General features: G+C 70.0%; 38 protein-coding genes and 5 pseudogenes. 24 read left to right on the top strand and 19 right to left on the bottom strand.

Features of this window, described 5'->3' with window-relative positions; genetic code table 11:
• Window positions 1–582: 582 nt before the first annotated feature.
• Both ACZ6EJ_RS05785 and ACZ6EJ_RS05780 read left to right on the top strand, forming a co-directional pair.
• A complete protein-coding gene (locus ACZ6EJ_RS05785; protein ID WP_469264868.1) occupies window positions 583–3,051 on the top strand; it encodes a helicase associated domain-containing protein in 2,469 nt (822 codons plus the stop codon).
• A 1,174-nt stretch (window positions 3,052–4,225) separates the two neighbouring features.
• Window positions 4,226–5,737 (top strand): hypothetical protein, encoded by a 1,512-nt coding sequence (locus ACZ6EJ_RS05780; protein ID WP_469264867.1) that lies wholly within the window; start codon window positions 4,226–4,228, stop codon window positions 5,735–5,737.
• A 461-nt stretch (window positions 5,738–6,198) separates the two neighbouring features.
• Here ACZ6EJ_RS05780 and ACZ6EJ_RS05775 read toward each other — a convergent pair whose 3' ends face one another.
• The 4 genes and pseudogenes from ACZ6EJ_RS05775 to ACZ6EJ_RS05760 form a co-directional block, all read right to left on the bottom strand.
• The gene (locus tag ACZ6EJ_RS05775; protein ID WP_469264866.1) at window positions 6,199–6,723 is read right to left on the bottom strand and encodes a P-loop nucleotide/nucleoside kinase family protein; all 525 of its coding nucleotides are present in this window, start codon (window positions 6,721–6,723) and stop codon (window positions 6,199–6,201) included.
• Window positions 6,724–6,776: 53 nt separating this feature from the next.
• Window positions 6,777–7,044, bottom strand: a pseudogene (locus ACZ6EJ_RS05770) (IS5/IS1182 family transposase); the annotation flags it as partial.
• Between the two features lie 694 nt (window positions 7,045–7,738).
• Window positions 7,739–8,274, bottom strand: a pseudogene (gene tpg / locus ACZ6EJ_RS05765) (telomere-protecting terminal protein Tpg).
• Between the two features lie 1,499 nt (window positions 8,275–9,773).
• Window positions 9,774–9,983 (bottom strand): cold shock domain-containing protein, encoded by a 210-nt coding sequence (locus ACZ6EJ_RS05760; RefSeq protein ID WP_469264865.1) that lies wholly within the window; start codon window positions 9,981–9,983, stop codon window positions 9,774–9,776.
• 541 nt (window positions 9,984–10,524) lie between these two features.
• Between ACZ6EJ_RS05760 and ACZ6EJ_RS05755 the strand changes: the two genes are divergently transcribed.
• On the top strand, window positions 10,525–10,932 hold the full coding sequence (locus tag ACZ6EJ_RS05755) for a DUF6415 family natural product biosynthesis protein (protein ID WP_469264864.1): 408 nt from the start codon (window positions 10,525–10,527) through the stop codon (window positions 10,930–10,932).
• A 786-nt stretch (window positions 10,933–11,718) separates the two neighbouring features.
• On the top strand, window positions 11,719–11,847 hold the full coding sequence (locus tag ACZ6EJ_RS05750) for a hypothetical protein (RefSeq protein ID WP_469264863.1): 129 nt from the start codon (window positions 11,719–11,721) through the stop codon (window positions 11,845–11,847).
• A 257-nt stretch (window positions 11,848–12,104) separates the two neighbouring features.
• Here ACZ6EJ_RS05750 and ACZ6EJ_RS05745 read toward each other — a convergent pair whose 3' ends face one another.
• Window positions 12,105–12,398: a zinc finger domain-containing protein gene (locus ACZ6EJ_RS05745; RefSeq protein WP_469264876.1), complete on the bottom strand. Its 294-nt coding sequence runs from the start codon at window positions 12,396–12,398 to the stop codon at window positions 12,105–12,107.
• Window positions 12,399–13,140: 742 nt separating this feature from the next.
• Window positions 13,141–13,266, bottom strand: a complete 126-nt coding sequence (locus tag ACZ6EJ_RS05740; protein ID WP_469264877.1) for a hypothetical protein — start codon at window positions 13,264–13,266, stop codon at window positions 13,141–13,143.
• A 41-nt stretch (window positions 13,267–13,307) separates the two neighbouring features.
• Between ACZ6EJ_RS05740 and ACZ6EJ_RS05735 the strand changes: the two are divergent.
• Window positions 13,308–14,055, top strand: a pseudogene (locus ACZ6EJ_RS05735) (DnaB-like helicase C-terminal domain-containing protein); the annotation flags it as partial.
• A gap of 964 nt (window positions 14,056–15,019) precedes the next feature.
• Here the strand turns inward: ACZ6EJ_RS05735 and ACZ6EJ_RS05730 are convergent.
• The 9 genes from ACZ6EJ_RS05730 to ACZ6EJ_RS05690 all read right to left on the bottom strand — a co-directional run bounded on the left by ACZ6EJ_RS05730 (window position 15,020) and on the right by ACZ6EJ_RS05690 (window position 26,839).
• A complete protein-coding gene (locus ACZ6EJ_RS05730; RefSeq protein ID WP_469264862.1) occupies window positions 15,020–15,823 on the bottom strand; it encodes a DUF1963 domain-containing protein in 804 nt (267 codons plus the stop codon).
• Window positions 15,824–16,174: 351 nt separating this feature from the next.
• Window positions 16,175–17,701 carry an ABC1 kinase family protein gene (locus ACZ6EJ_RS05725; protein ID WP_469264861.1) on the bottom strand — a complete coding sequence of 509 codons (1,527 nt, stop codon included), beginning with the start codon at window positions 17,699–17,701 and terminating at the stop codon, window positions 16,175–16,177.
• Window positions 17,702–17,717: 16 nt separating this feature from the next.
• Window positions 17,718–19,127 carry a wax ester/triacylglycerol synthase domain-containing protein gene (locus ACZ6EJ_RS05720; protein ID WP_469264860.1) on the bottom strand — a complete coding sequence of 470 codons (1,410 nt, stop codon included), beginning with the start codon at window positions 19,125–19,127 and terminating at the stop codon, window positions 17,718–17,720.
• 10 nt (window positions 19,128–19,137) lie between these two features.
• Window positions 19,138–19,650 carry a hypothetical protein gene (locus ACZ6EJ_RS05715; RefSeq protein WP_469264859.1) on the bottom strand — a complete coding sequence of 171 codons (513 nt, stop codon included), beginning with the start codon at window positions 19,648–19,650 and terminating at the stop codon, window positions 19,138–19,140.
• A gap of 97 nt (window positions 19,651–19,747) precedes the next feature.
• On the bottom strand, window positions 19,748–21,940 hold the full coding sequence (locus ACZ6EJ_RS05710) for an SDR family NAD(P)-dependent oxidoreductase (RefSeq protein WP_469264858.1): 2,193 nt from the start codon (window positions 21,938–21,940) through the stop codon (window positions 19,748–19,750).
• A gap of 215 nt (window positions 21,941–22,155) precedes the next feature.
• Window positions 22,156–24,510, bottom strand: a complete 2,355-nt coding sequence (locus tag ACZ6EJ_RS05705; RefSeq protein ID WP_469264857.1) for a beta-ketoacyl [acyl carrier protein] synthase domain-containing protein — start codon at window positions 24,508–24,510, stop codon at window positions 22,156–22,158.
• On the bottom strand, window positions 24,507–24,758 hold the full coding sequence (locus ACZ6EJ_RS05700) for an acyl carrier protein (RefSeq protein WP_469264856.1): 252 nt from the start codon (window positions 24,756–24,758) through the stop codon (window positions 24,507–24,509). The genes ACZ6EJ_RS05705 and ACZ6EJ_RS05700 overlap by 4 nt, the downstream gene beginning before the upstream one ends.
• On the bottom strand, window positions 24,734–25,732 hold the full coding sequence (locus tag ACZ6EJ_RS05695; protein WP_469264855.1) for an ACP S-malonyltransferase: 999 nt from the start codon (window positions 25,730–25,732) through the stop codon (window positions 24,734–24,736). Before ACZ6EJ_RS05695 ends, ACZ6EJ_RS05700 begins: the two co-directional genes overlap by 25 nt.
• A 3-nt stretch (window positions 25,733–25,735) precedes the next feature.
• The gene (locus tag ACZ6EJ_RS05690; RefSeq protein WP_469264854.1) at window positions 25,736–26,839 is read right to left on the bottom strand and encodes an NAD(P)-dependent alcohol dehydrogenase; all 1,104 of its coding nucleotides are present in this window, start codon (window positions 26,837–26,839) and stop codon (window positions 25,736–25,738) included.
• 288 nt (window positions 26,840–27,127) lie between these two features.
• Here ACZ6EJ_RS05690 and ACZ6EJ_RS05685 point away from each other — a divergent pair, with 288 nt between their 5' ends.
• From ACZ6EJ_RS05685 to ACZ6EJ_RS05675, 3 genes are all read left to right on the top strand, one after another.
• Complete coding sequence (locus ACZ6EJ_RS05685) at window positions 27,128–28,612, top strand: GMC family oxidoreductase (protein ID WP_469264853.1); 1,485 nt, start codon at window positions 27,128–27,130, stop codon at window positions 28,610–28,612.
• Between the two features lie 129 nt (window positions 28,613–28,741).
• A complete protein-coding gene (locus ACZ6EJ_RS05680) occupies window positions 28,742–29,587 on the top strand; it encodes an alpha/beta fold hydrolase (protein ID WP_469264852.1) in 846 nt (281 codons plus the stop codon).
• Window positions 29,588–30,863: 1,276 nt separating this feature from the next.
• Window positions 30,864–31,127, top strand: a complete 264-nt coding sequence (locus ACZ6EJ_RS05675; protein WP_469264851.1) for an aldo/keto reductase — start codon at window positions 30,864–30,866, stop codon at window positions 31,125–31,127.
• Between the two features lie 462 nt (window positions 31,128–31,589).
• Here ACZ6EJ_RS05675 and ACZ6EJ_RS05670 read toward each other — a convergent pair whose 3' ends face one another.
• Window positions 31,590–31,790 (bottom strand): hypothetical protein, encoded by a 201-nt coding sequence (locus ACZ6EJ_RS05670; RefSeq protein ID WP_469264850.1) that lies wholly within the window; start codon window positions 31,788–31,790, stop codon window positions 31,590–31,592.
• Between the two features lie 671 nt (window positions 31,791–32,461).
• Between ACZ6EJ_RS05670 and ACZ6EJ_RS05665 the strand changes: the two genes are divergently transcribed.
• The 13 genes and pseudogenes from ACZ6EJ_RS05665 to ACZ6EJ_RS05605 all read left to right on the top strand — a co-directional run bounded on the left by ACZ6EJ_RS05665 (window position 32,462) and on the right by ACZ6EJ_RS05605 (window position 44,409).
• A complete protein-coding gene (locus ACZ6EJ_RS05665) occupies window positions 32,462–34,429 on the top strand; it encodes an ATP-binding cassette domain-containing protein (RefSeq protein ID WP_469264875.1) in 1,968 nt (655 codons plus the stop codon).
• A gap of 70 nt (window positions 34,430–34,499) precedes the next feature.
• Window positions 34,500–35,972 (top strand): NUDIX domain-containing protein, encoded by a 1,473-nt coding sequence (locus tag ACZ6EJ_RS05660; protein WP_469264849.1) that lies wholly within the window; start codon window positions 34,500–34,502, stop codon window positions 35,970–35,972.
• Between the two features lie 82 nt (window positions 35,973–36,054).
• Window positions 36,055–36,582, top strand: a complete 528-nt coding sequence (locus ACZ6EJ_RS05655) for a hypothetical protein (RefSeq protein WP_469264848.1) — start codon at window positions 36,055–36,057, stop codon at window positions 36,580–36,582.
• Window positions 36,579–37,985: a phosphotransferase gene (locus ACZ6EJ_RS05650; protein WP_469264847.1), complete on the top strand. Its 1,407-nt coding sequence runs from the start codon at window positions 36,579–36,581 to the stop codon at window positions 37,983–37,985. Before ACZ6EJ_RS05655 ends, ACZ6EJ_RS05650 begins: the two co-directional genes overlap by 4 nt.
• Window positions 37,986–38,086: 101 nt before the next feature.
• Window positions 38,087–39,004, top strand: coding sequence for a GNAT family N-acetyltransferase (locus ACZ6EJ_RS05645; protein ID WP_469264846.1), 918 nt, complete (start codon window positions 38,087–38,089; stop codon window positions 39,002–39,004).
• Complete coding sequence (locus ACZ6EJ_RS05640) at window positions 39,001–39,657, top strand: M15 family metallopeptidase (RefSeq protein ID WP_469264845.1); 657 nt, start codon at window positions 39,001–39,003, stop codon at window positions 39,655–39,657. Before ACZ6EJ_RS05645 ends, ACZ6EJ_RS05640 begins: the two co-directional genes overlap by 4 nt.
• Window positions 39,567–40,142 (top strand): annotated as a pseudogene (locus ACZ6EJ_RS05635) (class I SAM-dependent methyltransferase); the annotation flags it as partial. The gene ACZ6EJ_RS05640 and the pseudogene ACZ6EJ_RS05635, both read left to right, overlap by 91 nt.
• A gap of 278 nt (window positions 40,143–40,420) precedes the next feature.
• Window positions 40,421–40,615 (top strand): annotated as a pseudogene (locus tag ACZ6EJ_RS05630) (NUDIX domain-containing protein); the annotation flags it as partial.
• A gap of 60 nt (window positions 40,616–40,675) precedes the next feature.
• On the top strand, window positions 40,676–41,506 hold the full coding sequence (locus tag ACZ6EJ_RS05625) for a methyltransferase domain-containing protein (RefSeq protein WP_469264874.1): 831 nt from the start codon (window positions 40,676–40,678) through the stop codon (window positions 41,504–41,506).
• Complete coding sequence (locus ACZ6EJ_RS05620) at window positions 41,503–42,078, top strand: class I SAM-dependent methyltransferase (protein WP_469264844.1); 576 nt, start codon at window positions 41,503–41,505, stop codon at window positions 42,076–42,078. The genes ACZ6EJ_RS05625 and ACZ6EJ_RS05620 overlap by 4 nt, the downstream gene beginning before the upstream one ends.
• Window positions 42,075–42,650: an AAA family ATPase gene (locus tag ACZ6EJ_RS05615; protein ID WP_469264843.1), complete on the top strand. Its 576-nt coding sequence runs from the start codon at window positions 42,075–42,077 to the stop codon at window positions 42,648–42,650. Before ACZ6EJ_RS05620 ends, ACZ6EJ_RS05615 begins: the two co-directional genes overlap by 4 nt.
• Before the next feature lie 104 nt (window positions 42,651–42,754).
• Window positions 42,755–43,570: a hypothetical protein gene (locus ACZ6EJ_RS05610; protein WP_469264842.1), complete on the top strand. Its 816-nt coding sequence runs from the start codon at window positions 42,755–42,757 to the stop codon at window positions 43,568–43,570.
• A gap of 62 nt (window positions 43,571–43,632) precedes the next feature.
• Window positions 43,633–44,409 (top strand): PIG-L deacetylase family protein, encoded by a 777-nt coding sequence (locus ACZ6EJ_RS05605; protein WP_469264841.1) that lies wholly within the window; start codon window positions 43,633–43,635, stop codon window positions 44,407–44,409.
• Between the two features lie 153 nt (window positions 44,410–44,562).
• Here ACZ6EJ_RS05605 and ACZ6EJ_RS05600 read toward each other — a convergent pair whose 3' ends face one another.
• Window positions 44,563–44,982: a TetR family transcriptional regulator gene (locus ACZ6EJ_RS05600; protein ID WP_469264873.1), complete on the bottom strand. Its 420-nt coding sequence runs from the start codon at window positions 44,980–44,982 to the stop codon at window positions 44,563–44,565.
• On the opposite strand from ACZ6EJ_RS05600, the gene ACZ6EJ_RS05595 reads away from it, so the two are divergent.
• Window positions 44,893–45,366: a peptidoglycan-binding domain-containing protein gene (locus ACZ6EJ_RS05595; protein WP_469264840.1), complete on the top strand. Its 474-nt coding sequence runs from the start codon at window positions 44,893–44,895 to the stop codon at window positions 45,364–45,366. The genes ACZ6EJ_RS05600 and ACZ6EJ_RS05595 overlap by 90 nt on opposite strands.
• Before the next feature lie 348 nt (window positions 45,367–45,714).
• Here the strand turns inward: ACZ6EJ_RS05595 and ACZ6EJ_RS05590 are convergent, their stop codons facing one another.
• Window positions 45,715–47,550: an RICIN domain-containing protein gene (locus ACZ6EJ_RS05590; protein WP_469264839.1), complete on the bottom strand. Its 1,836-nt coding sequence runs from the start codon at window positions 47,548–47,550 to the stop codon at window positions 45,715–45,717.
• A 64-nt stretch (window positions 47,551–47,614) separates the two neighbouring features.
• A complete protein-coding gene (locus ACZ6EJ_RS05585; protein WP_469264838.1) occupies window positions 47,615–48,334 on the bottom strand; it encodes a hypothetical protein in 720 nt (239 codons plus the stop codon).
• 369 nt (window positions 48,335–48,703) lie between these two features.
• On the opposite strand from ACZ6EJ_RS05585, the gene ACZ6EJ_RS05580 reads away from it, so the two are divergent.
• On the top strand, window positions 48,704–49,798 hold the full coding sequence (locus ACZ6EJ_RS05580) for a hypothetical protein (RefSeq protein WP_469264837.1): 1,095 nt from the start codon (window positions 48,704–48,706) through the stop codon (window positions 49,796–49,798).
• Window positions 49,799–49,838: 40 nt separating this feature from the next.
• Window positions 49,839–50,339 (top strand): hypothetical protein, encoded by a 501-nt coding sequence (locus tag ACZ6EJ_RS05575; RefSeq protein ID WP_469264836.1) that lies wholly within the window; start codon window positions 49,839–49,841, stop codon window positions 50,337–50,339.
• Window positions 50,340–50,433: the final 94 nt, after the last annotated feature.

The raw sequence follows: 50,433 nt of genomic DNA, 5'->3' as shown, positions 1-50,433 counted from the left end.
CCCCGCGGAGCGGGTATCCATGCGCTGCGCGCATGGCAGAGACGGAATGCGCTGCGCGCATTCTGAAAGGCGCTGCGCGCCTTTTTAGAAAGCGCTGCGCGCTTTCTAAAATTCACGCTTTGCGTGAATTGGATTACCGCTGCGCGGTAATCGTGTGGGGTCCCTTCGCTGCGCTGCGGGACCGGGCGTCCGCTGCGCTCCCGCCCTGCCGGCTTCGCCGGGCTGGCTACGGTGGAGGGGTGGCGATGCATCATCTTGCCTGCCAGGTGCGATCCCAGATGGCCTGTCACCACCGACCGGGGCCGGCCCCGTTGCCCGCCCTCTCCGGGGGGGCCCTTTCGAGGGCAGGGAAACCGCCTCACGATACGAACCCCTCCGAGGTTGCGGAGGGGGTAAGTGCCCGCACAGGCTTTGTGTCGATCCGAGGGGCATAGCACACTGGCAAACCACCGAGAGGGTAGATTGAGACGACCTCAACTCGAAGGAGTGCATCACGCTGCATGAACCTGGTGCATCAAGTGATGCACCAGGTAGCATCCCGAGGGAACAGTCACCCCCTCCCCGGATATGGAGACGTCACGTATGAGTCAGGAAATTATGCTCCGTCCGCATCAAGCGGAAGCCGTGGACGCGATCGTGGCCGGGCTGGAGATCCGGCCGGGGCAGCGTATTCCGGAGAACGGTTTGCGGGGTCAGGTGCACGCGGCGTGTGGCACGGGAAAGACGTTCATTGCCGCCGGTGCGGCCCAGCGCATTTCTCCGCACGGGCGGGTCCTGGTCCTTCTTCCGACGTTGGAGTTGTTGGCGCAGACGGTGCGGGAGTGGCTGGCTTTCGGGCGTTCGGGGCCGATGGTGGCGGTGTGCTCGATGGAGGACGACCCGCGGCTGTACGACCTGCGGGTCCCCTCGACGACGAGCGCCCCGCAGCTCGCGTTGCACTACGGCAGCGGGCCGGTGACGGTCTTTGCGACGTACTCGTCCCTGCCGGTCCTGGTGGAGGCCCACGAGGGCTCCTACGGGCTTCCGGTGGACGTGTGGGATCTGGTCTGTGTGGACGAGGCGCACAGGACCAGCGGGTCGCTGGGGAAGGCGTGGGCGGTCGTCCACGACCAGGAGCAGGTGCCGGCGATGCGGCGCCTGTATCTGACGGCGACGCCGCGGATCTGGATGGAACGGCCCCGGCCACGGTGGAGGCCGGAGGAGTCGGGGACGGGAGCGGGGTCGGGGGCGGTGGATCGCCTGCCGGCGGAGATGGCGTGCTCCATGGCGGATGAGCGGATCTTCGGGCCCGTGCTCTGGGCCATGGACCTCTCGGACGCGATCTCGCGGGGCCTGCTGGCCCGATATCAGATCGTGGTCGTCGAGCTGCGGGACAAGCGGCTGACGCTGGAGAAGCTGTACGGGGAGGAGCGGAACGAGGAGCACGTGCGGGGTGAGCGCCTGGCGGTGCTCCAAGCCGCCCTCCTGGAGACGATGGCCGAGCACGGACTCCAGCGGTGCATCACCTTCCACCACCGCACCGTCGAGGCGCACGCGTTCTCCGCCGGGTTGGGCAAGGTCGCGGCCCGGCTGCACGCGGCCGATCCGGACCGGCACCCCGCGCGGGTGTGGTCGGGGTGGCTGTCGGGCCAGCACGAGCCCGAAGCACGCGCGGACGAACTCGGCCGGTTCGGGCGGTGCGCCGGCCGTGCGGTGATGTCGAACTGCCGGGTCCTCGGCGAGGGCGTCGACTGCCCGAGCGTGGACTCCGTCGCTTTGATCGACCCGAAGGGATCGGCCGTTGATATCGTCCAGGCCATCGGAAGGGCACTCCGCCAAAAGCCCGGCCAGGACAAAATGGCGACCCTCATCGTGCCTGTTTTCCTCGGCCCGGACGAAACCCAGGAGGATATGCCGTATTCGGCTTCCTATCGGCCTTTGCTGAAAGTTCTTTCCGGGCTGCGCGCGCACGATGAACGCGCCGTGGAAATGCTGGCCATTCCGCAGGAGGACACGGCGCGCACGAAACCGGGGTCGGCCTGGCTCGGTCGCGCACCGGAGAGCGACGACGAGGAGGAACAGCGGTTGCTGCTCCGGTTCGGAGCGCACCGGGATCCGGCGCTGGTGGCGCGACTGGTGCAGTACAACCTGATCGAGCCCGAGCACGCGAACTGGCGGGCCGGACACCGGGCCGCGGTCGCCTACCGGCAGCGGGAAGGCGACCTCGCGGCGCCCTACCACCACGTCGAGGGCGGCGACGAGCGGGGCGAGGGTGGGTTCCCGTTGGGACGGTGGCTGTCCGACCAACGGCGGGCGATGCGGGCCGGGACCATGCTGCCCGAGCGGGCGCAGGACCTGGAGGCGCTGGACATCGTCTGGGACCCGGCCGACGCCGCGTGGGAGGAGAACCTGGGTGCGGCCCGCGCGTACTTCGAGGCGTACGGAACTCTCGCCGCGCCGGTCACCGCGATGATGCTGGACCGGCCGGTGGGGCAGTGGTTGGCGAACGCGCGGAAGAAGGGCGGGCTCGGCAAGGACCCGGAACGGGCCAAGCGGCGTGCGGCGGCGCTGGCCGCGATCGATCCGGACTGGAACCCCGCGTGGCCGGTGGACTGGCAACGCCACTACGCCGCCCTGGCGGGCCTTGCGAAGCCCGGCAGCACGCTCGGGCGCCTGGAGCCGGGGGCGCTGGTCAACGGCCTGGACGTCGGCCGGTGGCTCACAGCCCAGCAAGAGGCGTGGGGACGGCTGTCCGAGGAGCAGCGCGAGCGCCTGGTCCAGCTCGGCGTCCGGCCGACCGAGAAGCCGGATACCGCGCCCGTGAAGGCGCGGTCGCGGCGGGCGCCGGGCGGGGCGTTCCAGCGGGGCATCACTGCGCTCGCCCAGTACGCCGAGCGGGAAGGGCGGGTCGTCGTCCCGCGGACCCACATCGAGGAACTCCCGGACGGACCGGTGAAACTGGGAATCTGGATCAGCAACACCCGCAACCGGCGCGCGGGGTTGACCGAGGAACAGCGCGGGCAGCTCACCGCACTCGGCGTGAACTGGGCAAAGCCGGCGACGGCACCATGAGCACGAAGAGGGCGGCGCGCGAGGAGGGCAGTGCGCAAGGGGTACGGCGCGCAAGGGCGGTGACGGGGTCACCAGCCCCCCGATGGTCTGCCGGGCCGCACATCGTCATGGCGGACGAGTGGGAGTCGGTGAGCGCGAAGGTCTGGCGCAGCCAGCTCAACTGGCCGGCGGTCAGCTCTCCGATGGACAGTGCGCGCAGCGCGTGCCACAGCATGACGGCATTCCTATCGACGGGCGTACGGACGGGCACGGACTAGGCGGCGGTGTGCGGGGCGAGGTGGATCGGGTTGGCCCAGGCGCGGCCTCCGGAGGCGTCCTCGACGGTGACTCGGCAGAACCCATCGCGGAACATCGCGCTCCTCCACCCGCCGCGAACACCCGCGAACCCCCAACTCCACTTCCGACCCCGAGCCCCTCCCCGTGACCACGGCCTTCGAGACCGCAGCCCGTCCGGGAACACCGGGCCCGCACAACGCGGCCGCCACTCCTTCGCCCTCCCTCTCGCGGGCGAAGGCATCGACCATGCCAGCTCCTGTGTCCAACGGGCCGTGCTCCCCGCCCTCGCGGTGCTCCACCTCGACGACGCTCCCGCCGGGCAGGTATTCCTCCTGGCCTTCGCAGCGTCCATTCCGACGCTGACGAACGCCCTTCCGGCCGGAGTGCCGGCTACGAGCAGTGCCTGGCCGATCGACCGCCAGCCGAAAGAGAGTTCTTCGCCCCCTGGCCGGGAAGCCATTCACTCTAACGGGGTAATGCATGGGGGATCGCGGGATAGTACCTTAAGAAGATATCGGCGTCACATATGACTGGACTTCAGTCATTCTTCTGATCACATGCCCGGCGCGGCATCGTGTAGTACCAGCAGCAAAACCCTGCAAGAGGCCGACGAGGCCGCTTCTGTTTTCCACTTCAAGGGCACGACCGGCTTGGGCCATGCGGCTGGATGACGATCGACGTCATATCAGCCATGACACGGCGAACAGCCTTCCCACGGTCTCCTTTCGCTCCCCGATGCGAGGCCCGCCTTCAGTCCCCAGGATTCCTCAACGCGCCGACCCTCTCTCGACTTCCACTCGTTTCGGCCCCAGGGCGACGTTTACCCTCGCGCTCGAACTGCCAGACGCAGGGGCGCGCGGCCAGCGCCATCTCTCCACCCAACAAAAGGAGTTGATCCATGAGCACATGCGGCTGCGGGCAGCCCCCGATCACCATCGGCGACTGTCCGCCCCCCAAGCCAGGCTGCCCGCCCACTCCGTGTACCTGCTCCAAGCGGTCCGAGCGCTGCGAGACGACCTCACTGCGGGACTCCGCTCCCTACCGGGTCGCGGCGACCGCGAGGAGCACCGACCCGACGCCGTACTACACCATCGCGAACACCCACGCGGCTCTGGACCCCGTCGTCGCCCAGACCATCCTGAACAGCGGCACGGGCACGTTCCCGGCCGACGACGGGACGCACAACGGGCAGCACACCTGGCTCGCCGGAGTCGTGCACGTCGATCCCGCGTCACTGCGCGGCAGCCCCACCAACGTCACGATCAGCGCCTCGGTCCGTGTGCACAACGATGGCCCGGCCGCGGCGTGCCGACTCTACGGACGCTTCGCACTCTGGAACGGCACGACCCCGATCCGCACCGATCTCCTGGGCCCGCCCGACCTGCCCGCGGGCGGCGATGACAACGGCGCCATCCAGGCGGCCACCGTCCCCCTCGCGGACGTCCTCGCGGGCAAAGTCGTCGTCGAGCTCAACTTGGAGACGGGCAACGACGACGCCTGCCGAGTCGGCCCCAAACAGTGGACCGTCGACAGCTTCGTCCTCACCGTCCAGGCGTCCGCCCCGGGCTGCGGCAGACCGTTCCTCCGTACGACCTGCCGCGACTGCGACGGCGCGATCACCTGCACGACCGACACCCTCGACGGCTCGTCCCGCCCCTACGCCCCGGTCCCCCCTGTCGTCCCCGTCTCCTCCTGCCAGGACGGTTGCTCCACCGCGCGCCCTCCGTGCATCTCCACCGACCGGGGCAACGCCATCACCCGTGGCAGCGACGGGTGCCTGTACGCACCCGATGCACCAGCTCTGGACCCGTCCCCGTGCAATGCCGCACGGCACACGACCGGTGGGCTGCTCGTGCCACGGATCGACGTCACGGGTATCGCTCCCGGCGGCAACACCAGCTCCCACCGGTCGGTGGACATCGACGTCACCGGGACGCCCGGCTGCCCCGAGCGGTGGCGGGTCGGCGCCCGCCTCACCCCGGTGAGCGCGTTCCTCAATGCCGAGCGGCAGCACGCCAACCTCCTGGCCCGGGCCGGCACCGACGTGCCGATCCCCGAGTCCGACATCGTGCTCCCGGAAGCCGGTGTCTACCACATCGACAGCGACGTGCGGTACGCGCTCGGTTCCGCCACCGGGGGCAGCGGCTACATCATCGGCTGGCTCCGGGACGAGACCACCGACACCCTCCTGACGAGCTTCACCCAGATCGCGGCCATCAACGCCGAGCGGCAGGAGCAGCAAGGCGGAACCACACACATCATGACCGAGTACACGGTCGCCTCCGGCCCTCGGACAGTCCGTCTGCACCTGATGTTCGTCCTCACCGGCGGCAAGATCTCCAACGCCGAGGCCGGCGGCACCGACAGCAATGGCGCGACCCGGATGCGCTTCCTCAAGGTCAGGGACTAGCCAGGCCGCAGAGGACAGGAGTGAGGAAACCCCCTGCGTGCTTGATAACGGCTTGAAGGCAGGGGTGAGGTCGCGGACGAGCTTCACGCGATGTCGGACGCCGATCCGCAGTGCCAGATCGAGGCTTCGGTCGCCGCGTCCGCGGCCTGCTCCCCCAACTCCAGAAAGGACGCGGCCTGACAGGTCTGGAAGACACCGTTGGTCTTGATGCGGGCCGGTGGGTGTTCCGCCTGCCTCTCGCGGATGAGCCGGTGGGCACGGCGGGCGTCGCCGAGGTCGAGCAGTGCTCGGCCGGAGTCGACGGCGAGGTCGGCGGTTATGTCGCCACCTGCACCACGAGGGCACCGGGTCGGCGGCCGGTGTGTCCAGGGGTTCTCGCCGTGCTAGGGCCTGTCCGACGTATCGTTCCGGGCTGGTGCAGGGCACGCCTGGTACGACTGAGTCGCCGTGGGCCGCAGCAGTCACGCGAACGAGGGCCACCGGTCGGCGGCCCACTCCCGCCAGTCGACCCACCCGGGCGGCAGGTTGGCGGCCCTGTGGCCCTCGAGCTCTGCCGCGTCGGGCTCCTCGAAATGCGCGCGCCCGTGCACGATGTCTGCTTCGGACATCGGCAATGTCTCTTCGGGGTTGGTCGCCCAGCGGTGGGCGATACGGGCGCGTTGGGTCTCCTCGTCCACCGGCAGGTAGACCATGTGGAAGCACCCTCCCTCGGCCTCCACGAGCCAGCGAATCGCGGACCGTTCGTCCCGTGACCAGCAGCCGTAGTCCACGACGACGTTGGTGCCGAGTCTGACCGCCTCAAGGGCGAGCCAGAGCATACGCCCCTCCAGCACGTCGCGCTTGCCGTCGGCCTCTGCCTCACCGAACAGGGGAATCATCCAGTCGTCGGGGGTCAGACGCAGCGCGCCGTGCTCCGCGGCGAGCTGCCGAGCCCGCGTGGTCTTCCCGGCCCCTGGCAGGCCGACCATCAGGAACAATGTATTCACCCCCAGATCGTGGCAGAGAAGCGAATCAGGCGGCCACCGTATTATCCGCCCGCTCAGGGGCTGAGCCACAGCCGGAGGGAGGCCACAGTGACAGTGCCGTGGAAGACGAAGGCGTGCTTGTCGTAGCGCGTAGCCACTGCGCGGTAGTTCTTGAGCCGGTTGATCGTGCGCTCGACCTCGTTGCGGCGCTTGTATGTCTCCATGTCGAAGCCCGCTGGCCGGCCTCCTCGGCTTTCTCGGCGCCTGTGGTTGGCCCGCTGGTCCTTCGGTTCCGGGATGGTGTGCTTGATCTGGTGTCCGGTAGCGGCGATTACGGCGGGCCAAGCCAAACCGAGCAGGGCCAGCGGAATGTCGTACCCGCTCACAGAGTGACGCGAGCGCTTTTGACCGCCCTTGGGTCTGGGACGCCAGCCCGTGGATCATTCAACGCGCGGGGAGGTCGGGCATCATGCCGAAAATGTCAGCCCCACAGAACAACGCTCTTCAGGTCAGCCAGAATGCAGCCACGCAGGCGCGCTGACCGACCACCCGCGGGCGATGGCAGTCCGGGAAGAGATCCGGATGGCCGGCGGGGACTGGGAAGCGGCGCCTGCGCAGGGCCACCGGACACGGTCGGCCATCGCCGGGCCGCTGCCGCGGGTGCGAGCCCCTGCTTCCCGCCCGCACCGGAACCGCGGAGGCCGGCGCGCGGGCCGCGTACGGCCTACGGGCGGTCACCAAGCCCGACGGCGCTCCAGGAGGCGCGGGAGCGCGCGATCCGGGCCGCCGACGACCTGGTCGCCGCCGCCGGGACCGTCCTCGCCCCTTGGCCCGAACCGCGGGAGCGGCGGCCGGTTCGGCTCTTCCCGACCCGGCCGGCCCTCCCGGCCCAGGTTGCCCTACAACGTGCCCCCAGCCTCTCGCGGCAGCGGGTATTCCGCAGCTCAGGGCACATGGTCAAGGGGGCGGAAGCCGCCGACTGCTTCCCTGAGAGACCCTGATGAGACCTCGGAAGCGAGAGCCCGGCCGGGGCGGTTCAGATCTGCATGTCGATGCAGTCGATGCCGGTGAACACGACGTCGTGGAGGTTGTCGGCGCGGCGGCCGCGGTCGGTGAAGTACTGCTCCCGGAGCCCTTCAGCGACGAGGGCCTGGAGTTGCGGGTCGGTGGCTCCGGTCGCGTGGGCGTCGAGGTGCGGGCGGCGTGGGCGGGCGGGAGGTGTTGGGTGATCCGGCGCAGGCACCCGTCGTCGAAAGTGCCGGCGGCAGCGGCAGCGGTGAACCCGACCCGGGCGCGAGTCTCGACCGTGATGCCGGACGAGGCCGCGGCCTGCTTGCGGGCCCGCTCCCCCACCCGGGACTGCCAACGCGACCGCACCTCCCCCTCCAGGCGGGCGGCCAGCGCAGGGCGCGGCTGTTGGATCCGGCCGGTCAGGTAGCGCTCGACGGTGCGCTGGGACACGCCCAGCAGACGGGCCGCCTCCCTCGTCGAGCCCTTGACGGACTTCACCAGGCCCCGGACCCGCGCACAGGCCGACCTCGGGACCGGGCGGGTCGCCGTGCCGCTTCGCAGTTCTCCGCGACGACTCCCACAGGCGGTTGCTCCTCCCGATGATCGTCTGCACGGCCCCTCACGGCCGACCTTCAATGGGGCGGCCGGGAAGGGGGCGCTCCGCTGAAGATCGGTGCTCGGAACGGCGCGGAGACCGGTTGCTGGGCTTCCTGGGTCTCCCGGACGGATACGGAGACCGCTGCGAGGTCCGGGTACTGCGCGGCCAGCTCGGCGCAAATGCGGGCCGTCTCTTCGGCCTCGGTAAGAACTCTCCAACCTGAGACAACATCAGGCGCCACGCGATAAGACCCCACGACAGCGATCCCACCCATCAACCTCTCACCCCATGACAACGGCCTGCCCACCCGAAAAGAGCCGCCGACCAGCCCGGCAACACCCATCCCCGGACCAGCACAACCGACCCTCACCACCACCGACACCAACCCAAGAGATCGCAGCCGGGGGGCGGCGGAAGCGGCCTCGCGGCGTGCGGAGGGAATGGAAGCGGGTGGAACCACGGTGCTGGGCGCGGGCGTTCGTGCTCGGGCTGCTGTCGGAGCTGCCGTGCAAGAACTCACGGCTGGCTCCGCCGACCAGTGCCCAGCCGACGGCCCGGTTCCCGTGCGGCCGTGGCACCGAGGTGAACGTCCGTACCGTGCCGCCGATCCCGACGGGCCTGCCGTCACTGCTCCTGCGCTTGGGCGGGCGAACCCGCTGCCCTGGTGGCGCCTGCGGGTGAAGTCCACAGCCCAGACCTGGCGGACGTATCCAGGTCGGCCAGTGACGGCCGTCAAGGGTCCACCGGTGCGGACTCCGCAGTGCGCGAGCAGGCCGGTCCGTTCGCCACCGACTGGACCGCCCCGGCCCTGGCTGACGGCGGCCCGCGTGGATGGCGGCGGGAGTTCGGCATTCGACGGGCCGGCCCTGGGGCTGGTTCCGTTCCGGGGCCCGTTTCAGGTCCTAGAACGGGACCCATTCGCGGTGGTATGTCCAGTCAGCGCGGCATCCCGCTGACCTGGGGGACAAGGGAGCTGGCGAGGCCGGCCCGGCGCGCCGACTACTTCCCTGGGGCGTCCCTGCGTGCCGTGAAGTTCCGGTCCGGCCCGTGTCCGCACCGTCCCTGCGGGTACGTCGGCTGCCGCGGATGACGGCGGGGTGTTCTTCCGGGGTGCGTTTCGGGTGCCGTGGAGGTGCGTCGGGGATACCGTCGGGGTGTCGTCATCCTAAGTGACGAATGTTGAAGTGCCTGGCAGGGGCGGTGTTCCGATGCGTGCGGTGCTGACTACTTCATATTCCCCACCGCGTCGGCCGCCCTGGATCTCCGGCACCACCGCGCCCCCGCCGTCCGGCCGGACCGGCTGGACGCACCGGCTGCGCCGCCGGACCTACCGTGCAGCCGGGATGTGTCGACGCCGTGGCGGGTCCGCCCTTCCCACCCGCACATGCAGCGGCGGGCGGTCCCCTCGAATGGACCGCCCGCACGGTCAGCCCGGCCATCGCCTCCAAGACCCTCACCGGAGTCAGGGTCGGATGTCGTGCGCTTCCAGGCGCCGCTCGCCCAGGGTGATGCGGAATGTGATCTGCTGGCCTTCGGCCACGCAGGTCAGGCCCGGGGCGAACGCGGTCTGCTCGAAGTAGATGGGATCTCGTCCGTTACGAGGCACGACGAAACCGTGACCCTCATCGCGGTTGTAGTACTGGACGAACCCAGTACAGCGTGTTTCGGGCATGTTGTCCCTTACTGCAGCAGAATGGCAAAAAGTCTATGAATAGCTCTATCTCTCTCTTATAGCGCTTGCCCCGCAATCGCTCCCTCATGAGCGACGACCAGGCACCACCGGGAGCACGCCAGCGGTCAAACCACGCGCTCCGGGCGCGCAAGAAATCCTTGCGCGCACCCCAGGACGCCCCCCACCGCAAGGTGACATTCGCCAGTGACGACATCGGTAGTCACGGTGGCGGCAGCAGGAACCGGGCGCCTGAGCGCGATGGATGCCTGGGGGGAGTCGATCCCCCGTTGAGGACCAATCCGTTTCCTTCGTCGCGTCGAACAACAACGACGAACCCAGCGACGAGGGAAGTACCCATGAGCGCACCCACACTCACCGGTCCCCGACCGGAAGCTCCCGGCCTCCAACCACCCGTCTTCGGGCGGCTCTTTCCCGCGCTTATCGCACACGCCGACCGCGGCCATGCCCGCTCCCTTGTCACCCAGGCACCCGGCCCCGGTGCTAGCGGCGATGACCAGGCCGACCACACGGCGGGCGCCCGATGAACGACGCCCACGTCGTATGCCACGACCCTCACAGCCTGATCGAGGCGCAACCTCCCCTGGACCGCGCCCCATACGAAGCGCTCGTCAACGCCGTGCTTGCGTGGCACAACCCGAACCTCACCGCGCCCGACTTCGAGCAGATCGTGCTTCAGCTGACCAGGCACGCCCGCGCGGTCGCCGCAGACGTGCAGCGTCACGCCGCCGCCCTGCCGAAGAACGACGGCCGTGGTGCCCTCGCCGAAGTCATCCTCGGCGAAGCCGCCGGACGCCTGTCCCAGCCGATCGAGGGCACTGCCCGCTGCGCGCAGAATCGCGCCCGCCTTGCGCGCGCCCTCTACAGAAACCTGGACCGCCTCCAGGCCGCGCCCGACCGCACGGCGGATGACAGCCCCGGGCCATGGTGACATCGTCGCGATGCACACCGCCATCCGCGACTTCAAGGCCCGCTGGGACCTGACTGCGATGTCCCCGACGGACCAGTTACCGCGCGCCGTGCGCCGACCGCGGGCGAGCCCGCGAAAGCCGACCGGCACGAACACCTGGAGACCGAGCGTCAGGTTCTGCAGCGCACCGTCTGCGAGGCCGCAGCCCTTGCCGGTACCGACACCGGTTCCTGGACCGGTGCCAGGACGTGGGCCTGCGCGTGTGGGAACGCCACGACACTATCGGCACGCAGCCTGGTGCCAGGCCGACCGGCCGCACCTGACCGACTTCGCCCGCGCGGTTGCAGCCGCCATCGCCCCTGTCTCGGCGCGGCAGGCCAGTACCTCTTACCAGGCCTGCTACGACGAAGGGGGTTTCCTGCGGGCCCCGGCCCGCAACGGCGCACGGCTCTTCGCCGACCGGGCCGCCCAGATCCAGGCCATGGCCGAACGGCTCCTGCGGGGGCCAGGCCACACGTGCCCGAACCACCCGGCCCCCGTCCGCGCCACCGCAGACGGCCGTACCGCATCCCCCCACGCCCAGGGAGCATCCGCAGGGGCCGGGCCGCCGCGTGTGAATACGCGCCGGGAGCGGATGAGCTGTCCAAGGCTGGTGCACCTCCAGGGTTATGGCGGGCAGTTGTGTGGTCACGGAAGCGGCCGCATCATGAAGCCGCGCGTCACCGGATTTCCCAAGGTGATGCGGGCACGGGATCCACAGCGGCAGGCCCGCGTCTTCGTGGTGCGGGCCGCCGGTCGGTGGGCGGAGTGTGCGCCATCGGCCAGTGGGGCCAGGGCCTGGAGATGTGCTGCGGCCGCACCGTCGACATCGCCGTCCACACCTTCATCCTGAACACCCGGAACTACCGCGAGTTCCGCCACCGGCACTTCGACTGACCGGTTCGAGTGGACCCAGTACCCCGGCCACGGGCCCGGAGCCGAGGTGCTGGGGCGCCCTTCGCCGTGCCCTGGACCTTGGGGCCCGCGGAGGGCAGGGAGGCGGTGTTCCTGGCCCGCCAGGGGGTCGGGACGACCGGTGTGGACCTCTCGGCCGTCCAGGTCGAGGCGCGGCCGCCGGAGTGATCGTGGCCGGCCTGGCGAGTGGCGTACCGCGCCGCCGTGTCGACGCGGATTGGGAGCACGAGCATCTGCCGTTACTTGCGGGCGGCTGCCGCCATCGCCCGCCGAACGATCTGCGGACGTTCCTGGTGGGGAATGGCGGTGGACTTTACGGTGCCCTGGACGGCGCGGACCGTGCAGCGCGTGCCAGGAGGCGCCGCGCACCGAGGGCAGGTGACCTTCAGCCACCGCTCCAGCGGGACAGCCCGGGTGTTGGGGTCCTTGTACGGGTTGGCAGTCCCGCCACGAGATCGCGGAAGGGTGGAGGCGGGGTCGGGCTTGGTAGGCCGCTTTGCCTTCTGGCGGGGGCATGAGCCCTTGACGTGCACGGGCTTGCCGCGGGAGCCGGACTCCGTGCTGCGCTCGGCCTTGCCGGCGATGGGCCGACCGCACCAGGCACAGATCAGCGGTCCGCGGGCCCGGGAGCGCCGCGTGGGGCGCTGCACGGCTTTCGCCTTCGCCGCCCGGCGGACCTCGGTGGAGCCGTCCGGGCGGGTCACCGTCACCGGAGAGGCCGGGGGAACGTCGTATTCACGCAGGTTGGGGGTCGCGGTGTAGGTCTCGCCTGAACGCCCGCCACGGCCGATACGTCGGGTCACGTGCTCAGCGCAGGGGAGCGGGAGCCGTCCCGAGACGAGTTGGTTCTCACGGTCCGAGGGCCGTGTCCGCGCGGCTCCGGCCGCGAGAGCGGCAACGGTCGAGTAGGGCCGTCAGCAGGCAGGCCCTGCGTCGCCCGGTACGAGCCGGGGCCGGACGGCGGTGGGTGTTCTCCCGGACGTCGAGGTCGTCGCCTACGGGGCAGTGGCGGGACGAACACCACGGTCGCGGCCCGCAGGCCGCCGAGTTCAGCGTGGCCTTCCGTGCGGAACACGGGCACGGTCCGTCGTTCAAGCGACTGGGCGGCGGCCTGCGCTGGCCCCCCGGTCCTCGGCTTCGTCGTGAACCGCCTGGTGGGGAACGAATGGCTGACGAAGACCGGGTAAGTTCCCTGGACGCTCCGCCTGGGAACAGATGCCCAGCAGCAAGGGCAGCGGTGATCTGTCCGCGGAGCATCGACGGCGGTGCTCGGCGTTAGGCATCGTCGTGGGCGAGGCTCAGCTCGATCCGGGTGTCGTGGAAGTGGGGCCAGTCCATGATCAGGCGGAAGCGGTGGTGTGGCTCCAGCCGTTCGGGGTCGGCCGGGCCCTGTCCGCGCACGATCTTGGCGTCGTCGGACTGGACGAGTTCCGCGACGGCGGGGGATCCTCACCGGGTTCAGCGACCCCGACGCTCTCACGGGCGGCCTGAGGCCAGGTCACCTGACCGTCATCGCCGCCCGGCCGGCCGTGGGGACCTCCACCCTCGCTGTGGACTTCCTGCGCCATGCGGCTATCGAGCACAATCTTCCGGCCGTGCTGTTCACCTACGAGTCCGACCGGAAGGAAGTGGGCCAGCGGATCCTCTCGGCCGAAGCGCGCGTCGCCCTGCACCACATGCGGTCGGGCACCATGACGGACGACGACTGGGTCAGGCTCGCCCGGCGGATGCCCGAAGTCTCATCCCCCCTGTATATCCAGGACGACGGGTGGCCCACCTACACCGCCCTCAGAGCCCAGTGCCGTCGCCTGGTCAGTCAACACGACATCAGGCTCATCGTCGTCGACAACCTGCAGATGCTCACCTACGGCACGCGACCGCTGGGCTCCCGCTACGAGGAGATCTCGGAGATCTCCCGGTGCCTGAAGCTCCTGGCGAAAGAACTCATGGTCCCCATCGTCGCGCTCTCCAAGAGCAACCGGGGGGCGGACCAGCGGACGGACAAGAAGCCGATGCTGAGCGATCTGCGTGACTCCGGAGCGTTGGAGGACAACGCCGACCTGGTCGTCCTTCTCCACCGGGAGGACGCGTACGAGAAGGACTCCCCGCGCGGGGGAGGCTGGCTTGATCATCGCCAAGCACCGCCAGGGCCCGACCGCGACGATCACCGTGGCCTTCCAGGGGCATTAGTCACGTTTCGTTGATATGTCGCATACCGCAACAGCTCGATCAGCGGCATCCTCCGACAGCGAGAAGACCGAGTAGCGGTCAGGCCGGATCGAGACCGCAGGCAAGCGCGTTGTACCGGTGCCCGTCGCCGAAGGTCAGCTCGATGCCGTCCCCGTATGCCTTCCTGCCGGAGATCACGGTGCCCAGGGTGTCGTCGGGCAGGCCGGGCCACCGGTGCAGGACTGCACGCGGTCGCCGTCGACGTGCGAAGGGTGCCCGGCCGGGCACCGCACATCACGATCCGGCATCGGTCCGGGAAGGACAGGCGACGCCATGGGGCCAGGTCCGAGCGTGTGGGACGCCACTGGGCGGGCGGAGCGGCGTTCCAGGGGTGAGCGCGGCCTCGACCGGGCGAGGGGGCGAGCCGCGGATTCGTACGCGACGGCCGTGTCGAGGCGCCGACCGGCAGGGTCCGGGGGCGCCGGCCGGCAAGGGCAGTCCCCGGCTGGGGCTGGCGGGGTCCTGGCGCGCCTGGATGGCCGCCTGCGCCGACCAGGTCGGGCGTCGCGGCTGCGGGCGCTCTACAGGCCGGGTTTGTGCTGGGGCTCCCCCGCTGGGGGTGGGGGTGGCGACTGGGGGTGGGGGTGGCGACTGGGGGTGGGGGTGGCGAGGGGCGGGGGTGGCGAGGGGCGGGGGATGATGCGTCGTGAGGGTTCGTCCGAGGTCATCGACATCTGCCGTCGGAAGTCATGAACAAAGCCAACCAGGACCAGCTCGTCGGGAAGCGTCGGCAGCGCGAGGACGCTAAGCGCCGCCAGCACCTCAAGGCCTTGTCCTGACCCTTCACTCAGTCCGACGGCGCTGCACCCGTGGTGCGGCGCCATTTTCGTGGGCGGGCAGTAAGGCGGTCCCGTGCGCCGAGTGCAGGCCCTCGTGATCGAGGACCGGTGGCCTGCCGTTCCGGCTCGCCCCCGTCATGGCCTGCTCAGGGGTTCCAGAAGACGGTGGTGAACACGCGCTCGAAGCGTCGGGCCGCGAGGTCCTCGCGCTGGATCACCCAGTGGACAGTCGCGCCTTCCCGCTTCTCCACGTCCCTGCCGGCGTACCAATCGGCGAGGAGCACCCAGTCGGCCACGTCGGCCGAGACGGGACCGTCCCAGTGGCCGGCCTCCACCGCCTGCGCCGCGACGGACGCCGCGACGTCGACCGGGTCGAACTCCACGATCTCCTCGTCCGCGTATCCTCCGATCTGCATCTGCGCCGAGGGCGCGATGAGGTTCTTGGTGTCTGCCCAGATCTCGACGAGTTCGGAGCAGTAGGGATGACCGGGAAGGTATACGGCTTCCTCCTCACCGGGGGGAACGACGAACTGGTGGTGGGGGAGCGACACGTCGGTCCGCGCCCGGAGCGCCCCTTGCGGATAGCTCGCGAACACCCCGTCGTCCTCGGCGATGTTCGTCGGGTTCCAGGCGGACCGATCCCGTCGGGTGACGGCCGCATCGGCTGGCACGTGGATCACGGTGCCCATGGAGGTGTCTTCGCCGGTCTCAGGCAGGGCGAAGAACAGCAACCGGCCGTCGGGCGGCAAGGGGAGGTCCGTTGCGCCGGCCGGCAGTGCGGCGAGGTCGACCGAGGCCACGAAGGGGTGTCCGGGATCCGGGGTGTCGGTCGGAAGCAGCAGGGGGCCGCCGAACCGTCCCACGACCGGTCCGGTGTCGTCGTCGGACAGTGCCAGGGTGGCACAGGGGCGGGCTGTGGCCAGCCACCGCTCCACATCGTCGGCCGGCACGCCTTGGGCCTCGGCTTCTTCACGGAAGGGACGGAACCGGTCCCGTATCGCAGACGTCATGGGCGCACCGTAGCGAACGAAGCGGAGCGCGGGGACAGCGATCTCCCCTGCGGCGCCCACGCGTTGGCGCTCGACGACACAGCGCGCCACGAGCAGACCCCGAAGGCCACTGGCGGTCGGACGGTGCCGCTCGCGCGACCGACGTCACGGGCAGCACCGCCAGCCGAACGGCAGGACATACGACGACCCGACGTGCTCTTCACGATGCATGGTGACGGCCTCTTCTGCGACTCGCAACCCGCCGCCTCACCAGCTTGACCGTGCCCATAGGGGCACCCCCTTTGATTCCCATCACGATTGGCGGCGCTGTTTTGCTCGCCAGATGAGGGCGGCAAGGACGGTTGCCTGGAGGACACGGCGCACACGTGCGTCGGCCCGGCCGTTACGAGGCGAGAGGCATTGCCTGGCGGTTTGGGCTACCTGGACAGTCAGTTGCTGGTTGGAGATGTCACGGATGATCCCGCGGATTTCTCCGGGGGTGGACAGGCTACCGATGAGCCCTTCCATCAGGTTACGAGCGGCTTGCTGGTCCGATGACGCCTCGCGCAGGTACGCGGCAACGATGCTTCGCATCTCCTCACGGAAGACGTCGGTTACCGACAACTCCGGCGCAAGGTAGCGCACAGAGCCCTCGGCGTTGGCGAAGGACTTGCCCAGGATGGAGATCATGGGACTGGTGCGTATGCCCCGGCGCGAGGAGCTGGCTAGGACGGAAGTGAGAGTCGCGCCGAAGTTGAGCTCTTCCAAAGAGGCCGATGTGATTTTCGGGACGAGTGCGGCCATGTCCTGGGTGAAGGCTGAGACATCGGCCCAAGGGGTGACCGTGCCCATCTCGACCCATGCCTTGGCGAGCGCGTGGCCGTCGTTCTGGGAAAGGCTGAGCAGGCCGAGCATCAGCGACATGCTCTGCCGGCGGTCGATGTGGCCGATCATGCCCCAATCAAGGAGAGTGGCGGGTTGTCCGGCAGCGACGAAAACGTTGCCTGGGTGGGGGTCGGCGTGGAATGTCATGTCGGTGAAGTAGCCGTGGAACATGAAGGCAAGCAGCTGGCGCCCGATAGCCCGTCGCTCGTCCCGCGCGAAGCACGCCGGGTCCGCGTCGCGGATGCTGGTTCCCGCAGCGATGCTTTGGATGAGGACCTTGGGGGTGGAAATGAGCGGTTCGGGAACGGTGACGAGGCTGAAGCACCGAGCGGCGAGGCGTGCCCGGTCCATGTTGCGGGCCTCCAGTGTGAAGTCGAGCTCGGGACGCATGGCGTCGAAGATGACGCCGAGCATGGACTCGACATCGATGGTGGCGTTGCATACGGGTGCCTGTTTGGCGAAGACCCTCGCCAGACGGCGTAGTGTCCTCATGTCTTTTTCCACCAGGGGGCGGATCCCGGGCCTCTGGATCTTGACCGCCACCCGACACCCGTTAGTCAGTGTCGCGGCGTGGACCTGGGCCAGCGAGGCGGTGCCGATGGGTTGGTCGACGTCGAAGTGGCGGAAGCGGCGGTGCCAACCGCGTCCGAGACTTTCTTCGAGCACGGGCTCCAGCAGACGAAAGGGCAGCACGGCGACACGGTCGTGCAGGAGTTCCAGCTCTTTGGCGATGGGAGCGGCGACTATGTCGGGCCGAGTCGACAGGATCTGCCCGACCTTCATGTACAGCGGCCCAAGCGCTTCGAACGCCTCCCGCACCGCCACCGCGTGGGCCGCTCCCCTGGACATGTCGCCTGCCGGTTCGCCGAGCGCCCCGGGGAGTTCCCGCCGGGCAGATGCGTGGACGACGTGGTAGGCGACCTGGGCGAGCAGAAGGGCGCGTGAAGGCTTCACCTGCCGAACCCTCCACTCACGGCTCGACCTTTCCGCCGTCGGTCGAGCAGGTGCCGGTCGGATCTGCCAGCTCTCTGACGGCCTGGCAGATGTGGTGGGCGACGAGCTGCGAGTCGGGAATCACTGTGGGATCGACGTTGACAGCTACATGGCAGATGTCTTGGTAGGACATGAGCGTGACGGTGATGGCTGAGCCGAGGGTCGGAGCGATGGCGTAGATCTCGCTGACTCGGTGGCCATTGATCGACGCCGCGGACGTAGGGCCCGGCATATTGCTGACTACAAACTCGTGGGTGGCGCAGAGACGCAGGAACGCCGCTTCGAAGAAGGGCCGCGGCAGTAAGGGGCACAGCAGGGCGATGGCGCCCATCCAGTCGAAGGAGTCTTGGTGGTAGCTGTCTCGGACGGCGCGTCGGACAGCGCGGATGCGGGTGGGCACGTCGGGGAGTTCGGCGCGAATTGCAAACCGGACGATGAACCAGTGATTGCCCTGGCGTCGTGGATCGTGCGCGGCGGCCTGGGGCGCGCGGCCGTAGGGCGAGAAGACACGCACGTGGCGCCGCCGTACGCCGTGGTGCGCATTGTAACGGCGGCAGCCTTCCACGATGGCGGCGACGAGCGCGTCGTGGACGGTGCCCCCGGACGTGACGGCGAGTTGCTTGACGGCTGGCAGGGGCACGGTGGTGGTGAAGAAGTGCCGGCGGAACTGGCCCCCCGCTTCTGGTGCGGGGTGCGGGAGGTCAAGCATGTCGACGCCGGCCCGGCCCAGGAAGCGCGCCGCCTTGAGGGTGCGGCGGACGCGGGAGGAGAGCGGCGCGGGCCGCTCCTCCCCCGGTGCCGGGTCGTTTGCCTGGGTCATGGGGCTGGCCACCTGCCACGGGTCCTGGGTCCTCGACGTGTCGCGAGGGAGGGGAGCGGTCGCCCTGTCGGCCTGCCGCAGAAAGGTCTCCCGCAGCCGGATGCCGTCGGCGATGCTGTGGGAGATCTTGAGTACATAGGCGGATCCACCGTCCTCCAGACCGGGGAGGAGGTAGCCGTTCCACGGCGACCGGCCCTGAGGGAATGGGATCTCGGCCAGGGCCTCGGCCGTTTTGAGAACGTTGAGGCGGGTGCCGTCGCCGCCCGCCTCGACGCGCTGGAGGTGGTGAGCGAGTGAGAAGCTTTCGTCCGGGACCCAGCGCGGCCTTCCTCCGCGGCCGCGTCCGGGGGCCACCTGGCTGCGTAGGCGCGGCATTGCGCCACAGAGGTTCTCGTGCCAAGCGATGAACGTCTCCCAGGACATGTCACCCTCGAGAAAGATGACGATGACGATGATGGGCCGGGCCCGTCGACCGGATTCCAGGCGCCAGACCATGTGATCCTTGGCGCTCATCACGTCCACCTCGGGTGTGCTCGCAGGTGCGGGGGCGGGGGTGTCCGCGGCCATGGCGATCTCCTCAGTCGGCCCGCTCGGACTGCTTACGGGACTTGGCGCCCTTGCGGTGTTTCCTGCTTCGGCGGTGCGGTTCCTGGGCGTCGTGGCAGTGGCCGTCGAGGTCGTCCATGCGGTGCCCGTGGTGGCAGCACTCGTCGTCGCGGCGGTCGTCGGGGAGCTCCCACCACCGGTCCGACTGCTGGCGCGGGTCATGGCGCCGGTCACCACAGGTTTCGTGGCGCTGGTCACAGCGGCACCTGCGATGCCGACAGGACTCCGACCGCTCGCAGCACCTGGACCCTCGCCGCCCGCACCGGCAGTCCTCGCGGCGGTCGCACCGAGGGTCGTTCCAGCCACACTTGTCGGTCTCTTCCCAGCGGACGTCCTCGCGCCAGTGATTCCGTTCGCCGGGCCGCTCCCCGCAGATTCGGCAGGTGGCTCCGTGGCGTGTCTCGTAGCCGCCGAGCACCTCGCCGACGATCTCCTGCGCGCCTTCCAGCATGTCGGCCATGGCTCGGCCCAATCCTGCGATCATGTACACCGTATTCCTCCTTGTCGTGGCTGATCACTCGTCTTGGCGGGCGGTGGGCTGGCCCTCGTCCGAGGTTGTCGTGCGGTGGCGGCCCAGGTATTCAGGTCAGCTCCAGGCCCTCCATGTGCGCCAGCACACCAGTCTGTTGCGCCGTGGTGGCGGTGGCGTAGGCGTGCTGACGGTCGGGGGAGGCGACGAGGGTGATGTCCACGCCGCCGGTGGCGAGGGCCTGGTCGTTGGCGAGCCCAGCCGGAAGGCGGACGCTGCGGATGGCGCGCGGGGTCGCCAGGCGACCGGGTGCTATGAAGCCAGCGGTTTGCAGGACTGCGTCCATCACGAGCCAGCAGGTCGCCATCCGCGCGAAATGCTCGGTGCTCTGGCCGGTGAGGTCGAGGTGGCATCGGGCTCGTACCCCGTGACGGTCCAGGCGGGGTAGGCAGACGTTGTCGAAGAGCCGCGACAGACGGGCGATGGCGCCTCGGTGCGACGGCCGGCCCCCGGGAGGCGAGGGGGGAAACGACGGCAGCGGCACCGCCTGGCACGCGCCGAGGATGACGTCGGCGGAGAAGTGCAGACCGGGGCGGGGCCGTGGGACGGCAGGGGGGAGGGCGACGCTCCGGATCTCGATGTGCACCAGTCCCTGGTCGTCTGTGCCGGGTGTGTAAGTGGCGTGCAGCTCGTAACGGGTTTGGCGGGGGGCCACGGCGATGGGCGCGTGAAAACGGACCCGTGTGACTTCCTTCGCTGTCCCGCCCGGGACGAGACGCCCGGCGGATGCGACGGCGAGTTCGATGGCGAGCGCCCCGGGCATCAGCGCCGTGCCGTTGCGCTGGTGGCCCAGGAGGTAGGAGTACGGGAGAAGGTCGATCGGCCACACCGCGGAGGCGGTGGGTCCGCCTGAGGAGAGGCGGGCGGGCGAGTTGAAGAAGGCGAAGGCGGGCTGCTGCGGGATGAAGCCGGGGCAGTGGCTGCGGGAGGTGCGACGCTCGGGTGACCCAAGGAAGATGGGTACCGCGTGCGCGAGTCCGGGTGGTGCGGTGAGCTCCCTCGTGAACAGTCGTTGACCCTCTGCGTCGTCAAGCAGGCTCAGGCGTCCCGTGCGGCGGGTCAGGTCGGTGAAACCGGAGCGTGGCCCCAACCCGGAGTCACCCCACATCGTCCAAGCGATCGCTCGCTCGTCGTGTCCCCGCAGCACTTCGTAGCGGGCAGCCGCGTTGAGGGTGTCGTTGGCCGGACCGTAGTCGCATTCACCGGGCAGCCCGAGCACCCCGGCGATGGAGCTGAAGGTGCACCACGTTGCTGGAGCGGGGTCGTCGAAAACGGCTTTGAGGTTGTGGTAACCGCCGACCTTGACGGTCCGTACCTCCCGGAAGGCTGTGAGCGACTTGTTCCGCAATACTCGTGCTCTGCCGATTCCGGCGGCATGGATCAGCAGGTTCACGCGGCCACTGATGTGGTGGATGTGTTCCGCCGCCGCCCGCACGGCGACCGGGTCAGTCACGTCGCAGGTCAGGTAGTGCACACGGGTGTGACCGCAGCGGTGGCGTAGTGCGGCCAGATTGCGCAGGGCCTGTCGGGCGTGTTCCAACTGGTCCCACTCCGCACCGGCTTCGGTGACCCGTAACCCAGGTGAGGTGGTGAGCCTCCGGCGCAGGAACTCCGCACGGCCGGTGTCGCCCAGTGCTCGTGCTCGGTCGGCGAGGGCGGCCACCGGTGTGCTGCCCAACAGCCACACGGTGGGGCGTGTCCGGGCCGTCAGACCGCGTAAGGCGGTGGCAGTGATGCCGCGGGCTCCGCCGACGGCCACGATCACGGTGTCGTCGGTGACGGGATCCCGGTTCTTCGGTGCGGGAAGCGGTGCCGGGATTGCGTGTTCGGCACCACGTGCTCCACTGCGGTAGTACCCGACCGGCAGTCCGTCGGTTACCCCGGACTCGTGGGCGAGTTCGTCCAGCGCGGTCCCCAGGCTCGGGCTGTCGGTGACGGCGGCGTATGTACGCGTGCCGGGCAGCTCCCAAAACGCGCACTTCACGAAACCCGTGAGCAGGGCCGCGTGCGGGTGCGGCATACCGCCCCGCATGGGATCGAGAACCATGGCGGCCAGTGAGGAGCCGCCCGTGAGGCCGGAGGAGGAGAGGTGTTTGGCGGCCAGGAAGAACAATTCCTGCAAGGTCAGCAGGGACGGTGCGGGAGGCCGTGGCCAGGTCGTGGTGCGCAGGTCGGTGACCGCGCGGATGTGCCATGGGGCGCGGTACTCCGCACGACCGGGTCGCTTGCCCCACAACGCACCCATGACGCCCTCCTCCCCGTGAGACACATGCGCGACGTCCGGTCCGGCGGGCATGGTGCACACCACAAGGGCCGGGGAAAGCATCCGCAGGGCGGCTATGCGGGCTGCGAGTCGGGGGTTGTCGGTGAGAACCACGGCGCCAGGTGGGAGGGAGGGGATCTCTGATCGTGTGCGGCGTCCGGGGGCTGGTGTGAGAACCGTGAGGTGTCGTTCCATGGTCATCTGCTCCTCGGATCCCCTTGGGCCGCCCGGCGTTCAACGGTGACCGCGGGGGCGAGTGGGCCCGATGCCATCACGTGGGGGCCCGGTGCCGCGCCGAGGGCGGCCCTCAGTACGGCGATGGCGCCGTCGGCCGCCAGGTAGGTGGGGCGGGGAGGTCCAGCGTCAGAGGGCGGTGTCGTCGGCCGCAGGCTGGTACGCAGTGTCGCGATCCGTGGCCAGCCCCTGCTTTCGGCGATGCTGGAACGTGCGAGCACCAGCAGGAACAGTCCATGCGCGATGTCGGTGGCGCCGACGCTGAGCGCCCGTGAGACGAGCTCCGGCGGGGCGGTGCTGCAGCCGAGCACCAAGGCGAGGTCCAGGTCCGCCGTGCGCAGATGGTCGGCGGCCACGTGCACGGCGGCGAGCCCGGAGTCCGGACCGCTGTCCAGCATCATGGTCGGGCCGTGCAGGTCGTACCGGTTGGCGATCCAGCCGAGGGCGACGCTGGGCATACGGCCGGCCAGCGTGTAGGGACCGATCGGAGCCGAGCGTTCGGCGTGTCCGATGAAGAAACTTCTTCCCGCTTCGACGGCTTCACCGTCGGCCAATCGCCGCGTCAGCCTGGTGCGGAAGCACCGTACCGTGGAGTCGGCGGCCAGCTGGGTGGGCCCGTGGTGGGCGCCGAACACGCCGGTGCGGACATGCAGTTCTCGCCAGTCGAAGCGGGGGTCGTGCAGGCGGGAATGGACCAGCGCCAGGGCCATCAGTTGTAGCCGGTCCACCTGGGCGGCGATACGCGGGGCCACACGGGTCTGCTGGAACGGCGGCACGGGGTAGGTGTCGGGGAAGCACCGCTGTGTGGTCGGTGCGCGTCCGCCGACCAGGTTGTCGTGCACCTCCCGCCGAGTGGGAGCCCCGGGCAGCAGGACGTCCCAGTTGACGAGTGCCACCTCGTCCTCCGATCGGAGGGCACCGGAGACCAGGCCGTCCACCGGGCTGTCGGGGTGCTGAACGAGCAGATGGCCGTTGATGCCGCCGAGACCGCAGGCGAAGACGCCGGCGACGCGGCGAGCGGCACCGGAGCGGCCGTCGTCGGACGGGGGCCGGGCGGGCGGCAGCGGGTGTTCGCGGGGCCGGACCCGAACGGTTCGCGGTGTGCTGCGCTGCGGGGTGGTGAAGCACTGTTGGGCAGGCACAGTGGTGCGACGCAGGCCGTTGAGTACCTGGATCAGCGAGACCACTCCGCAGGCCATCCCGGTATGCCCGACGACGGGCTTGTCGGAGGTGACGTCCACGCCCTGCGGGTGAACAGCGGCCAGGGAGCGCGTCTCGGTGGCGTCGCCGGTCACGGTGGCGGTGCCGTGCGCCACCACCCATCCGACCTGCCCTGGGTCCAGGCCGTTGACTGCAAGGGCTCGTCGCATGGCGGTGATCTGGCCCTCGGAACGAGGTGCGAAGATCGCCTTGCCACTACCGTCGGAGGCGCCGCCGAAGCCGGCCAGCACGCCGTGGATCTCGTCGCCGTCCCGCCGGGCGCGCTCCAGGAGCTTGAGGACCACCACCGCGGCCCCGTCGGAGAAGGCTGTTCCATCGGCCTGCGCGTCGAAAGCCCTGACGTGCCCGCTGGGTGACAGGGCGCCCATCTTGGCGAAGTAGACCTGGCGCAGCGGCCCGTGGGAGCTGACCCCTCCGCAGACCGCGATATCGGTTTCGTCGGCCAGCAGGTGCCGGACTCCTAGGTCGACGGCGTACAGACCGGCGGGGCAGATGTTGTCGACGACGAGCACCGGCGTACCGTCCGGGACGATGCCCCGCATTGCGCGGTGGACGAGAGTGTGCGGTTGGAAGTGGTGATGGGGGTGCGCGGCACTGGAGTCCGTCGCCGTCAGCCGGGCTCGCAAGCGGGCACGGTTCGCCTCGTGGTCGCCCGGCAGATTGTGGGCTACTCCAGTGGCGGCCAGGTCGGCGGCGAGTGCGGCGTCCCACTCGTGGCTGGCTTCGGTGGTCGCGGCCAGGAAGAGGGCGAACCGGCCCCCGTGGCGTGTGCGCGGCGCGTCGAGCGCCTGGAGGAGGCTGTGCCGTAACCAGGCGGCTTGCAGGTCACCCTGCCCAGGAGCGGTCCACGACGCCTCCAGCGCGGGGTGCGGGGTGAAAGCCGTGAGCTCTCCGAAGACACGTCCGTACGTGCGGTCCTCCGCCGCGGGGTTTCGCGTCCAGAAGTCGTCCGGCGCGAAGCGGGCACGCGGTTCACGGAAGACGGGGCGGCCGCGCTGGACCAGCCTCCACAGCTCTTTCGGACTCGCGGCTCCGGGCACTGCCAGCCCGGCCCCGACGACGGCCACCAGCGGGTGACCGGACGGTGCCGCCCTCATGACCGTAACCGGAGGAGGTAGTCGGCGACCGACCTGGGGGTCAGCGGGGAGGGGGCGTCACTCTCCGGTGCCAGCGTCAGCCGCCAGCGTTCCGCTGCTTGCGCCAGCACCAGCTGGTGCTGGAGGGAATCCACACCCAGCTCCGCCTCCAGGTCGATGTCATCGGTGACCACCTCCGGTGGGTACTCCAGCACCTGGGCGTACATCGTCTTGAGCTCGCTGATCAGTTCGTCGCGGTCGAGGGACATGTGGAGCCTCCTGTGGTCGTGCCGGTACGGATCTCCGCCCTCGCGTCGCACAGGCGCTCGCGGGTGACCCTGACGTGGAAAGGGGCGATGGTTCGTGCGTTCGGGGCGCTGGCCTCGACGAGATCTGACAAGGTGCGCTTCAGCCCGCACTCGACGAAGATTCGGATGCCGTCGTCGTACAGGTCCCGCACTGCCCTGGCGAAGTCGACCGGGAGCAGCATTTGCATCGCCAGCGTCTCGGCCAAGTCGTCACAGGGCAGGTAGGTGCGGCCCAGTACAGGTCCGTAGATCCGGCGTCTTGGTTGTTGCGTCGGCACCGATCGAGAGGCCGCCGCGCAGCGTCGGGACACCGGGATGAGCAGCGGGTGGTGGTGCGGGCAGAGGTCGGTGCGCAGACGCACCGGCCGCACGCCCTCGGCCAGCGCCGCGTTTCTGATGCGGTCGATGTGCTCGGCGGGTCCCGACAGCACCATCTGCTCGGGCGCGTTGAGGGCGGCGATGACGACGTCCGGTTCGCGAACCGCCAGTCGGCGCGCCCGGTCACGGCTCAGCGGCAGGGCCAGCATTCGCCCGGCCGGCAGGGGATGCGAGCGAACGGCCATGATCCGTTCGCACAGCAACCGAGCTGCGGCCGACACCGTCAGCCCTTCAGCCGCGACCAGCGCCGCGTACTCACCGAGGCTATGTCCGCAGACCACTTGTTCCTGGATCCCCAGGCGGCGCAGGATTCGGTGGCAGGCGACCTGACTGGCGAAGATCTCCAACGCCCGGGTGTCGCGGCAGTCTCCCGTACCGTCGTCGGCGGTCCGGGGAGGGGCCAGGAGGGCCTGTCGCACCGATGGCAGGCCGTACCGCGCGGTCACCTCGTCGACCTCGGTGACGACCGGTTCGGCCACCGCTTCCGCTTCGCCGGACTGGGAAAAAGCGGACGGATAGAAAGCGCCGAAGCCGGGGAACAATAACGCAATCTCCATCAGTCACCCCTGAAAAAGAAGAACCGGCTTAACGCATTTCCCGTCGGTCATGTCTTTGGCCGCCTCGTTGATCGCCTCGAACGGGTATGTCGTGATCATGCGGTCGAAAGGGAGCAGACCACCCCTGTGAAGGTCGGCGAGCATCGGGATGTCAACTTGGGGAACAGAGTCCCCTTCCACGATGCCCTGCACCTTCCGGCCGAACATCAGCCCGGACATTTCCAGGGCGACCTCCGTCCCAGGCCGGGCGGCACCGATAACGCCACATGTGCCACGGGTATGGAGGACGTCAACGGCCATCCGTAGCACTCCGGGGTCACCCGTCGCCTCTATGCTGTAGTCGAATCCCAGACCACCGGAAATAGATGTCAGCGTGTGCATCAAATCCGCACCGAGAGCATCGACCACGCAAGTCGCACCGAGTTCCTCGGCCAGCCGCAGGCGGGATCGATTGCGGCCGACCACGGCGATCGTCGAGCACCCGGCAATGACTGCCGCCATCACCGCGCTGCATCCAACGGACCCCGATCCGAAAATGGCGATCCGACTTCCCGCCTCGCAGCGCAACGCTTTCAGTACGGCACACGCCCCCGTCTGGACGCTGCACCCCAGCGGCCCCAGCAGCGGCGACGGCAGGTCGTCGGGGACCTTGACGACGCTTTGCCGCGGTGCGAGCGCGTGAGTGGCGAAGGATGACTGCCCGAAGAAGAATCCGTGCACCTGACCTGTGGCCCGCCGCAGGGACGTCGATCCGTCGAGCCGGTCGCACCCGAAGTTTCGCGCCACGAAGTCCACACAGTACGCAGGCGCCCCTGTGAGGCACTGTGCGCACAAACCGCACGAGGCGAAGCTGAGGACGACATGGTCCCCCGGGGACACCTCGGCCACCCCGGCCCCGACCGCATCGACGACACCAGCCCCCTCATGCCCGAGAACCACTGGGAAAGGGACCGGATACCACGCGTCCCGAACGATGAGATCGCTGTGACATATTCCGGTGCCGACCATGCGCACCAATACCTCGCCCGGCCCTGGAGAGTCAAGGTCGGCATCTCGCAGGACAAACGGGCTGCCCGGCGCAGCGGTTACCGCCGCTTGGATCAGCATGGAGTTCTCCTTGCGCACGTAGCGAATAACCCCAGGGCGCAGGCGTTGTCTGCGAGGTAGCCGATAGCTTCCGGAGGCGAGTCGACGAGCGAATTATTTTTTATGGTGATGCCGGGCGCATTGACATGTCAAGAAGCCGGGAACAAAATCCGATTATCCAGCCACCACCTTCGACACACAGACACCATCGGCGCACTCAGGACCCTCCGCTTCACCCGAACTGCGGACCACAGGCGTCCCTCGTCACGCTGATTTCCCGTGAACCGGCACTTCCCCCAGGAGCAACCCGTGAGTCGTCACGCATGTGACGTGGTGATCGTCGGCGGCGGGACCGCCGGTGCCGTGCTCGCCGCCCGCCTGACCGAGGACGGGAGCCGTCACGTCACCCTGGTCGAAGCCGGTCCCGTCTTCCCGGTCGACGCCTCCCCCTTGCCCGCGGCATCGAGTGCCTTCATCGGCCGAGCCGCCGGTCACGACTGGGGGTACACCACGCATCCCGAGCACTCCGCTCTGCCTCGCGGCAGGATGATCGGCGGTTCCTCCGCCATGAACGGGACCGTGGCCATGCGCGCCCTACCTGCGGACTTCGCCCGCTGGACACGCAGGGGGCTCCGAGGCTGGACCTGGGCGGACGTCCTGCCCGACTACATGCGCCTCGAGCGCGCCGACGCACCGTGCATGACGGATAGGGGCCGCTACGGCCCCCTCCCAGTGCACCAGTTGCACCGGAGTGAACTCAGCGGACTCCAAACAGGCTTCTTGTCCGCCGCTTTTGGGCTCGGCTACCGGGCAGCCGATTTCAACGGCACCGACCCGCACGGGGCTGCGCCCTATCCTGTCAACGCCGTGCACGGCATACGTGTCAATACCGCCATGGCGTATCTCACCGCATCGGTACGAGCACGGCCACACCTGCGCATCGAGGGCCACACCCTCGTCGATCGCGTCCTCGTCCGTGATCATCGGGTGATCGGTGTCCAACTGGCCGACGGCCGCACGCTGCGCAGCTCGGACGTCATCCTCAGCGCCGGCACCTACGGCAGCGCCGCGCTATTGCTGCGCTCCGGTATCGGTCCGCACCAGCATCTGCGATGCCTGGGCGTCCCCGTCGTCCAGGCGCTACCCGTCGGTGCCGCCTACCGCGACCATCCCCTCCTCTACCTGCCGTGCCTCGCCTGGCCGTGGCGGACCGGCCGGCCGCGGTCGGTCGCAGGGGCGGCCGTCTGGAGCAGAAGTGCATCAGCCTCTCCCGGAGAGCTCGATCTGCACGTTGGCATCATGCAACCGATCGCGCCCATACCCGCTCCAACCTTCACTCTGATCGCGGGCCTGACCCGCCCCCGTTCCTGCGGAACCATCACCCTCACCTCACGTGATCCCCACGCGGCTCCGCGCATTCACCCAAGATGGCTGACCGACGAACGTGACCGGAGACGTATGGTCCAAGCGGTGTTCTTGGCATCCCGCCTGACATATACGGACCCACTCGCCGCAATGATCGCCTGCCGCTTCTTCCCCGACCTCCGCACGATGACATCTGTGCGTCTGCACCAGAGCCTCAGGGCATCGGTGCGGACGTTCCACCACCCCACTTCGAGTGCTCCGATGGGGCCCGAAGACGATCCGCAGGCGGTCGTCGACGCCACCGGCCGCGTCCACGGCGTCCACGGCCTGCGTGTCATCGACGCGTCCATCTTCCCTGACGCACCGTCGGCACCTGTCAACCTGACCGTGATCATGACCGCCGAGCACATCGCTAGAGCCCTGCGTTGACCCGGTCACGATGCGGCCCAGGCACTTCGGTAACGGCCCGACGAGGTGGAGGCTGGAAAGGATGAGGCCATCCCTGCCGACTACCGCGCGCGCAACATCCCAGCGACAGACCTGCATGAGGGGCCAACCGTGAAGCACGGCAGTTCGAAGGCCGAAGCCCATCGGGTCACGGTCCATGGTGTGCGCATCCGTTTCCTTCAAGCCGGACACGGTCGTCCGGTCCTCCTCGTGCATGGCGAAGGAGGAGTCGCGGAGAACTGGTACGACATGGTGACGGGACTCGCCCGCCACTACCGGGCCATAGCAGTTGACCTGCCCGGCAACAGCAGAAGCGATTCCATGACAAGCGCGGTCCCAGAAGCTACAGCCGCATTCCTCTGGCGCTTCCTCAGCACGATCGGTGTCAGAAAGGCGGCCCTTGTCGGCCATTCACTCGGCGGCGCCATAACCGTCCACATGGCTCTGCAACGTTCGGCACACGTCCCCCGCCTGGTCCTGATCGGCTCCACCGGAATGGGTCGCGCCATCCACCCAGCGCAAATTCTCCAGGCGGTGACCCCGCTCGGCGAACTCTCCCTGCTTCTGCCCAGGATTCCACTGGGTCCGGAGCTGCTCGTCACATGGCTCTCTGTGACCGGTGCTTACCATCCGTGGCGATTGCCCCCGACATGGTGGCACTCCCAGACCAAAGCGGCCTCCTCACCGAAGGCCCTCGCTACAACTCTGCGCGCCCAACGTTCCATCACTGGCCCTTTCGGGCAGCGGCAGTTGCTCCTCGACGACTTGCGGGACCTGACCATGCCCACGCTCGTGGCCTGGGGGGTCCGTGACCGGGTGCTGCCGTACCGACAAGCACTGCGGTCGTTTCAGCACCTGCCCGACGCGCGCCTGGTGCTTTTCCCGCGCTCGGGGCACCTGCTGCCGGTGGAGGCGCCGGACAGACTTCTCGACGTCGTTGTTCCCTTTCTGCATTGAGGTTTCTCGTTGCCCGGGAGCAGCCGACTAGGAATTGTCCGGGCGATCATGCTGGTGGTTGGGGTGGCGCCCAGGAAGGCTGTGATGGGTGCCGTGGAGATGAGCCGGTTTGAAACGGCTGTGCTCGTACGGCGGGGATGCGGACTATGCCTCCGAGGACGAGGTGAACGGGTGGCTGGACAAGCTTGACCGAGCCCTGGACTGTCCATCGGGCCACGTCAGCGGCTTGATCTTCTGGCCGCCAGAACCAGAGCTTTCTGCCGATGAGGTGATCGATCAGGCATGGGCCTATCGAGCGAGCACGTTGTGACACACGCACTCAAGTGCGAAGCCAGAGGACGAGGGCCGCTGCGGACGCGGCCCGAAGAACGACGTAGCCGCGCTGTCGTAGCGAGTCTCGACTGCCCAGGACTGTTTCAGACGGTTGATCGCCTGCTCGATGACAATGCGCCTCTTGGAGCGGTCCGTCGGAGTCTGGAGGCCGTCCGCCGTGTGAGCCTTTGCGCGGTCCACTGTGCCGTCGACCGGTCGGCGGCGGGCAGAGCCTTCCCACCTCGGGGGCCGCGGGTGAGGGGCCGAACGCGGAGTGGGTCCGCCGCTGAGGGCCTGCGGCACGCTCGGGCGGGCAGTCCGTGAGCACCAGGGCGACCAAGCGGGCGCCCTCCGGAGTCGGGCGGCCGGCCAGCAGGAGCACCGTGGCCTCCGCCGCCCGGCCCGCCACTCTCCTAGTCCCGCCGCCTCGGCGGAACCTGCGGCGCCCGGGCCCGGGGAAGCGGTGCCCAGGCCTTCGGCGTGGGGCGGGTGCGCGGCCAGGTGGTCTGCGAGCAGCCGGGCGTGCAGGTGCGCGTCGGCCTGGGTTGGGTGATCCGGGGCCACGCCCGCAGCCGCTCGGCGAGCGGGAGTCCGGCTGCGGCGTCCGCCGCGGCGAGGTCGAGGACCGTGCGGGCCAGTAGCGGGCCGGCGAAGGCCGCCGGGCCGCCGTGGCGGACCCCGGCGAGGTCGACGTCGCAGACATGGCGCCGGGCCGCGGGCGCGGTCGCCTCGATGTCGCGGTGCAGCAGCCCGCCAGCGCACCGCGTATGTCGCGAGCCCACCGGAACGGGACGCCAGCGGCAGGGGTGCCATGGACGGTCGCCGTCACTGCTGCAGCAGACCCGCACCTTCATGACCGGACAGGTGGTCGGCGCTCCGCAGGGCGATCGCCTCCTCCAGCTCCAGATCGGCCAAGGCCGCGGCGCGCGCTCAGCGCCGGCCGCGGCGGCGTCCTGGTCGGTGTGTGGCACCGCTGCGCGGGCGGTTCGGCGCCACCTCGGCGGCCCTGACCCGCGTCGCCCTGCAGTACTGCCTGCAGCAGGCCGACAACGCCGCCGTCCTCATTGGCTTCACCCGACCCGAGCAGGTCACCGAGAACCTCGCCGCAGTCGGCACCCCGCTCACCGTCGACGAGCTCGCCTTCGTCAGCGGTGCCCTCGGCCGGCTCCAGAAGGCGCTGGACGCCCACAGCGAGGTGTTCCTCGACGAGCAGGGCGCCGGCCGATGAGCGCCCCTGCCGAGCAACTCTCCCTGATCGCCCCGGAAGAACCCGCGCACGCCCCGGCCGGCGAAGCCGTACGGCTGCTGCTGTTCAGCGCCCAGCACGCCTCCCCGGACCGCTCCCGCCATCAGGCCGCCTGGGTCGCCGCCCAGGAGAACGCGGACATGCCGTCTTCACCGAGGTGTCCTCCCCCCAGCAGGGGTGACGCTCTCGTACCCGCGCTCGGCGAGCGCGGGTACGCCACCGTCATCGCCCCGCAGTCGAAGGACCACGACTACCGCACGGTCATCGCCTGCCGCACAGCCGACGCCGATCCGGTGGAGAGCCCCGTCGCCGTCACCCCTCACCGGGCCCCGGCCGCCCGGGTCGCCATCGGCAGCCACGACATCGGCGTCCTCGGCCTGTACGTCCCCTCCCGCGGCCCCAGGGAGCAGCGCAAGGTCGCCAAGCGTGCCTTCCAGGACGCGGTCACCCAGGCCCCTGCCCAAGCTCCATGCCGGCTTCCCGGACATGCCCGTCATCGTGGCCGGCGACCTCAACGCCATCGAACGCGGCCATCGGCCGCCGCACAAGGTGTTCGGCGGCCGGGAGTACGCCTTCTACGACCCCTTCCAGGCCGTCGGCTTCACCGACGCCTTCCGTCACCTGCACCCCGACAAGATCGCCCACTTCTGGTACGGGCACAGACGGCAACGGCTTCCGTTTCGACCACATCTTCGTCTCCACTCCCCACGCCGACCGGGTCCTCGCCTGCGACTACCACCAGGAGGCCCGCGACGCGGGCCTGACCGACCACGCGGTCATGACGCTGCGCCTCGCGGTTGCCCAGCCCCCATCCCCCGGGTTCCGAGGCGAGCGAACACGGCCGCAGTCAGGAGGAGCGCTGACGCTCCGATTGCTGCTGAGCGCAACGCTCCGTACGTGATGGTGCACGACGACGCTGTGTGCGACCGGGAACCGGCACGCTGCCGGCTCGCGCGCCGTACCCGGTCAGATCTTCGCCGGGCCCACCAGGAAGCACGCAGGGCCGGCCGACCCGGTCATGACACGGTGCGCTCTTGCCGACCCCGCGAAGCACGCTGCACGGGCATCGGCGTTTCGGCCAACCTGCCTCCAGCTAACGGCTCTTGTACGGAAAGGGTCGGTGCACTGCGCACCTTCGCCAACCCGCTCAATCCCGGGGTGCGGAGCCCGTCCGAAAGACATGTGTTCGAAATCGCGCCGGTGTCGTTGAACATGCCGACCCGCCCGCCGCATCCACGAGGGGAAACACATTGACATCAGTCGAACCGGACGGCGACAAGACCCATGATCCGTCGAAGGATCCCAACGCCGACAACATCTCGGCCGCCGAGCAGGAGCTTTACGGCGGCCGCCTTCGATACGACCAGGCTTTCGTCCGGCACGAAGGGCCCCTGACCCGGTTGAAGTTCGGGCACATGGCGGCGGCGCTGCCGGCCATGATGGGCATGGTTCTGCGTATCGGGTGGCAGACGGACCAGCGCGCGCTCACCGGGGTCGTAGCGGCGCAGCTCGGGCAGGGTGCGACGGCCGGCTGGGGGCTGGTGGCGGTCAACAGCGTCCTCACGCAGCTGTTCGCCGACGGCCCGACGGAGGACAAACTGCGCGAGGCGCTTCCGTCGCTGGCGGTGCTCGCGGTCGCGGCGGTGGCGACCGCGGTGCTGTCGGCATGGTCCACGGCGATGTCGGGCCGGCTGGAGCCGCAGGTGGAGCGGGCGGTCTCCGCCCGGTACTACACGGCCGTCACCCACGTCGAGGTCGAGGCGACCGAACGGCCGGAGATTCAGCGCATTCTGGAGGCCGGGAGGTTCGGCACGGACTCGGCCCGCAACATGCTGCGGCTGTCGGTCGGCGTGGGCAACGTGGTGATCGGCATGGCGGCGGCCGCGGTCGTGCTCGCGACGCTGCACTGGACTCTGCTGCCGATGCTGCTGGTGATCGCCCTGCCCAAGGGGTGGGGGGCGGTCCGCTCCGCGCGCCGCGATTACCTCTCGCGCCTGAACTGGGTCGACCACCGTCGGGCGATTGCCTCTCTGCTGGCCTACCTGACCCGCCCGCATGCCGCGGGGGAGATCCGTGTGCACGCCGCCGGTACGAAGCTGCTGTCCAGTTATGAGGAGATGTCGCGGCAGACGGAGGCCGAGCAGCGGCGCCTGGCCCGGGCCCAGGCCTCCACGGACCTGATCGCCGGCGGCTTCGCCGGGCTCGCGTCGATGGCCTGCTACGGGGTGCTGTGGTGGCTTCTGGCGTCCGGTGGTCTGCCGCTCGCCGTCGGCGGCACGGCGGTGATCGCCATCCGCACCTCGACGGCGCGCCTCACGTCGCTGGTGCAGCAGGTCAACCGGCTGTACGAGGAGTTGCTGTTCCTCACCGACACCGAGGACGCCATCAAGGTGGCGGGCGAGAACGCCATCCCGTCCTCCGGTACACCGCTGCCCGCGCCGGCGCTGGAGGTACGGACGGAGCAGGTGTCGTTCACCTACCCGGGGGCCGACAGCCCCTCCCTGAACGGCGTGAGCGTACGGGTGCCCCGGGGGAAGGTCACGGCCCTGGTGGGTGCGAACGGGTCGGGCAAGACCACCCTGACGAAGGTGCTGGCAGGAATCCTGCTCCCTGCCGAGGGAGACGTGTGGTGGGTGGGCGAGTCGGGTGAGCGGGTCGAGCTCCGCGAGGCGGACCGTGCCCACGTCTTCGGCACCGTGGGCCTGCTGGCGCAGGACTTCCCGCGCTGGGAGATGACGGCCGCCGCGAACGTGGCCATCGGCATCGGCGACCGTCCCCGGGACATGGACCGCGTCCGCAAGGCCGCCAAGGACGCGGACATGCTCGACTTGGTCGAGGGCCTGCCGCACGGCTGGGACTCGATCGTGTTCAAGGGCTACGAGCGGGGCGTCCAGCTCTCGGGCGGCCAGTGGCAGAAGCTGGGATCCGCTCGAACAAGGTATCGACAGGCCCCGTTCCTCCTGGTCGACGAACCGACCAGTGCCCTTGACCCCCATGCGGAGATCGCCGCTTTCCAGGGGCTGTGGTCCCTGGCCGAGGAGGGGCACGCGGTCGTCCTCGTCACCCACCGGCTCGCCGCCACCATGAAGGCCGACCACATCTACGTCCTCGACCAGGGGCGCGTCGTCGAAGACGGCACCCACGAGGACCTGATGGCACGTGAGGGCGGCCTGTATCAGGGCATGTTCGTCGCCCAGGCCGCCCAGTACGGCGTCGCGCCGACGACCGACATGCTTCCCGGTCCCCGCGGTGCCCAGCCGTCCGACCACGAGGCGGCGAGCTGACCTTCAGCAGCGCGACTTCCACCAGCCGGCCCCACACACCCGGCCCTACGTCGAAGGCGAGACGACACCCGTGCCCCCCAGCTCCTCCTCGATCCGCAAGACCGTCCAGGCGTACCTCGGACGCCACCCAGGCGAGCGTGACGCCCTGGCCGGGCTGCTCGCCGCGCTGGACCGGCCCGTCGACGTGACCGCCCGCACGACGATGCCCGGGCACGTCACGTGCAGCGCCGTCATCGTCGACCGCCGGTGCCGGGTCCTGCACATCCGGCACCGGGCCACCGGTCTCATGCTCACCCCCGGCGGCCACATCGAGCCCGAGGACCGCACGCTGCTCGCCGCGGCGCTGCGCGAGGTGGCGGAGGAGGCCGGGATCTCCCCCGGGGCCCTGTGCCTGAGCCGGCAGGTGCTCGGCTCCCCGGTCGACATCGACGTCCACGAGATCGACGCCAACCCTTCGAAGACCGAACCGGCCCACGAGCACTACGACTTCTGCTACGTGTTCTATCTCGCCGGTGAGGAGCCGCCGGCGATCACCTTGCAGGACGAGGAGGTGTCCGGCACCCGGTGGGTTCCGTTGTCGGAGGTCACCTCGCCGACGCTGCGCGAGAAGCTTCTCCGGGCGCGGCTGGACGGACAGCCGGAACCGGTGAACGCTTCCGCGCTCATCCACGACGGCCGGGGCCGAGGCCGGTACCTTCTCCACCTGCGCGACCACAAGCCCGGCATCATCTGGCAGTCGGGGGCCTTCGACCTTCTCGGTGGCGGCCGCAGCCACGAAGACCAGAGCCTTGAGGACACGTTGCTGCGGGAGCTGTCCGAGGAGGTCCCCGACCTTCGCCTGGAGGGCCTGGAGCCGTATGCCGTGGAGGCGGCCACCAGCGTCGATGGCCTCAGCGTCCCGGTCCAGGTGTTCGCGGGCCGGTGGCGCGGCACCCCCGACCTGCTCCGGCTGCACGAGGGCGTGCTGCTGCGCTGGTTCGCCCCCGAGGACCTGGACCGGCTGCGCCTGAGCCCCGCCACCCGGGACCTGATTCGCCGGCACGCGGCCGAGAACCCTGCGGACAACGAGCAGGACGCGGTTCCCGCGGTTTGGGATGGGGGCAGCCGGACGGTGCTGCAAGGCATCGGAGTCCACCTCCACCTCGAAGATGCCGAAGGCCGGGTGCTCCTCGGGTTGCGTCACCCCGATTCGGCGTACGCGGGCGACACCTGGCACTACCTCGCCGGCCGGTGCGAGCAGGAGTCCGCCCTCGCCTGCCTGGTCCGCGAGGCGGAGGAGGAGGCCGGTCTCGTCATCGACCCCATGGACGTGGAACTGGCGCACGTCGTCCACGTCGTCGACAGCCCAGGCGCGCTGCCGTTGCTGCAGCTGGTCTTCAAGGCCCGCCGATGGGAGGGCGAGCCCAAGGTGCTTGAGCCCGACAAGTGCCTGGCCTGGAAGTGGTGGCCGCGGGATGAGCTGCCGGGCCGGACCGTCCCCTACACCCGAACGGCCATCGCCGCGATCGCCGAAGGTCGCCCCTACTCCGAGATGGGTTGGTGAGCAGGGTGAGCACACCTACCGGGAACCAGCCCGAGCAGCGTGCCCCGTCCGTCCGCAGGCCGGCACCGTCGGGGGCGGCGAGGTGAGTGCCGAGTCCGACGTCATGGTCGTGGCCGGGATCCTGGCGCTGCTGTACCGGATCACACCGGCCGCGGTCAGCGAGGGTCCGGCGGGAACGGTGACCCGTAACTACGTGGCCGAGGACCGCGGGGGCGGTCGGTGGTTCGTGAAGGCGTACCCCCGTGGGACCGACATGGAGGCGGAGCGGCAGGCCTTGGCCCTGGGCGAGGCGGCCAGAGCGGGAAGCGTTCCGGTGCCGGCCGTGCGGCGGACGGTGACGGGCGAGGCGGTCGCGTCGGCCGGCGGTCTGTCGGTGTCCGTGGAGGTGGCCGAGCACCGCTTCCCCGTCTCCCGCGCCTGGGCGCCCGAGGACGTGATCGGCTACTTGTACACCACCAGCTTCGCCCGCCCCGCCCTGTTCGCCGGCCGTCACGGCGATCTCGAGGCCGCCGCTCTCCGGCTGCTCCAGGACCATGCCGACAGCGGCGTCCTGACGGAGGACGCGGTGTTCACCGTACTGCTCGCGCACCGCCCCGGCGGCTCCGCGTGAGCGGCGCCCAGCGGCACACCGAGCCGCTCGACGTCCACCTGATCGCCGTGCGCGACGGCGCGGCGGGGCCTGAGGTGCTGCTGTCCCGGCGGGCCGGCAACGTGTACGCGGCAGGCTGCTGGCATCTCGTGTCCGGGCATCTGGACGGCCCGTGGGAGGACATGGTCGCCGCCTTGCTGCGGGAGGCCCGGGAGGAGGCCGGTGTCGTCGTCGACCGGGCCGATGTCCGGGCGGCCGTCACCGTGCACCACCGAGCCCCTGCGGGCGGGGCCCGGATCGGGGTGTTCTTCGAGGTGAAGCGGTGGGAGGGCACCCCGGAGGTCATGGAGCCCCAGGTGTGCGACGCCATGGGGTGGTTCGCCTTCGACGCCCTGCCGGAGCCGATGGTGGCGTACTGCCGGGCCGGGTTGGATGCCTACCGGACCGGCGCGCGGATGGCCGTGCACTTCCAGGAACCCGGCGACCCGATCGCCTACGACCCGTCCGCCGACCGGCTGGTCCTCCTCCCGGACCCCGCCGCGCGCTGCACGGTCCCGGAGCAGGCGGTGCGCCGGTTCACCGAGCAGGCGGTCGGCCGGATCACCGCGTGGACGGACGTGTCCTGGGCGCGGGAGGAGAGCCGCGTATGGCGGGCAACCGGCGCGGAGGGCGGTGAGTGGTACGTCAAGGTCCACCAGAACGACCGCTTCCACCAACGTGAAGTGGGCGCCCTGCGCAGCTGGGTTCCCCGTCTCGGTGCGGCCGCACCCCGGTTGGTGGCCGCCGCTCCCGCGCTGCGGGCCGTCGTGCTCACCGCGGTGGGCGGCCGCACCCTGCACGGCGCCGTCCACCGGCCCGAGCACCAGCGGCGGGTCTTCCACCGCATCGGGCAGCTCGCGGCGTCCATCCACCACAGCGCCCCGCCCCGGCCGCCCGCCGACGGCTCGCCGTTGGGCAAGGTGGAGCGGCACCTGGCCGGTGCCCTGCCTCATCTCACGCCCGGCGACGAGGAATTCATCCGCGCCACCGCCGAGAGGGCCGCCGGCCTGGCCCTCTCGGAGACCGTGCCTACGCACGGTGACTTCCAGCTCCGCAATCTGGGCTGGGACGAGACCGCTGAGGCCCTCTACGTGATCGACTTCGAACGGGCCGAAGTCGGCCCGGCCGTGCGGGACTTCGTACGGCTCTCCGGCGCCTGGCACGGCCGGCCCGACCTCTTCCAGGCCGTGATGGACGGCTACGGCCGCCCCTTCACCCCGGAGGAAGAGGACCAGTTCACGGCCTTGTCCGTCCTCGACGCCGTCTCCGGCATCGCCTACGGCACCGCCCACGGTGATCCCGAGCTGGTGGAGCGCGGCCGGTGCGCCCTGTCCCGGCTGCGCGCCGAACCATCGCCGCCATCTACGGCTGGAGGTCATGCATGATCCGCGGCATAGCGACAACAGCAGACCCGAACCTTCCTACTGCAGAGCCCCCGTGGGTGGTACGGGAGGCGACATCTGCTGACGCCGAGGCCATCTTGCGGATGCGGTCGGAGCTCATCCTGACCGAGCCGCTGGACGAGGTGTGGACGGCATCGGGCAGCACGGACCTCGCCCGTCGGCTCGAGCCGGGCGGGGACGCCCGCGCCGCCGTCGTGGTGTCACCGGACGGAAGGCCCGCAAGCTGCGCCCTCGGCTTCGTCCACCGGCTTCTGCCCGCCCCCGCCTATCCCAAGGGGCTCGCCGGGCGGGTGCACCTGGTCGCCACGCTGCCCGCTTTCCGGTGCCGCGGCCACGCCCTGAGGGCGGTATCCGCGCTGCTGGACCAGCTGGCCTCCGAGGGGGTCACCCTGTTCGAGCTGAACGCCAGCGAGGAGGCCGCACCGCTCTATGAGCAGGTGGGGGTCGCCCCCGCGTCGTCGATGATGCGGATGACCCGCCTGATCGACCGGGAGGGTGAGGCTCCCGGGCCACCCCCGGTGCCGCACTATGCGGAGACGGTCCCGAAGTTCACGGGCTACGCCTGCGTGGTCCTCACCGACCAGGGCGGCCGGCCCGTTCAGCTGCACGCCACGTACTCCTCCTCCCACCCCTGGCAGTTCCCCGGCGGCACGATGGGCCACGGCGAGCAGCCGCTCCAGACCGCTCTGCGGGAGTGCTACGAGGAGACCGGGCTGGTGGTGAAGGGGCCGCTGCGGCTGCTCGCCTCCGTCTTCACACCTCCCGGTGGCTCGTGGCCGTACGGCACGGCGGGGTGGATCTTCGATGGCGGGTGCCTCACCCCGGAGGAGATCCGGTCGATCACGCTGGACGCCGAGGAGCACGACGACGTCCGAATGCTGGCGGTGGAGGACTGGAAGGCTCTGATGCCCGCCCAGGACTACTCCCGCCTGGAGGCGGTCATGGCCGCCCGGGCCACGGGCATCGCTCAACAGATCACCTGGGGCTGGGGGGACGCATGAGCGTGATCGTGATGTCCGACCCGCGGGTCGCCGCGATCCCGGTCCGCGAGTGCGGTGAACCGCTCGTCGATGTGCGCACCGGCCCGGTGCCGCTGCTGGTCGACAGCCGCCGCCGCGACCCCGCCGGCGCCTTCGCCCACCTGCGTGAGCGTGTCCGCGACCAGCTCGTCGGCGCACAGGACCGGCTCCCGGAAGGGCTGCGGCTACTCGTCGTGGAGGGCTACCGGCCCCCGGAGCTCCAGAAGAAGTACTTCGAGCGGTACACGCAGCGCCTGCGAAGCGAGCACCCACGGTGGACCGTGCAGCAGGTGCGGGATGCGGCCAGCCGGTATGTCTCTCCCCCGGAGATCGCCCCGCACAGCGCCGGCGCCGCCGTCGACCTGACGCTCGTCGACGCCGACGGCCGCGAGCTGGACATGGGTACGGCGATGAACGCGACCCCCGAGGACAGCGACGGGGCGTGCTTCGCCGACGCCACGAACATCCCTGCGGCGGCGAAGGCGAACCGGGTTGTCCTCACCACCGCCCTGACCGATGCCGGACTTCAACCATATCCGTTCGAATGGTGGCATTTCTCGTTCGGATGCCGGTACTGGGCACTCATGCAAGGCCGGCCCGCCGCGCTGTACGGGGCGACGGCCTGGCCTCGTTGACCCCCGTGCCGCCGCCAGCGGCGCACCCCTATGAAGCGCGGACCCGGACGAGCAGGAGCAGAGCGATGATCACGGTGCCGAAGAAGCAGACATGGCAGGACCACTACGCCGACGGGAAAGGGTTTCGGCAGGTGGGTGAGGTCGAGCGCACTTTGCTGGCCGCGCATACACCCGTGCCCGACGGCGGGGGTCGGGCGCTCGATGTCGGCTGCGGGACGGGTGAGCCGGCGGTCGCGCTGGCCGGCATGGGCTACACGGTGGACGCCGTCGACTACGCCGAAGCAGCCCTGAAGCGGGCGCGGGACGACCACGCCGAGGTGAAGGGGGTGCGGTGGTGGTGTCGCGACGTCGAACGGGAACCGCTTCCCGAAGCCGCCCCGGACGAGGAACCCGGGTTCGACCTGATCACGCTCCGGCTGTGCATCGCGTTCATCTCCGACCGGACCGCCCTACTGCGCACGCTCGGCGCCCAGTTGCGTGCGGGCGGCGCGATCGTCGTCATCACCCCGCTGTCGGAGACCACCCCTGCCGAGCGGCAGAACACCGCCCTGGACGAGAACGAGATCGAGCTGCTGTCCGAGGGGTTCGACGCAGTGGCACGGTTCGACGCCGAGGGCCTGGCGGTCCTCGTGCTGCGGGGTCCCGCCGGCGAGGTCTCCGCAGTGGAGCGGGACCGGCCGGCCCCGCAGGCGGTCTGCGGAGCTTCGGCCATCGTCACCGACGGGGAAGGACGGGTGCTTCTGGGCCGCTCCACCCGGGGGGCATGTGGGAGCTGCCGGCCGGTGGTGTCGAGACCGGCGAGTCCGCGCAGGCAGCCGCCGTACGAGAACTCGCCGAGGAGACCGGGCTGGTGGCGATGGAAGCCGACGCCCACGTCGTCACCATCCTGCACGACGACCGGCAGGACGTACGCCGCATCGCCGCCGTCCGCATCGCCTCCTGGACAGGCCAACTCGAGCTCCGGGAACCCTTCAAGTTCCCGCGCTGGGAGTGGTTTCCGCTGCACACGCTCGCCGCATTGGGGCGGCTCTTCGCTCCGTCCGCACTGGCCCTGAACTCGGTCTGGCCCGGCGTCGTGCCCCGTTCCCCCGAGGCCCACTCCTACCCGCGTGCGGCCCTGTACGGGCCGGTGGCCGGGGAACCGGCCGAGGCCGTCCGCCTGCGGGAGCAGATGACCCAGAGCGTGATCCGTGGCGGCTGGGCCCCCTCCTCCCGTGTTCAGGCCGCGCTGCGCTCCGTGCCACGGCACCGGTTCCTGCCGGAGGCCCCCTTGGCGACGGCATACGACGACGAGATCGCGGTCGCGACGGTGCGGGAGGACGACGGGACGGTCGTCAGCTCCGTCTCGGCGCCATGGCTGCAGGCCGATATGGCCGAGCATCTGCGCCTGGAGCCGGGGATGCACGTGCTGGAGGTGGGGTCCGGCGGTTACAACGCCGAGCTCCTCGCGCATCACGTCGGAGACCGCGGGCGCGTGGTGAGCGTGGACCTGGACCCCTTCGTCGTCCGACGTGCGGAACGGCTCTGTGCGGAGGCCGGGAGCGGGCGGGTCACCGCGGTGCTCGGCGACGGCAGCCTGGGCGCGCCCGGGCATGTCCCCCCGGGCGGGTTCGACGCGGTGATCATCACTCACACCGCGACCGACATCGCCCCCGCGTGGCGGGAGCAGCTGGCCGAGGGCGGCCGGCTGGTCGTGCCCTGGACGTCGGCGGCTACACCCGCTCGATCACCCTGGTCCGCCGGGGCGATGTCCTGCACGCGGAGCACCGGACGTACTGCGGGTTCGTCCGGGACCGCGGCGCCGCCGCCCGTACCGTCCCCACCGCCGTACTGGCGGGCGGGGAGGTGACCGTTCGGTGGGAGCTGGGGACAGCCGGGGACACAGGTGGCCTGGAGGAGGCCCTTGCCGGTGGGCGGTACGAGCGCGGCACGGGCCTGATCGTCGCCGGGCAGTTCAACTTCGAGACGCTGCAGCTCTTCGCCGCGACGACCCTGGACGGCTTCTGCCGCCTGAGCGTGCCTGCGGGCTCCGAGGTCGTGGCCCAGCGCGACGCGGCCGCGATCGTCGCCGACGGCTCCCTCGCCGCCTACCTGACCCACACCAAGATCGCCGATGGGCCCGAACCCGCCGACTGGCGCAGCGAGTTCCTCGTCCACGCCCACGGGCCCGCGGGGCCGGAGCTGGCCGAGCGGCTCGCCTCGTGTGTCCGTACCTGGGACCGGGAGGTGCGCGAGAGCTGGTACCCGGCCCTGAGCATCCACCCGGCCGGCACCCCCGACGATCAGCTGCCGCCCGGCGACCGGGTCGACACCCCCGCCTGCCGCATGGTCTTCGGCTGGCCCGGCCGAGGCGCCCGCGCCCCGCTCCCGGCTCCGGCGCACGGACCCGCCACCGCCGCGAGCGTGCGGGTGGCACCGTGATCTGCTGGCTGAACGGCCCCTTCGGGGGTGGGAAGAGCACCCTGGCCGCCGACCTGCGCCACGCACTCGGCGGCGCCGTGATCGCCGCCCCGGAAGGCGTCGGGGACCTGCTGCGGGACGCCTTGAAAGGCCACGACCGCCGCACCCGCGCCTACCAGGACCTTCCTCCCTGGCGTGTCCTGACCTTGGCGTTCGTCACCAGCCTCGCCGACTGCACCGGTGGCCCCGTCATCGTGCCGATGACCGTCCTCGACCCGCAGTACGCCGACGAACGGTTCACCCCGCTGCGCCGACACCCCGCCGGCTTCCGCCACATCGTCCTGCACTGCGCACCGGATCCCCTGAAGCGGCGGATCGCCCGCAGCGGCGAGTTCCCCGGCGACCCCGTTCGCAGCGACGCCGTACGCGCCTACCGTCGCCGTCGCACCGCCGGCTACGACGGCGCTGCCGCGAGCTGGACGCACGTCCACGGGCACGTCATCGAGACCAGTACCCTCACCGCCGGGCAGACCCTCCAGGCCGCCCTCGCCCACCTCCACACCGCTGAACCCGCCGCCGGGAGACCGACGTGACGTCCACCAGCACACCCACCCAAACAACCGTCCGCCCAACAGAGCAACGGCCCGCCCCGGCGGCCGTTTTCACCCCGCCTGCCGACCCGGCCGACCACGCGCGGATGCGCAGGGCGCTCGCCGCCGCGGCGCGCACTCTTCGCCTACGGGTGCACGGGCCCGCCACCTGGGGCTTCCGAGGGCGCACCCTCAGCCGCCGGGCCGAGGAGGACCGGTGGCTGAGGGTGGTCGGCGCACCGCTCGGCAAACCCTGCGGCATCACCTGGGACGGGACCGTACGCGCCGACACCCTGCTCCCCCGGGCTGTGCCGCGCCCCCGGGTCCACGACATCCTGGAGTGGACGGACCCCACGCACCGCTACCGCGCCGAGCTGTCGGAGTACCTGCCCCGGCCCGCCCTCCAGTCCGGCGGCCCCGTCCTGACCTGGGACCTTCATCTGCCCGACTCCTGGTGGGCGGACCTGCGCGCGGCACTCACCGCGACCGCCACGGTGCCCACCGGTCGGCAGGCGGTGCGTCAGCAGTGGATCGACCGGCACTTCTCGCGCCTGCTCGGCATTCCCACCGTCCAGGTCGCTTCCTGGATCACCGGGCACGGCGATCTCCATGGGGGGAACCTTCTTCCGCCGCCCTTGGTGCTCCTTGACTGGGAGGGTTGGGGCCGGATGCCGGCCGGGTTCGATATCGGGCTGTTCCACGCGTACAGCCTGACCGTGCCCGCTACCGCGGCCCGGATCAGAGCCACGTTCCCCGACGTCCTCGGCACAGAGGAAGGGCGGATCGGTGAGCTGGTCGCCTTGGCGCAGCTGCTGCAGGTGTCCGAGCGCGGCGGTCACCCCGAACTCACCCCGCACCTGGCCCGGCGCGCCGAACAGCTCACCGGCACCCCGGTGCCCATGCCCCCGGCGACCGCCGCGTGAACATGCAGCCGACCGGCAGGCCCACCTCCTGTCCCACCCCGACCCCCGAAGGGCAGACACCCGTGCCGTCTTCGAACGTGCCCTCCCTCCTTGGCGTCTTCGCGCATCCGGACGACGAGTCACTGCTCGCCGGCGGGGTCCTCGCCCAGCACGCCGCCGCTCACGTGCCTACGGCCGTGGTCACCATGACGTGGGCCGCCGCCAGCCCGCGGGCCGCCGAACTCGCCGATGCCCTGGCCGTCCTCGGGGCGGGGGCGCCGCGGCTGCTCGGCTACGCCGATGCCCGCAACCCCACCTCGGCACCCGACGGCGCCGTACGCCTCGTCGACGCGCCCCTCGACGAAGCCGTCGGCCGCCTCGTCGCACACATCCGCGAGGTCCGGCCCGACATCGTCGTCGGCCACGACGCCCTGGGCCAGCTCACCGGGCACCCGGACCACCGGCGCGCCCACCAGATCACCCTCCTCGCCGTCGAGGCCGCCGGCCTGCCGCACCTGTATCCCGACGCCGGCGAGCCCTGGCAGCCGGCGGCCCTGTACATGGCCACGCACTCGCGATCCGGTGTGGGCCGGCTCGGCCCGCTCCTTCGGAGCGTCGGGAAGACACTCCTCGCGGTGCCGGACACGTACGTGACCACGGCCGTCGACGTCTCACCGTGGGCCGCGGTGAAGTGGGAGGCGATCCTCGCGCACCGCAGCGAGGTCGCCCGCGAGCGGCCCCTGCCCGGCCTGCTCGCCCGCCTGCCCGAAGCAGAACGCGGCGAGATCATCCGCACCGAGCAGTTCACCCGGCTCACCCCCGGCCCCGCGCCGGGCGACCCTCACCAGCTCGTCGCCTGACCGACCCCGCCGTCCCATGGTTCCGCCCGCACGATCGGAGACGTGATGACCGGCACGCCGCCCCTGACGCGCCGCCCAGCACGAGGATGTCCGACGAGGAGTACGGGGTCCTGCGCGCCTCGGCCGCCGTATGGGCCGGTACGTCCGTGCTGATCACCGACCGGCGCGGCCGGGTCCTGATCCAGCACGTCGACTACCGCACGACCTGCCTCCCGCCAGGCGGCGCCGTCGATCCGAACGAGTCCCCGGCCCGGGTCGGCGTAGCTGTCGCCGGTCTGGTAGGGGCCCGGTTCGATGCTGAGGCGTACGGCGGCCCGCAGGACGGGGTCCTCCAGGATGCTGGCGGTGTAGTGGTGGCTGATGTCGATCAGGGTCTGAACCGGAGGTCGGGGGTCGGGTCGTAGCCGTGCGCTCGGCGACCTGCTGGAAGTACAGGTCCTGGCGGGCCAGGACCGCGTCGCCGAGCTGCTCCTTGGACGCGAAGTGGTGGTGGAACCCGCCGCGGGAGACGCCGGCGAGGTCCTGGATCTCCGGGGTCGTCGCACCGGCGTAGCCCTCGCAGTCGAAGACGATGCCGGCGGCCTCGATGATCCGCTGGACGGTGCGCTCCCCGCGATCCTGCATCGGTCCTCCGCGTCGGAGACGAAGCAGGACTCGACGTCCGTCTCGGCGGCTGCCTGCTCCGTCATCTGGCGGGTCTCGACGAACTACGAAGGCTGGACCGCGAACTACAGCTGGGCGTGGAACATCGTGATGCGGCGGGGAGAAACCGGCGACCGGGTCAGGGAGATCCAGTGCCTTCTCCTGCACAAGGGCTTCGGCGTCGGCGCGTCGGGAGCCGACGGGGTATACGGAACCGACACCTTCAACGCGGTCACGGCGTTCCAGCGCTCCCGGGGCATCACCGCTGACGGCATCGTCGGGGAGAACACCTGGCGCAAGCTGCGCGCGCGGTGAGCCGGTTCCCGGCCCTCCAGCCGCCAGCGTGCGGCCGGGGGCCGTGGAACCTCCGGCCGGGCCCGTGTTGACGCACAACCCCGCCGCTCCAGAAGCCCCCGCAGCCGTCGCCGGCTGGGGGGCTTCTGCCTGCTCCCCTCCCCTCCCCTCCCCTCCCCTGTGACCGTGCGCCCGCGGGAGGACGGACGGACGTAGCCGACGGGGTGCGAAGCGCAGGGCAACCTCGACATGGTCTGGAGACGCCACTCGACATCACCCGGCACGGGCACCCGGCCCGGCCGCACCGCAAGCGTGAGAACGCCAGCGGTCGCGCCCCCGTGCGGTGATGCGTTGCGGGTGCTTCCGGGGTTATCGGGTCCTGAAGCGGCGGAAGAGGTTGCGGGCCACGTGGACGCCAGGGCCGCCGAAGCCGACGATGTCGATGCGTCCGTCGCCGGTGATGTCGGTGAGGAAGCGGGGGTGGCGGTCGACTCGCCAGCCGCCGGCGTCCTCGTTGTACCCGAATCCGCGGCACACCAGCCGGGCCTGCTCGAAGCGGCCGTCGCCGCTGTTGTGCGATACCCAGACGCCCTCGTTGCCGAAGCCGATGATGTCAGGGTTGCCGTCGCCGGTGACGTCGGCGAGGAGCCGCAGGTGCTTCTCGCCCGTCCACCCCTGAGCCTGCCCATAGTCGTTCAGAACGAGCCGGGAGGGCTCGAACGTGCCGTCGCCTCGTCCGCGTGCGACGACAACGCCCTGCGGGCCGAAGCCGACGATGTCCACTGGGCCGGCGCTGCTTGTTCTGACCGCGAACCGGGGGTGTTCCTCGACTGACTTCCATCCCTGGTCGACCCCGAAGTCGTCGAGGGTGTAGAGAGGTTCGGCGAATGCTCCTTCTTCGTCCTGGAGGGAGACCCAGAGGCCGTCGTCGTGGCAGCCGACGACGTCGAGCCTGCCGTCACCGGTGGTGTCGGCGAGGAAACGGGGGTGCCTGTCGACGAGCCAGCCGCCCGCCTGTGGGCCGTGGCCGAACGCCCTGAGTACGGGTTCGTCGGCGAGCGGTGCGAACTTTCCTTCCTCGTCCTGGAGGGATACCCACACGCCGTCGTCGTGGCAGCCGACGACGTCGAGCCTGCCGTCACCGGTGGTGTCGGCGAGGAAACGGGCGTGCTTGTCGACGAGCCAGCCGCCCGCCTGTGGGCCGTGGCCGAACGCCTGCAGGACCAGCTCGCCACCCGCGGGCGCGAACGTGCCGCCCTCGTCCTGGGTGGACACCCGGACGCCTTCGGCGGCGAGCACGACGACACCGGGACGGCTCTGGCCCGTGAGGTCCGCGAGGGTCCACAGGTCTTTGGGACTCGCGGAGGAGGCGGGCGGGTGCAGAACCCGTTCCTCATCGTCGAACGTCCCGTCCCCTCTGCTGGACGAGGTCACCGCCCCTTTCGCGGGTTTGAGCCCGACGATGTCCGCGAGCCCTGTTCCGGTGGTGTCGGCGAGGAACCGCTCACCGGGCCCGGCCCACCAGCCCGCCTGCCCGGCAGGGCAGCGGTTGGGTCTGTCGGTCTTCCATCCGCCGGCGCCCTGGTCGTATCCGAACTTCTCCAGGACCAGCAGTACGTTGCTGAAGGAGGGCGTCGTGTCGGGGGCCGGCCGCAGTGCCCTCCTGTCATGGGTCAGTCGCCAGGACTGGCGGCTGTTCCAGTGGCTCAGCGGCGCCCAGTCCAGGACGAGGTCGCCGGTGCGCTCCGGCTCGGCCGGGAGGAGGCGCCACCGCTGGGTCTCGGCGCTGTCGTCGTACGCGCGAAGGACGATCCGGGTGTCCTCCTTTCCGGGTTCGTCGAGGTCGAGCACGGTGCCGTCGGCCGCGCCCTCCACGCGGTACAGGCCCGCTTCGCCCTCGACGGGGACGAGGCGCCACTGCTGGCCCTTCTTGCCCGAGGCGTCCGACTGACGGACGCCCTGGCCCGCAGCGGCCGGGGTGTCGAGCACTTTGCCGCCGACCGTGTTGCGGATCACGTATACCGGGTCGTCCTGCGTGCCCGGCGGCACGGGGATGAACTGCCACCGGTCCGGGCCCGGGCCGTTCTTGGGGTAGTCGCGGACGACGAGCGTCCCGTCCGCGGCCGGCACGGCCTTGGCGCCGAGGGGTCGACCCGTGGCGGCGTTGACGATCTCCAGCTTCAACTCTTGCGTGGGCACGGGCATCGTGGTGCCTCTTCCAGGCGGTTGGTGCGGCGGCTCGGGACGGGTACGGCGTGGTGGCTGCGGATCACGTGAAGACGTGGTGGTAGGGGACGTCCCACTCGTTGGGCAGTCGCGGGTAGAACGTGTTGATGACCGTCCCGGTGAAGTCCCCGCCCCAGTTGTAGGTGAGCCGCGCCTCGCTGTCCTTCGCCACCGCGTGGTCCTTGAACCCGAGAATGGCGTCGGGGTGGGTGATCGGCACGAAGGTGATCCCGCCCCACGGCGTCACCGTGACGACCCAGAGTTGGGTGTCCTCCGTCGCCCCGTTCTTCCCGCGCCATTTGTCGCCCACTTTCGCGGGCAGGCCCACCTGCAAGGTGTCGGCCGTGCTCTGGGGGGCGTCCTGGTGGACCGTGACGCGCCTGCGCTGAGGCTTCGGCGCTCCGTCGTCACCGCGACCGGCATCGGCGTCGGCCGCGCCGGCGGGCGGGGGTGTCGTCTGACCCGCGGCGCTCTCGATGAAGTACAGCGGGCGCTGGCCGAAGAAGCCGCCGGGGGTGATGTGCCAGAGATGGCCCTGCGCGTCCTTGGTCGCCGGGTCGAGCGCGGTGGCCAGCTTGGCGCCCTTGTCGTGACTGCTCGCCACCAGTTCCGTGGGTCGCAGGTAGCCGCCGTTGAAGGCGTGGACGAGCATGACCGGACGGTTCTCGACGAGGGCGGCCACGATGGCGTTGTCGTAGCTGTTCACCGCCACCGGGCCGCCGACCACCAAATTGGACATAGCCGTGCGTTCTTGGGTGTACATCGCGGATACCTCACCTGTTCTTGATGGGGAGAACAATGTTTCAGGTGCTCAGTGATGTGGTTTATCACGCGTCCATTACCGGACACCTCATCGCTCGTGATCAGTTCGACTGCATAAGCGAATGTACGATCGGAGTAAATGCCCTCAAAGCAGCAAGTTTCGAGGTCAGAGCTCTCAGGCCAAGCGCTGCAGGTCATCGTTCGGGTGATCAAAGCCGCCGAGAATTCTGGATCACCCGTTTGAGTGCGATACCCGGAGCCGCCTTCTCGGGTGATGAGGCCCCTGCTAGCTTCGCTTGCCGGAACGCGTACAGATTTCCTGTCGCTATTTCACCAGTGCGGTTTCGGTCACATCAGTCGAGGATGGACATTGCCTTCCAACGCGTACAACCTGGGACGGGCCAAGCGCCAGCCGCTGACGAAGAAGAACCTGCGGGAGCTCAATATCGAGCAGACCTGGCAGTCCATCCTGGAACACCCGAACCTGGTCTACGTCGACGACTACGGGGTGCGGCACAAGCCCGTCGGTTTCTCCGTGAACAAGTCGAGCTTCGGCTCCTTCCCCGGCACGGCGTACCAGCGGGGCTGGCTCGCCTATATGAACCTCGGGGAGCCGCTGATCGAGGAGCGGCGCAACATCACCCAGCCCCCACCCGACACGTTCTCCTCGCGCACCTACGTCAACCGCAGCCAGTCCCCGATGAACTTCACCGACTCCGTCGACTTCACCGTGTCGAACGGGGCCACCTGGTCACTCTCGGGAGACTCCAAGCTCACCTTCGGCGGCAACGTCAGCGCCCAGCTCCAACTGCAACTGCAGAACAAGCTCGGTCTGAACCTGCAGGGGCAACTGGGAACGCAGCTCAAGAACGAGATGGCGAACAAGAACGCCAACACGGTGACCAACAAGAACAGCAAGGACAGCGTGGGGGTGGACAACGCCAACACCGTCGACACGGCAGTGACCAACGGGATGACGAACTCCGCCTCGGCCACGATGACCGGCTCGGTGGACTTCACCACCACGGGCAGCGCCTCCGGCACCGCGGGCCTCAACGCTGCGCTGGCCCAGGGCATCGCGGCCTCCGTCGGTGGTTCCTTGTCCACGGGCTGGGCGTCGAAATCACAGATCTCCGGCACGGTCCCTCCGGGCTCCCGCGTGGAAACCATCGTCACGCAGCGCCGTGCCCTCAAGCAGTACACCTATGAGATCCCGGTGACCTTCTCCGGGTTGCTCGCGGTGAAGTACGCCGTGCCGGTGGCCGTCCTGTCCCCACCGCAGCCGGACGACCTCCCTGGGCTCGACCAGCTGGTCGCCCGCGACATCACCGACCTCGACCTGGCCGGCGGTGGTTTCCGCATGAAGGGAATGGCCGAGGTCGTCTCCGCCCTGGAGGTCCACCACACGATGTTCGACGGCGAGAGCCTCACCGACAGCGACCGAGACCTTTACAAGGGGCCCTGACCAGCGGGCGCCGCCGCCACAACGACCAGAGGTGACCAGCATGGTGTTCAAGAACGTCTTCGACTCCGCGGGAACGGGCGCGGGACTCTTCTCGGTGACCACCGACCGCGACAAGCCGCAGCCGGGAGCGGGAGTCGACTTCGAGGACGCTGACGACGGCACATACGACGACACGACCACGAGCCTGTTCACCAGCGGAATGCACGGCGCTTCCCACCGCGCGAAGGTCGTGCAGGAGCAGGCGCCCGAAGCGCGGGCCATCCTCGGCTTCCTCGCCTCCTTCATCCAGACCACCCAGGCGTCCGCCAGCAACCAGGCCGCCTACGCCCGAGACCCCGGATCCGTATCGACGGCCGCGGCTGCGGGCATGGAGAAGTCCAGCGAAACGGTGACGCGGCACGGCGATCTGCAGAAGGACGAGGGCTTGCAGGCACCGAAGAGGGACGACTTCAAGGCTCCCGACGCCCCGGCGTCGCCCGAGGCCGAGCAGCCCCCCAAGGCGCCCAAGGCAACCGCCGAGAAGCCGGCCGATTCCAAGTAGGTTCCCAGGTCCGGGGGGGGGGGGGGGGGGGGGGGGCGGGGGGCGGGGGGGGGGGGGGGGGGAGAGGGGCCCCCCACTCCACATTGGTTTCTCC

It is taken from the genome of Streptomyces sp. NPDC041970 (assembly GCF_055588985.1).
The sequence above is the reverse complement of the archived record's forward strand: the minus strand, read 5'-3'. Positions and strand labels throughout refer to the sequence as shown.

Excerpts from the sequence above, each read along its gene's own strand:
- ACZ6EJ_RS05785 (WP_469264868.1), top strand. The coding sequence starts at position 583 with ATGAGTCAGGAAATTATGCTCCGTCCGCATCAAGCGGAAGCCGTGGAC.
- ACZ6EJ_RS05780 (WP_469264867.1), top strand. The coding sequence starts at position 4,226 with ATGAGCACATGCGGCTGCGGGCAGCCCCCGATCACCATCGGCGACTGT.
- ACZ6EJ_RS05760 (WP_469264865.1), bottom strand. The coding sequence starts at position 9,983 with ATGCCCGAAACACGCTGTACTGGGTTCGTCCAGTACTACAACCGCGAT.
- ACZ6EJ_RS05755 (WP_469264864.1), top strand. The coding sequence starts at position 10,525 with ATGAACGACGCCCACGTCGTATGCCACGACCCTCACAGCCTGATCGAG.
- ACZ6EJ_RS05720 (WP_469264860.1), bottom strand. The coding sequence starts at position 19,127 with ATGGCCGCGGACACCCCCGCCCCCGCACCTGCGAGCACACCCGAGGTG.
- ACZ6EJ_RS05715 (WP_469264859.1), bottom strand. The coding sequence starts at position 19,650 with ATGATCGCAGGATTGGGCCGAGCCATGGCCGACATGCTGGAAGGCGCG.
- ACZ6EJ_RS05710 (WP_469264858.1), bottom strand. The coding sequence starts at position 21,940 with ATGGGTGCGTTGTGGGGCAAGCGACCCGGTCGTGCGGAGTACCGCGCC.
- ACZ6EJ_RS05705 (WP_469264857.1), bottom strand. The coding sequence starts at position 24,510 with ATGAGGGCGGCACCGTCCGGTCACCCGCTGGTGGCCGTCGTCGGGGCC.
- ACZ6EJ_RS05700 (WP_469264856.1), bottom strand. The coding sequence starts at position 24,758 with ATGTCCCTCGACCGCGACGAACTGATCAGCGAGCTCAAGACGATGTAC.
- ACZ6EJ_RS05695 (WP_469264855.1), bottom strand. The coding sequence starts at position 25,732 with ATGGAGATTGCGTTATTGTTCCCCGGCTTCGGCGCTTTCTATCCGTCC.
- ACZ6EJ_RS05690 (WP_469264854.1), bottom strand. The coding sequence starts at position 26,839 with ATGCTGATCCAAGCGGCGGTAACCGCTGCGCCGGGCAGCCCGTTTGTC.
- ACZ6EJ_RS05645 (WP_469264846.1), top strand. The coding sequence starts at position 38,087 with ATGCGGTCGGAGCTCATCCTGACCGAGCCGCTGGACGAGGTGTGGACG.
- ACZ6EJ_RS05640 (WP_469264845.1), top strand. The coding sequence starts at position 39,001 with ATGAGCGTGATCGTGATGTCCGACCCGCGGGTCGCCGCGATCCCGGTC.
- ACZ6EJ_RS05610 (WP_469264842.1), top strand. The coding sequence starts at position 42,755 with ATGCGCAGGGCGCTCGCCGCCGCGGCGCGCACTCTTCGCCTACGGGTG.
- ACZ6EJ_RS05590 (WP_469264839.1), bottom strand. The coding sequence starts at position 47,550 with ATGCCCGTGCCCACGCAAGAGTTGAAGCTGGAGATCGTCAACGCCGCC.
- ACZ6EJ_RS05585 (WP_469264838.1), bottom strand. The coding sequence starts at position 48,334 with ATGTACACCCAAGAACGCACGGCTATGTCCAATTTGGTGGTCGGCGGC.
- ACZ6EJ_RS05575 (WP_469264836.1), top strand. The coding sequence starts at position 49,839 with ATGGTGTTCAAGAACGTCTTCGACTCCGCGGGAACGGGCGCGGGACTC.